The sequence below is a fragment of the Flagellimonas abyssi genome (assembly GCF_019457905.1).
GTDB lineage: Bacteria > Bacteroidota > Bacteroidia > Flavobacteriales > Flavobacteriaceae > Flagellimonas > Flagellimonas abyssi.
This window is the reverse complement of record NZ_JAHZSV010000030.1, coordinates 1-57,671: the sequence shown is the minus strand read 5'-3', so window position 1 is coordinate 57,671 and position 57,671 is coordinate 1. Positions and strand designations below refer to the sequence as shown.

Genomic DNA, 57,671 nt, shown 5'->3' with positions numbered 1-57,671 from the left:
ATGGTTACATTGATGCCTTTATGTTCCTTTTTTGCACGGAAGCTATCCAGCCATTCCTTTGTAAAGCTTTTGTCATTAATCATACTGAATGTCTTCTAAAAAATTTGGAACGTGCCTGCTTATAAATTGTTTGATTTCCTGTTCCTTTTTGCGTCTTTTGGCATAGCTAAAAAGCTTTGTGAAATTGATGTTATATGTGTCAATAATTTTCTCGTAGATATTTGTCATTTCTGAGCCTTGGTAAAAATGTAGCAGATTTTCATCTGCAAACAGGTCCACCATAATCTTTTCAAGAGTTGCAATGGGCACTACCGCTTTTTTATTTTTTATTTTTTGGATAGGTGCCCTTGTCACCAAACGTTTAATGATAACTGGGACGTTACTTTCTGAAATATAGAATTGAATTTCCTTTTCATCTGGATTTAGGAAAAAATCCATTCTTAGATTATCATTTAGATAGTAATAGAGTGAGTCTACAAACTCTTTTTCTACTTCGACGACAATCATTTGATTTGACGTCTGGTGCTGAGAAAACTCATTGAGCCATTGGGTTTCCCAAATGGCATATTTTATATCTTCAAAACGCTCATTGGTTTTACGGGCTATTTTGAACACACTATCTGATAGAAGAGGCTTATATTTAGGTTTATAGGAAATAACATAAAGTCCACGACCAATGGTTTTAATTATGTCCTTTTTCTTCAGGTCATAAATTCGCCAACTAAAGGTGCTTTCCTTTAGGTCTGGTTCAAAATTTAGATAAAAGTCATAGAGTTCATCTCTATCAAAAGAACTTTTGTCCTTGAAGTTCTCTATTAGCTTATTTTCTATAATCTTTGGCATAGTTAAAAATCAAAACTTTGCCAAAAATACAAAAAAGTGGCGAATATTTGAAAACAAATTTTCGCCACTATATAGATTAAGTGGCAAAAATTGGTATTTTTCTACCTTTACAATCTCAAATTAGGATTGACCTTAAAATTTTAAATACAATTATTTACTGTATGGCAGAAAAGAAGAAGCAACACTACGTTCCAAAATTTTATTTGAAATTTTTCAGCGTTGCTAATAATCATAAAAAAATAAAAGTTTGCATAAAGAGAACTGGTAAAATAATTCAAAACGCAGATTTAGAAAATCAGGCGCAAGAGGACTATTTTTATGGAAAAGACTTAGAGCGAGAAGAATGGTTCGGAAATATTGAAGACACAACCTCGGTAATTTTAAAGGAAATAATAAGGTCGAAGCGATTGCCTAAGAATAAATCTGACGAATATTACTGGATATGGTTATTTATTTTACTTCAAGCATATCGGACGAGAGCCAATGTTGACGAATTTAACAACGTGGTAGATAAAACAATGAAAACTGCAATGAAGTTTGATTCAAAATTTAAAGATTTTGATTTTGACACTCACTTTTTTGGATATGACGATGCAAGTGAGAAAGCCTTGGATATTTTACTAAACAGTTTGCCTATGATGCTGGACTTACAGATAAAGCTTCTTGAAAACAACACAAATAAGTCACTAATTACGAGCGATAATCCCGTTTCAAAATACAATCAATTTTTAGAATCACGTAATTTTTCATTTGGTCATTATGGGATGCTTAGCAAAGGATTGCAAATATTTTATCCATTGTCGCCCGACTTGACCTTAGTAATGTATGACCCTAAAGTGTATAAAGTTGGATATAGGAATCAGTTTAGCGATATTTTATTAAATGAAAGCGATGTAGAATTTTTAAATACCCTCACCTGTCTTTATGCAAATAAGACGCTATATGGTAATGAAAAAGTAACAGACTTTCAGTTTGAACAGATATTGGAAAGTTCTCAACGATTTCAAGGACAAAAGAAATTAGAATTAAAACAATTCGACCCTGTAAAAGAAGATGAAGAAACGGAATCAGTAATAGTGCAACATCATAAAACACCATATACCATTAAACCAAATTTTTCATTTGTCAAACAAACCCAACACGCTAAATCTTACAGAATGTCTGGCTACTTTGCTGAAATTAGAGATGAGCGCTATCGAGAAAGAAAAAACCGAAATTTTTAATCATCTATATAAAAAATCCAGTTTGAGGTACTGGACAAACCTTTATTTAATTTATGCCATAGCATAGACTTCATCAAACAGCTTTTTATCTAAGCGTTCCTGTTGGCCAAAGCTTTTCTTTAAGACATTATGAAGTACTGAATTAAACGCATTATAGCCCAACCAGAGATTTGGTTCTTCATTGAGCAACAAGGCTTCATAGTTCAAGGTTTCGATGACCTCACGAGATTTTTTCGATGGGTCGCTGTTCTTGTCGCTACATTCATACCGGAATAGTTTCGTTTTGTCGAGAATCGCCTTTACAAATTCCTGTGTGTCGATGATTTTAAATTCCTTCATCTTGTCGAATTTCTTTGTAATGGTGTAGAATTCATTGTCCAGAAACTTATCGAATAGATTGTTCAGCCTCGGCATAATCAAGTGCGTATTGTTCTTACTGTGCTTGATGGAAAACTCGATTTCTGCCTGAGAAACATGCAGACCATTTGAGCACACTTCTCTATAAAAACCGAAGTGACCAGAGGTCTTTTCACTTCCGTCGTACGAATTCTTGAACCGAAGCATCGGCAATATCAAGTCCTTATCGTTCTTTACGGTAAACTGGCTTTTATCATTGATAATAAAGTCAGTAATGAACGACCTATCATTTTTGTTGATGGTTCGTTTATGAAAGTTTAGCTGTGCATCGGTCAACATTTCTTCAGCATTCTTGAAGAATAGTTGATTCGGAATGTGTCCGTAACTGTTCGATACCACGTTGACAATTTTGCCATTTGAGATAATAGCATTTTCAAGCCCTCTTCGAGATTCCATCTGTGTCAGACTCTTTAAGGATTTCATTTCTGATGGAACAAAGATTTCATCCTGTTGCAAATTTTGTAAATACATAGCTTTTGAATTTTAGTTAAACAATATTTGAGCAGTACCCAAACGGAAGTTAAAATCTTGGCTCAAAAGGAAACGGAATAAATAAGCGTAGGAAGTTGCGTTGGCTTTATGCCGTAGTCTTTTGATGGATGTATTTTACGAGTTTACCTTTGCACTAACTATTGATTGATAACCCCTTCCTTAAGAACCCATCTTTCAAAACACTATCATAAAAAAGAAGAAGGGCCAGCACGAATGCCGACCCTTCTTCAAACAACAAAAGCTAATCGTTGAGTTCCTGAATTTGCTTTTCAAGAACCGTGATGCGCTCTTTCAAACGTGCTTCACGCTTGTCTCGTTTTTCGGCATATTCCTTTTCTATGCCGGCAATCTTGGATTTATAATATCCCTGTATCGCATTATAAAATGAAATGTTGGTAAGATTATTGACGTGATTGCTTTCGCCAAAATGCACTTGCCTCGTGAGCATATACCGTATCAATTTATGGAAGATTTCCTTTTTGAACTTCTTCTTGAAATTCTCTACCATTTCAACTCTGGTCATCTTTGAAGTGTCGCTCAGGAATTTTGAGAAATACTTCTGCTGGCTCATATAGTCCACGTTGTTTTCAAATAGTGATATCGAGAATGCGACCATTTCATCTGTTGAAAGTGTCTTCTTTGTATCAATGTATTTCGTCTCACGAATCATCTGCACAACTTCCTCAAATTGCTTATTGTTCTCTATTTGCTTCTTGCGGATTTCCCTTTCGTTGATTTTTACGATTTGTTCTTCAGGTGTACAATCTGCCATTTTTCTGTTGGCCAATGGTGCCGAATATTCCGTAGAATCGTTCTTTGATTTTTCGACAATTTTTACAAAGACCTCTTTATTCCTGTAAGTTTTGGGATGAAACAAAATGCCATTTGTAAACCCATTTTCATTTGCTGAATTGTATTCTTCCAATGCTTCTTTGTAATTTTGCAACGCTTTTTCAAATTCGGCTTTTAATTCATCTTCAGAATAGTCATAATGTTGGTATTCTTTCTTAATTGCCTCTATTGTAGGTTCAATTGGATTTTCTATAATTTCAGCATCATCCAGTAAATAGACTTTCAATCCGTTCTTTTCCAACTGGGAAATGATTAATTGATTGTTTTTGTCATCCGCCCAATACTTCCTTATTTCGGGAATCATCAAAATATTCTCTTTCTTCGATTTCTCAATGAGGTTCAAGAACGACTTGTTCTTCTTGGTCTCATAACAAGCTGCTTTTGTACAGACCATTTGACCTTCGCCGAACAGATTGCCTTGATTGGCCGCATTGAACGGACATTCTACACAAGACCCAGCTTTTGGGACTAATTTTTTGTCCGCTACATCAAAGGATGCTTTTTCCAAATCATAGGTCTGGTCTTTAATCATCCTGTTTATCTGATGTGCATTAAAATCTTCGCCCATCGTTTCTAACATCATCAGCTGTTCTTCCGGTTCAAATAGCGCAACACCAACACCTAAGGAAATCGTCATTTCGCCATTGCGGACAAAGTGCTTAAAACCGTCAATCAATCCAGCCAGTTTAAGTCGCTGTCTGATAAAGTTATCCGTTCTTCCCAATCGCTTTGCAATTTCAGTAGGTGCGTATTTCTCGCTTAGGTAAGCAATCGCCTCGGCTTCTTCGGTAGGCTCGACATCCTGTCTTTGCAGATTCTCGATAATCTGAACTTCAAGAACATCATTGTTTTTATAAGTCCTCACGATACAGGGTATGGTCTTCTTTCCAGCCAAATTACTTGCACGATATCGGCGTTCGCCCATCACGATGACATAATGGTCATTTAGTTGCCTTACCGTGATTGGTTGCAACACACCGTGCTTTTCGATACTCTCAGATAGCTGCTTTAACGCATCTTCGTTAAACGTCTTTCTCGGCTGTTCTGGGTCAGGCTTGATTTTACCCAACGGTAAGTTCTGAATTTGAAGTGCTTTGGATTTCTTTCCATTTACTTCTTTCTTGGCAGTAGATTTCGCTCTACTGCGCTTCTTTGTGGTACTCGCTTTTGTTGTCATAATACTCAAATTTTTGATTAAACAATATTTGAGCAGAAACCAAACGGAAGATAAAATCTTGGCTCAAAAGGAAACGGAATAAATGAGTAGGGGAAGAAGCGTTGGCTTTATGCCGTAGTCTTTTGATGGAAGTATTTTACGAGTTTACCTTGCGTGTATATTGTATGATAATAAACTTCCCTTACGAAGAAGTAAGGTCGTGATTAGATAAAGTTTATTATTCTGATAGTAAATTCATAGGGTTTAAAAACAAATAGAAGAATTTAACATCAATAAAAATGTTGCCTTCAAAATAGCAAAATGTTGTACCTAATGTTGTACCAAGTCATAAAAAAAGCCGAGATTTTCATCTCAGCTTTTTTAGTACCGAAGGCGGGAATCGAACCCGCAAGCCTTGTGAGCAATGGATTTTGAATCCATCGTGTCTACCAATTCCACCACTTCGGCATACTTTTTTTCCCTTCTCAAATTTGGATTTTGAATCCAGCGCGTCTACCAATTCCGCCACCAAGGCATTTGGTACACATTTTCAAATGCGAGTGCAAAGCTAAAAAATATTTTTTATTTATCACCAAAAAATACTTTGATTTATCCTTGAGCAACCCAATTTAATTTTTAAATTTGCACCTCTTTATTTTAAAGTACTTTAAAACGCTAGTTAACAAGAATTTGTAATGGCCTATCAAGTTCCCGAACCTAAAATTTTTGCTTGCACCCAAAGTGTTGAGCTGGGCAAGAAAATAGCCGCTTCCTATGGTGCGGAATTGGGAAAAATCCAGTTCTCCCGTTACAGCGATGGCGAATTCCAGCCTTCGTTCGAAGAATCTATTCGGGGAGCCCGAATATTTATCATAGGCTCCACTAACCCAAGTTCGGAAAATTTGATGGAAATGTTGTTGATGCTGGATGCCGCCAAAAGAGCATCCGCAAGACACATTACTGCCGTTATGCCCTACTTTGGCTGGGCCAGACAAGATAGAAAGGATAAGCCCCGTGTTCCGATAGCGGCCAAATTGGTAGCGAAAATGTTGGAGACCGCAGGTGCCACCAGGATTATTACAATGGACTTGCACGCGGACCAAATCCAAGGTTTTTTTGAAAAGCCCGTGGACCATTTGTTCGCCTCTACCCTATTCTTACCTTATTTAAGAGGTTTGAATCTTGACAACTTGTGCATTGCATCTCCCGACATGGGCGGTTCCAAAAGAGCTTACGCCTATTCCAAGGCTTTGGAGTGTGAAGTGGTCATCTGTTATAAGCAAAGGGCCAAAGCGAATGTTATCTCCCACATGGAACTTATAGGGGATGTTCAGGGAAAAAATGTAGTGTTGGTAGATGATATGGTGGATACCGCCGGAACACTTACCAAAGCTGCCGATTTGATGATGGAGAGAGGTGCCGAAAGCGTACGCGCCGTAACAACACATGGATTGCTTTCGGGCAAAGCATACCAAAGAATAGAAGAGTCAAAATTGTCGGAATTGATCGTAACGGATTCCATTCCCGTAGACCACGAGCAAAAGAAAATCAAAGTGTTGTCCTGTGCTGATTTGTTTGCAGATGTAATGCACAGAGTTCACCACAATACATCCATATCATCAAAATTTTTAATGTAAATCAATTTAATATATAACAATGAAGTCAATTACAATCAAAGGATCCCAAAGAGAAAGCGTGGGCAAGGTCTCTACCAAAGCCTTACGTAATGCTGGAAAGGTCCCTTGCGTACTGTACGGAGGGGATAAACCAGTGCATTTTTCAGCAGATGAAATCGCATTCAAAGACTTGGTGTACACCCCAAATGCACACACAGTAGTAATTGAATTGGAGGATGGCGAAAAGTTCGCTGCCGTATTGCAGGACATTCAATTTCACCCTGTAACGGACAATATTCTTCACATCGATTTCTATCAATTGTTCGAAGACAAACCTATCACCATGAAGATTCCTGTGCGTTTGGAAGGGAACTCTCCAGGTGTTAGAAATGGTGGACGTTTGCTTTTCAGAAAGAGAAAACTTTCCATCAGAGCGTTGCCCGATTTGCTTCCTGATTTTATCACTATTGATATTTCCAAGTTGAGAATCGGTCAAACCATCGCTGTGGAATCCATCCTTAACGACGATTACACGTTCCTTCACCCAGATAGTACTGCTATCGTTCAAGTTAAAGCTTCTAGAACATCTGTTGATGAAGAGCTAGAAGACGAAGATGAAGAAGGTGTAGAAGGAGAAGCTACCGAAGGTGGTGAAGCTCCAGAAGCAGAAGCTGCGGAATAGCACTCTGAAGATTTTTATAAGAGCATCCCGTTTTTACCTTGGTAAAAATTTGGGATGCTTTTGTATTTTTGGGCAAACCATCAGCAGCTAATGCCCAACTTTATCGAAAAACTTTTTGGCAAACCAAAACAACTACTACAAGAAACCGACCCTATGAAAAAATTTTTGATCGTTGGACTTGGAAACATTGGTTCCGAATACGATGAGACACGCCACAACATTGGGTTCAAAATCCTTGATTTTTTGGCCGAACAGGAAGATTTTACTTTTGAAAGCGCCAAGCTAGGGGCCGTTGCAACGTTTAAACATAAGGGAAAAAGTGTGGTCTGCCTAAAACCATCCACCTATATGAACTTAAGCGGGAAGGCCGTAAAATATTGGATGGACAAAGAAAATATTGGTCTGAACAATATTTTAGTGATAACCGATGACATCAATCTGCCCTTTGGCACCATCCGATTAAAAGGAAAAGGTAGCGATGGCGGACACAATGGCCTTAAGGACATCCAGAACGTTCTACAAACGACCACTTACAATAGATTCAGGTTTGGTGTAGGTTCCGATTTTGGGAAAGGCCAACAAGTGGATTATGTTTTGGGCAAATGGGACACCGACCAACAAAAAGCTATGCCCGAACGTTTAAAAATATCAACCGACCTTATTCGCTCCTTTATTTTTGCAGGTGCAAAAAACACTATGAATCAATTTAACGGGAAATAAGTTTAAAGCACTTTAAAATCGAACACTGAGGATATTGAAGTGTTTCCTTCCAAATCGGTGGTAACCACCCTCCAATAATAGACTGTTCCGGACTCAACCCCAACCGGTAATTCCATAGTTGTGGCGTTGGCAATACCAACAGAGGTGGTAGGTGGATTGCTCTCCGAGAAGAAAACCTCAAAAGAATCGATATCCCCGTCAACATCGGCACCGGACCACTCCAGTAGTATTTCGTTCGCAATGCTCTTTTGTACCGTTGCTCCGGACATTGGACGTATCAATTGAGCAGGAAAAGGTGCGTAGGTGGTCTGCGCCCCTGCATTGTAGAACAACCATGTGGGACTCGATGCCACTTGGTCAGAACGAGAGTTTCGCGAGGTCACTGACCAAGCATAGGGGGTTCCCTTGGAAATGGTCAAACTCGCAGAGGTTGATGCCGTAGAAATATTTTGGGGCACATTGGTGTTCAAATTGACCACGGTGAGCGTATAACTATCCGTATTGTTGGATGCCGTCCACCTAAATGTAATCTGCGTAGCATTTTGATTGACATCCGTTCCGGTGGTACACTCAGAATTCTCTTCGGGAAATACCAACTGAGCTCCTTGTGGTGCTGGAGGAGGCCCATCGTCCCCGCCACAACCGACCAACAAAACCAAAATGAATAACCAAATTATATTTCGAATCATCTTTTTATCAGTTTGAACATTTCTTTTGCACCTGCCTTTTGTATACCTAGATAATAAATACCCTTGGGAAGACCAGATAGATCTAATTGTAAATCATCTCCCGCAACCTTTCGGTTCTCCGTTCGAACCAATCTACCATTTGATGTAAAAATCTGCACAGCTACATCGCCCTCATAACCCGCTATGTAAACCGAGGTAATGGCATCTACGGGATTTGGCGAAATTATTGGTCTTGAAGAATAGAACAGGGTTTCCTCTATCACACCTTGACAAGGCAGATTAGAATATACTTTCAGGGTGTTAGAGCCTTCTTTAAGTGCAAGCTGGACTCTTGATTCTTCAGTTTGAGTGACCAGACCATTAAGTTCCACATTATAAAGGGTGGCACCGCTCAATTCAACACTTAAAATGCCAGAGTCCATCAGCGCATTGATATCCAGCACATCTGGCTGGGAAACCATAGCATTGAAGCACACTTCCTCATACGTTATCAAACCATTGGTGCCCGTAATGCAAAGCGAATATTCACCGGAAACAAGACTGTCAAAGGTTAGGGTATCCGTAAAATCAAACGACTCTGCACCGCCAGGGCCATCCAAAACGGCCGTATAGTTAATGGAAGTATCAACAGGAACAATTGTTATGGAGCCATCGTCATTGCTTCGGCAAGTTTCACTATCTATTTCTATTTCAAAATTATCCGAAGCAAACCTATATATTGCACATCCGTTGGTATCCACTTCAACACCTTTGGGAGTTCCAAGACATAGATCGTCTCCATCATCAAAAACACCATCATCGTCTTCATCTGGTCTATAGTTCCCTTCAATACATATATCCAACGAAAAATCTATTAAACTTCCTCCATCACTCGCTGCTGTATCTTGAATTTCTAAAACCCACTGGCCCAAAATGGACTCCCCTTTTAAGGACGATAAAAAACCGATTGGAGCTACGGTTCCAGATATAGCCGGATTTCCTGAACATGCTATGGGATCCCCATCGTCATCAAAAACTGCATTTATATTTCTTAAATCACCACAGGTGTTAGAAATAAGGGTTACCCTTGTACCCATGGGAGAAATAAGGGTGACTATTAAATCCTCCAGATAGGTATGGTCCAACTGCAAGTTCACGTTTACATCGGATATCGGTAAATCTTCCACAAACAAAACAGATGTGGTAATTGTTGGGGTACCTGATGAAGATATGTTGATGGGCAAATCATTGGATTCCCTATTCTTACAATTTACTTGTGATGTTATAAAACTGAAAGGCGTGCCAAATGTTCCCGTCCCACAGCCATTGTTGGGCCTTACCCTCCAAAAATACTCGGTTTCGGCTTCCAGACTATTGGTTTTAAAAGTTGTGATAGGAGTTGATGCAGATTGTACAATATCCGCAAACCCTGCATCAGTGGCCACTTCAACATCGTAGTTAGAGTACAGGGGGTTCTCCTGCCAACTGAGTTCAGCATCCAAAGAAACCCCTACCTCACCATTGGCCGGGGAGAGCAAGGCAACATCAGAAAAAGTACCATCCTGTACGGTAAGGGAAAGAACTACACTTTTAGTAACCGATGTTGATTCGGAAGAAACCGTAATATCGTATACACCCGGAGCAATATTGTCCGTGTTGGACAGCGTCAACTCAACGGCAGTTTCATCAACACTTGCGTCAATCGGGGAAAAGTTTGCCGTTAATCCCGCCGGCACATCCACCGAAAATGTAGAATTCTCATTGAAACCTGCATAGGTTTCGTATGTAAAAGGAATTATGATGTCATCTGGTTGACATACTTCATACTCCAACGATTCAAAATTCAAGACTACTTCGGATTGCTCTATGACAAAGTTCGTGCTATTGACCGCAAAGAATATATTTTCGCTTGCCTTTACCATAATCCTCCCTGTATTTGTGGTATTTCCAGGCAAAAGGATTTCCTCCGAACCATCGTTAAGGGTGTTCTCCAAAAGTGTTATCGGAAAGGTAAGCCCCCCATCCAAAGAGAGGAATATATCCACATTTTGGGCATTAATGGGAGCAACATCAGTATTAGCAACATCCCATGTAACTTCTTGAACAGAACCCGCTTGATACACTTGAGCCTCGGTTTGGGAAGTCACCGAAAAAGGCCCTGACGCTTTTATGACCCTTACATTGAGGACATCGGAGACCACTTGCCCTCCTCCGTTTGCATTATCCCGAACGGTAAAAGCAAAACCAAGATTCCGTTCAATATCAGAAATGGTCTCCCACGCCGCCCCTACATTTGGATTGGTCTGTGTTAGGTTACCCTGTGCCACTCGGGATAGTCGTGGAAAATATCGTATTGGAGAAGTAGTTGGCCTGAGAGATCTAAAGTTGGCACCACTGGGATTGATGGAGCCAAACGACGACCTAGTGACCAGGCCATCATCTATTTGCTCCCACGTATACGTAAGCACATCGCCTACATCTGGGTCTGTGGCACTACCTTCCAAAACAAAGGCAGTACCCTTAGGGATAATATAATCGTCAACTGGGGTTACAACTGGTGGAGAATTTACCAATGCCACCGTTTCGGCACAAGAAGTCGTTTCCAAATAAGCTGAAATTTGCAGTATGCTATAAAAATGAAAATAATCATCACCATTGGCCGCCACATTATTTCCTGTAACGATGCCCGCATACCCCATTATCGTAGATCCACTTGCGGGTTCTGCTTGTACGCCGGTTCCCTCCGACTCGAAGGACCATGTATGATTAGCTCCAAATTGATGGCCCAACTCATGTGCCACAAAATCCAAGTCATATACATCTCCCTGCGGATTATTGGCCGACGAAAAAGCACTACCCTTTCTGTTATCCACACAAACGGAAGCTATAAATCCGGCATTACCATTATCTAAACCTTCTCCCACTTGATGGAAAAGATGGCCAACATCATAATTCGCCTCTCCAATCCTAGAAGTAATGGTAGACTGTACTTCGGAATTCAAACTATTTCCATACGGGTCTGTATTGGGATTGGTGAAGATAATCTCATCATTGTTGGGCACAAGCTCCAATGTAACTCCTAAATCTGTTTCAAAAACTTCATTTACGCGTGTCAATGTGGCATTGATTCCCGCCAGGGCATCGGCCACGGTACCGCCAAGTTCTTGAGTATACTCCCCGGAGGCGGAGACTGCGATTCTATACTTTCGTAGCACCTGATCATCTACCAAGGGAACAATTGTCTTGAGAGTACCACCCGATGATTTGTTTTCGGAACCAAACAAATCCTTTGCGGTAGCACAGATAAAATCCATTTTGGAAGAAAACCCATCCTCCTTATCATACACAACATAAGTGTTGGGCCTGTTGGAAACCGGCTCCATAAAAGCCGTTTTGTTATTCTGTAAATCCACAACCATAGATTGCAAGCCTTTGTGGGAACTACTCAGCTTTACCTTGTACCTACCATCCAAACTTACCCCGGTATAGGATTTTATGTTGGGATATTTTTGGGCCAGATCTGGATGCAACACCGATGTTTCCTTCAAATTGAAGGGAACAATAACACCTTCGCCGTCGGGAAGATATACTATTTTACCTACCGACTTTGCGGCGGAAAAAGATTTTATCTGGGTTGAAAAGGCCGTTTTATCCAATAACAAAACCTTTGTAGCCCCCGAAATATCCATAAGGGAAGCACTTCGTAGGCTGGACTGTTTGGGCTCTGTTTTCCAATAACCTTGCTGCCCAAAAATGCAAAAGCAGCTAAAAAATATGGTTATTGAAAAAACAAGATGTAATTTAGCTTTCATACACGGTTAGGGCATAGTATATTTTCAAATGTAAGCCTTTTTTATTTCTTTATTTGAGTTGGAAACAATCCACAACATTTCTGATTTTAAGGACATTCCGCACCACACTGTGGTGACCATCGGCACATTCGACGGTGTACATTTAGGACACCGCCAGATACTGAAACGTCTCACAAATAGTGCCAAAAACACAGGTCTTAAGTCAACAGTGCTCACTTTTTTTCCTCATCCCCGAATGGTATTGCAGAAGGATGTGGACATTAAATTGCTGAACACCCTTGAAGAAAAAAAGCAGATTCTGGAAACTTTGGGATTGGATTATTTGATCATACATCCGTTTACCAAACAATTCTCTAGACTTTCAGCTGTCGATTTCGTTCGTGACATTTTGGTGAACAACATAAAGAGCAAGAGAATCATCATTGGTTACGACCACAGATTTGGCCGCAATCGAAATGCCAATATCCAAGATCTGACCACATTCGGCAATACCTTCGATTTTGAGGTAGAGGAAATTCCCGCCCAAGAAATCGATGATGTTTCAGTAAGTTCTACTAAAATCAGAAAGGCGCTTTTGGAAGGCGATGTGGAAACCGCCAACAATTACCTGAGCTATGCCTACATGCTTACCGGAACGGTTAAAAAGGGCAAAGGTCTGGGAAGGGACTTTGGATTTCCGACCGCCAACCTTCATATTGCCGAAGAATACAAGCTCATTCCCAAAAATGGTGCCTACGTGGTCAAAAGTCAACTTAACGGGAAAGAGTTTTTTGGAATGATGAATATTGGTTTCAACCCTACCGTGGACGGTTCCCAAAAAAGTATCGAAGTCAATTTCTTTGATTTTGAGGGTGACCTGTACGATAAAAAAATCCAAGTGCAACTGTTGCACCGCATACGCGACGAGCATAAGTTCAACTCTATAGAAGAACTTAAGCAACAATTAAAAAAGGACAAAGACCATTCGTTGGACCTAATCTCCAAGTAAATGTTGGACCAATTTCTATTTAAGAAGATTGACAACGCACAACTTGTGGTTTTCCGGATATTTTATGGACTGTTGGTCAGCGCGGAATGCTATGGCGCCATAGCAACGGGTTGGGTGCGCCGAACCTTGGTGGAGCCCGACTTCACTTTTTCTTTTATCTGGTTTGAATGGTTGCAACCACTGCCAGGAAATGCTATGTACATCTACTTCGCTGTGATGGGCACTTTGGGACTTTTGATAGCATTTGGATACAAGTATCGATTTAGCGCTTTGGCATTTGCCATATTGTGGTCCGGTGTGTATCTGATGCAGAAAACAAGCTACAACAATCACTATTACCTGTTGATGCTGCTCGCCTATATTATGGCCTTTTTACCTGCCCATCGAGATGCTTCGTTGGATGCAAAATTAAACCCTGGGCTACGTTCACAATCCATGTACAACTGGGTTCGATGGATCATTATCCTTCAACTCTTTATTGTGTACACCTATGCATCCATCGCTAAACTATATGCAGATTGGCTGGATTTTAGCATGATAGACGTGCTCATGAGCTCCAAAAAGAACTATTATTTAATCGGTGATTTTTTACAACAAAAATGGGTCCATAAGATCATAGCGGTTTTCGGTATTTGCTTTGATTTGCTGATCGTGCCAGCCCTACTTTGGAAACCTACACGGAAAATGGCCTTTATATTGTCCATTTTCTTTCACCTGTTCAATAGCATCGTGTTTCAGATTGGTATTTTTCCATACCTGTCGCTAGCGTTTATCGTCTTCTTTTTTGAACCGCAGAGCATCAGAAACATCTTTTTAAGGACAAAAAAAATCATTCCAGAAACGAAGATTATCATCCCCAAAGCCAAGAATGCGATTTTGACGGTCCTTGGGATTTATTTTTTGTTTCAATTGGCTTTGCCGTTGCGACATCATTTTTTTGAGGATGATGTGCTTTGGAACGAAGAAGGCCACCGTTTGAGTTGGCGCATGATGCTCCGTAGCCGTGGAGGAAGAATCACCTACAAAGTAGTGAACTCCCAAACCAAGGATACGGTCGAAGTCGACCTGGAAAATTATCTGACCGCAAAACAACAGCAGCGAGTATCCTGCTACCCCGACTTTACTTGGCAGTTTGCACAACGCCTTAAAAAAGAATATGCCCAAAAAGGAGAGGAAATTGAGGTTTATGTGAACAACAGGGTCAAGATTAACCAAAGTCCGTATCAACAATTTATTGATCCCAATGTGGATTTGGCCAGCGTTCCATGGAAACATTTTGCCCACAACGACTGGATTCTGCCCTCTCCCAAGGAATAAAGTTGGGCACTTCTCCAGATTAAATTAAATTTGCGCCTCAAAACAAGGCCATGCTTCAATTACAGAACATCAGGGAAAACCAGGAAAGTATCATCACCGCTCTAAAAAAGCGAAACATCGATGCCGCACCTATGCTATCAAAGGTTTTGGAACTCGACGAAAAAAGACGTTCCATCCAAACCGAACTGGATGCGACCTTGGCCGAATCCAATAAGCTTTCCAAAGAAATTGGCATGCTCTTCAAAACAGGAAAAGCACAGGAAGCCAATGCCCTAAAAGAAAAAACCGCTGGACTCAAAGAAGCATCCAAAAAATTGGGTGACGATCTAAATACAACTGCCGATGAACTTCAGCAGCAATTATATTTGATTCCAAACGTGCCCCACGAATCCGTTCCAGCGGGCAGCTCGGAGGAGGACAACGAAGAAATTTTCAAGGAAGGCGACATCCCAACTTTGTTCGAAGGAGCACTTCCTCACTGGGAATTGGCGAAAAAATATGATATCATCGATTTTGAGCTCGGTGTTAAAATTACCGGGGCAGGTTTCCCCGTATACAAAGGAAAAGGAGCCCGTTTACAGCGTGCCCTCATTTCATATTTTTTGGATAAGAATGCCGAAGCAGGTTACACCGAAATGCAAGTGCCGCTTATGGTAAACGAAGACTCTGGTTATGGAACAGGTCAGTTGCCCGACAAGGAAGGTCAAATGTACCATGTACAGGCCGATGATTTGTACCTTATCCCAACGGCCGAAGTACCCGTTACCAATTTACACCGTGGCGACCTCTTGGCCGAAAGTGATTTTCCCATTAAATATACCGGCTACACCCCTTGCTTCCGTCGTGAGGCAGGTAGTTATGGGGCACACGTTCGTGGTTTGAACCGTTTGCACCAGTTTGACAAAGTGGAAATCGTGCGATTGGAGCACCCCGACAATTCATACCAAGCCTTGGATGAAATGGTGGAGCATGTAAAGAACATTCTTCGTGAATTGAAATTGCCCTATCGAATCCTTCGTCTTTGCGGAGGGGATTTGGGCTTCACTTCTGCATTGACTTTTGATTTTGAAGTGTTCTCGACCGCTCAGGATCGTTGGTTGGAAATCAGTTCCGTATCCAATTTTGAGACCTTCCAGGCCAACCGTTTGAAGCTTCGTTACAAGGATGAAAACGGAAAAAGTCAACTAGCCCACACCTTGAACGGAAGTTCGTTGGCACTGCCAAGGGTACTTGCCGGAATTTTGGAGAACTATCAGACCGATTCAGGCATCAAAATACCTGACGTACTGGTTCCCTATTGCGGTTTTGACACTATCGATTAAGGTTTAAACCATTAATTTGGATTCGGTTAACAGAATCCCCCACATTTCTGCGTTATATTTGAAAGAAAACAAGCTATTGCGACGTCTTTTATTTCTTATACTATTGCTTTCCAGTTTTATTGGAGCGGCACAAGAAGATTTCTTGGCCAAACAATACTTTCAGGATGGTGATTACGAGAAAGCATTGGTGTTCTACGAAAAATTAGTGGAGACCAATCCAAGACGCACGGATTATGCCGAGGGTCTCGTCGCCTGCTATCAGCAATTGGAACGTTACGATGATGCCGAGACGTTTTTACTTCAAAAAATAGAGGACAGCTACACTTTTCCAACCTTTTACATTGAGCTTGGTTACAATTTCACCTTAAAAAATGAAGAGGAAAAGGCAAATGCCTATTATGATAAGGCCATCAGCAAAATAGAGGACAATCCTAATTATGGCTATAGTGTTGGGTACCGATTCCAGAAATATGCCTTGTTGGACTATGCCATTCAAGCCTATAGCAAGGCGATGGAACTAAAGCCGGACCTTAACTACGATTTTCAGTTGGCGCGCATTTATGGCGAACAGGGCGATATCGCAAAAATGTATCAATCCTATCTCAATCTAATTTGGGAGGGACGTACCTCACGTGCCAATGTGCTACGAAATATCGATGATTTCATCTCCGAGGACCCATCCAACGAAAACAATGTGCTGTTGCGGAAGGTACTGCTTCAAAATGCGCAAAAAGCACCTGACATTCTTTGGAACGAACTGTTAAGTTGGCTTTTTATCCAGCAAAAACAGTACAATAGTGCTTTCAGTCAAGAAAAGGCCATTTTTAAAAGAAGCGAGGGTCAATCCGTTGACCGACTGGAAAACTTGGGAAGCATAGCTTTGGAAGATAAGGACTGGGAAACCGCCACCGAGATTTACGAATATATTGTGGACAACACCGAAAATCCCAGAACTCGACTCAATGCAGAACTCAATTTGATTGACATTGCGTTGGAAAACCCAACCGAAAAGGTTTTGGAAGATGTGGAAAAACAATTTGAAGACTTGGTGGAAACATACGGTAACCAAAGTCAAACCCTACAACTTCAGATAGCCTATGCCAATTTCCTGACCTTTAAAAAAGAAGAGCCTGAGCCCGCTATTGCGATGCTCAAGGAAAGCTTGGAACTCCCCATGGGACGGATGACCATGGCCTACGTAAAATTGGCGCTTGGGGATATCTTGGTGTTCGACCAAAGGTTCAATGAGGCCTTGATTCTTTTTACACAGGTACAAAAAAGCGTTAAAAACGATGTACTTGGCCAAGATGCCCGGTTCAAAGTGGCACAGACCAGTTTTTATAAAGGTGATTTTGACTGGGCCCTCACGCAACTTAAGGTGTTGCGCAGCTCAACCTCTCAACTCATTGCCAACGATGCCATGCAATTAAGTTTGCTGATTTCGGACAATTCATTGGAAGATTCCACACAAACCGCATTGAAAAAGTATGCCAGAGCGGATTTGCTGGCCTATCAAAATAAGAATACCGAAGCCATTGAGGTGCTAGAGGATATTTTACAAAATCATAAAGGGGAAAAAATCGAGGACGAGGCCTTGCTAAAACAAGCGGAACTCCTCGTTGAACAGAAAAACTATGAAAGTGCGGAGTTCAACTATCAGAAAATAGTAGAGTTTTATGGGGATGGCATTCTAGCCGACGATGCCCATTTTGCCTTGGGCGAACTGTACGAGAACATCTTGAACGAACCCGAAAAGGCAAAAAGCCATTACGAGAAAATCATCTACAACTATCAGGACAGTTACTATTTTCCCCAAGCCCGTAAGAATTTTAGAAGGTTACGAGGTGATGCAATCAATTAATTTTACCCTCAAAGAAAACAGAAGAAGCAAATGCTGATATACAACGTTACCATCAATATAGATGAAAGTGTCCATGACCAATGGTTGGACTGGATGAAGGACAAGCACATCCCCGATATGCTGGCCACGGGAAAATTTTCACACGCCAAAATGGTTAAGGTATTGGTAGAGGAAGATATGGGTGGAATCACCTATTCCATACAATACACCACCCAGAGCAGGGACACCTTGGAAGCCTATTACAAAGATGATGCGGAACATTTACGTGCCCAAGCACAGCGAATGTTTCCCAACAAATTCGTAGCCTTTAGAACCGAACTGGAAGTCATCAGTCAACAAATACCTTAACCATTTTGGAATATTTATTTTCCTACGGAACACTCCAGGACCATCAAGTACAACACTATATTTTTGGCCGTTTGCTCAAGGGAAAAACCGATTCCGTTTTAGGTTTTAAAAAATTGGAAAATGCCATTTATGGGCGTTACCCGTTGGTCATCAACACCAACGATCCAACGGATAAAGTTGAAGGTGTAGCCTACGAAGTGAATGACATAGACCTAAAAAAGGCGGATATTTATGAAACCAGTGCGTACAAACGCCAAAAATTTCCTTTGGAATCTGGGGATGAAGCTTGGATCTATATCGAAAATTCCAACTAACTTGCAAAAAAACCGGCCGTGTCCAAAAAGAAAAACAAGAAGTACTCCAATGGCGCCCCACACAAGAACAAATATGTGCAGGAAGATGGTGCCGTAAAGGCAAAAAAGCATTTGGGCCAGCATTTTCTTAAAGATGAAACCGTAGCTGAAAAAATTGCCCAGACCTTATCGCTGAAAGGATACAAAAATGTTCTCGAAATCGGGCCTGGAATGGGGGTGCTCACCAAATATCTTTTGCAGCGCGATTTGGATTTGGTGGCAATGGACTTGGATGACGAATCCATCGTGTACCTCAACCACAGCTTTCCCTTGGAACACGCTGCAATTTTGAAACAAAATAATCGCTTGAATGTCATTGAGGCCGATTTCCTCAAGTTTGATCTTACCGATCTGTATGGGGAGGAACAATTTGCGATTATAGGTAACTTTCCCTATAACATATCCAGCCAGATTGTATTTAAAATGCTGGAAATCCGGAAACAGGTACCCGAATTTTCGGGAATGTTCCAAAAAGAAGTGGCCAAACGTATTTGCGAAGGACCAGGGAACAAAACCTACGGAATCCTGTCCGTTTTGGTCCAAGCGTATTATGATGCGGAATATTTGTTCACGGTGCCACCCGGAGTTTTTGATCCTCCACCAAAGGTGGATTCCGGTGTGCTCCGATTGACCCGTAAAAAAGAACTCAAACTTCCTTGCGATGAACGTCTTTTCTTTAAAGTGGTGAAATCATCGTTTAACCAAAGACGAAAAACTATTCGTAACAGTCTTAAAACCTTCAACCTTTCCGATAATCTAAAAGAAGATGCTATCTTTGACCAACGTCCGGAACAGCTAAGCGTAGCTGATTTTGTAACCTTGACACAGAAGATAGCCGATGACTCCGTTTAAACTCACAGACGAACTTTTAGAAGAGATCAGGGAACTGATCGCCGAGAACAAGGACGCCGAACTTCAATTAATGATGAAGGAGTTCCACTATGCCGATATTGCGGAAATAGCGGACGAAATGGAAGTCGAGGAAGCCACTTATCTGATCAAGCTACTTGACAGTGAAAAAACCTCGGACATTCTTGCAGAAATGCACGAGGATATTCGTGAGGCCGTACTTAAAAACCTTACGGCCAAGGAAATCGCAGGAGAGCTTTCGGAACTGGACACGGACGATGCCGCGGATATCATCAACGAACTTCCAAAAGAACTCGTTCAAGAAGTAATCTCGGAAATTGAAGATCGCGAGCACGCCAAGGACATCGTGGACCTTTTGCGCTACGAGGAAGATTCTGCGGGTGGTCTTATGGCAAAGGAATTGGTAAAGGTAAACGAGAATTGGACAGTTACCAATTGTGTAAAGGAAATGCGGGCCCAAGCAGAAAATGTGACCAGGGTACATTCCATATATGTCGTAGATGAAGAAGGCAAACTAAAGGGACGTCTTTCCCTAAAAGATTTACTTACGGCATCCGCCAAAAGTCATATCAAGGACATTTATATTCCCAAGGTCGATTCCGTAAATGTCAACGAAAAAGGGGAAGAAGTGGCCAGGATCATGTCCAAGTACGATTTGGAGGCCATTCCTGTAATAGACGAAATAGGACGCTTGGTGGGCCGTATCACCATTGATGATATTGTAGATGTGATTCGTGAAGAGGCCGACAAGGATTATCAAATGGCAGCAGGTATCTCTCAGGATGTAGAAGTAAATGATAGCATCTGGATACTCACGCGCGCCCGGTTACCTTGGTTGATTTTAGGCCTATTGGGCGGTTTGAGTGCAGCGGCCATTATGGGAACCTTTGAAGATATGATCTCCAAGCACGCGGTGTTGTTCTTTTTTACCCCATTGATTGCGGCTATGGCGGGAAATGTCGGGGTGCAATCGAGTGCCATTGTAGTGCAAGGTCTTGCCAACGACGACCTCAAAGGAAGTGTTGGAAACCATTTGCTGAAAGAAATGTTATTGGCACTGCTTAACGGACTTATTTTGGCGCTGCTGTTATTGCTCTTTACTTGGATATGGAAAGGATCTTTTGCAACCGCATTGGCCATTTCGTTATCTTTAGTGGTCGTGATCGTGGTCGCTGGCCTGATAGGGACCTTTATCCCCATGTTCCTTCACAAAAGAAACATTGACCCGGCTATCGCCACAGGCCCCTTTATCACCACCAGCAACGATATTTTTGGGATCCTGATCTATTTTTGGATAGCCAAGATGATTTTGGGTATATAATTAAAGCTATGAAATCCATCAACCTAAAAGAGAAACACGCCGAGTTTACCAAACAATGGCATCCGCATCAAATTGCCATTGTTGATGATATGCAGGTACTTTTGGCCAAACTACAAGGAGAATTTGTCTGGCACGCCCACGAGAATGAAGATGAACTGTTCCATGTCATCAAAGGGACGCTCTACATGCAATTTCGTGACCGGACAGAGGTCGTAAACGAAGGTGAGATCATTGTAGTGCCCAAAGGCGTAGAGCATAACCCTATGACCAAAAATGACGAAGAGGTACATGTGCTTCTTTTTGAAAAAATGAGTACGGCCCACACGGGAAAGGTGCTCCACGAAAAGACACAAACCCACTATCCAAAAATCTAGGAGTTGTATATTTGCCCCCATGAAAGTTCTCCACTTAGACACCAATCACCCATTGCTCATTGAACAATTTGCCGAGCTCGGGTTCGAAAATCACGAAGATTACACATCCACCAAAGAGGAAGTAGAAAAGAAAATCCACGAGTACGATGGAATCATTATCCGAAGCAGATTTACCATAGACCGACAATTTTTGGAAAAGGCCACCAATCTTAAATTTATAGGAAGAGTGGGCGCGGGCTTGGAGAATATTGACACGGACTACGCCAAATACAAAAATATATTCATGGCATCTGCCCCCGAGGGCAACAGAAATGCTGTGGGAGAACACGCTTTGGGCATGTTGCTTTCCTTAATGAACCACATGGGCAGGGCCGACCGTCAAGTGCGAAAAGGCAAATGGAAACGCGAACCGAACAGGGGCGTTGAACTGGATGGTAAAACTGTCGGAATCATAGGCTACGGAAATATGGGCAAGGCTTTTGCCAAAAAACTACGTGGTTTTGATGTAGAGGTCATCTGTTACGATATTGTTGGTGGTGTAGGTGATGAAAATGCACGCCAGGTAGGAATTATGGAATTTCAACAGCGCTCCGATGTTATTAGCTTACACGTTCCACAGACTGAGAAGACCATCGGCATGGTAAATTCTGAATTTATTGAAAAAATCCATAAGCCGTTTTGGTTATTGAACACTGCACGCGGAAAATGCGTGGTGACCAAAGACCTTGTAGAAGCCCTTAAATCTGGAAAAGTGCTCGGTGCCGGACTGGATGTTCTGGAATATGAACAAAAGTCCTTCGAAAATATGTTCGCCAAAAAACCTAAGGCGTTTAAATTTTTACGAAAAGCAAAGAACGTTCTGCTCACCCCACACATAGCTGGCTGGACCGTGGAGAGCAAAGAGAAATTGGCTCAGACAATTGTTGACAAAGTCAAAGAAAGATTTTGTTAACTTTATAAACCATCCAATAGCTTTTGGCTCTGGTAGTTTTTTAAATTTTACCAGATATGCCGATTGAAGCCAAATCACTGGACGAATACATAGCAAAGCTTCCCATTGAACGACAGGAGGCAGTTTCCAAACTTCGGGACTCCGTAAAACAGAATTTGCCCACCGGATTTGAGGAATGCATCAACTATGGGATGATCGGATTCGTTGTTCCGCACTCCATGTATCCGGATGGATATCATGTTGACCCCACCTTGCCCCTCCCTTTCATAAATATTGCCTCACAGAAAAACTTTGTGGCCCTTTATCATTCAGGAATCTATGCCGACCCAAATGTGCACGAATGGTTTGTGAGCGAATATCCCAAACACGTAAAAACAAAATTGGATATGGGGAAAAGCTGTATCCGCTTTAAGAACATCAATACAATTCCTTATCAGCTTATAGCCGCTCTTTGTCAAAAAATAACTCCCCAAGAGTGGATTGCACTGTATGAAAAAAACACTAAAAAACCATGAAAAACAGAGTTACAGGATTAGGAGGGTTTTTCTTTAAAAGCAAGGACCCCAACCACATAAAAGAATGGTATAAAAATCATTTGGGATTGAACACCGACGCATATGGCTGTACCTTTTGGTGGAAGGACAAAGATGGCAACGATTGTTCCACCCAGTGGAGCCCCATGGATGAAAAGACCGAATACTTTAAACCGAGCGAGAAACAGTTCATGATGAACTTTAGAGTGGAAAATTTGGTAAAACTGCTTGAGGTCCTGAAAAAAGAAGGGGTCACGGTGGTAGGGGAAATCGAGGAGTACGAATACGGAAAATTTGGTTGGATATTGGATCCTGAAGGAAACAAGTTGGAACTGTGGGAACCTGTTGATAAAGCATTTCTGTAGCTATTGAATTATTTGCTACATTTAACCTTCATTAACCAACACATTAAATAAACATGTCAGAAGAAAAAAAAGACTTTGGAGACAGGGCCGAAGAAGCTGCTAAAGATTTCAAGGAAGATGTAAACAAAGCATTTGACCCTGCAAATCCTGAAAGTGGAAAAACAGTGGCCATTATTGCCCACTTAACTTTTATTGGGTGGATTATTGCGATTATAATGAACAGTAGTAACAAAACGGAAATTGGTTCCTTTTACATAAGGCAAACGCTAGGTATTTTCCTTCTCCTAATTGTGACCTCTTTTATTCCTTTCGTAAACCTTATCGGATGGTTATTGGGTGTAGTTCTTTGGATCGTTAGTTTGATTGGTTCCATTAACGCCAGCCATAAACCCGTATTCTTGGTAGGAGAATATTTTCAAGATTGGTTCAAAAGCTTATAATAACTTTTTAAAAGCCGGACATGATCCGGCTTTTTTCAATATTTGTTCATCGTAATATTACAATAAATACCGAAATAAAATATGGTTATCAGAAGTATGGCTCCCTCGGATTGGGAGCATGTTTCCAGAATATATCTTGAAGGTATTTCTACAGGATTTGCCACTTTCGAGACCCAAGCTCCCAAGTATCAAGATTGGGACAGGGCCCACACCAAGGAATGCCGCTTGATCGCTGAAAACGAGGGTGAAATTTTGGGATGGGCGGCACTTTCCCCCGTATCCAGTCGTTGTGTGTATGGCGGGGTCGGTGAGGTTAGCGTTTACATTTCGGACAAAAGTCGCGGAAAGGGCGTTGGAAAATTGTTGATGCAACACTTGATCGAAGAAAGTGAAAAAGCAGGTTATTGGACCATACAGTCGGGCATATTTCCCGAGAACCTGGCAAGCATCAAACTGCATGAAAAAGTAGGATTCCGATATATTGGCAAACGCGAACGTGTTGGTAAGATCCACGGGGTTTGGAAAGACAACCTCCTTTTTGAAAAACGCAGCCCTAAGGTCGGAACGGATTAGTCCTCCTCAATAGTTCCATTGCCTTCGGCCACCTTACGTTCCAGCTCTGCTTGGAACTCCTCCATAACGGGCTTTACCGTACTTTCCGGAAGGTCTGCGATACGGATGTACATTAAACCGTCCACCGAATTATTGAACAAGGGGTCTACATTGAAAGCCACCACCTTAGCATTTTGTTTGATGTATTTTTTAATCAAAACCGGCAAACGAAGACTTCCCGGTTCCACTTCGCTGATCAATTTATCGAACTTGTTCAGATCAGCCTGCGTCTCGTCAAATACAAATTCCTTGTCGGCATCCTTCAACTTTACCTTGAATTCTTTTTTAGGCCGAATATATTGTGCCACGTAGGGGTCCCAATAATTGGATTTCATAAACTCGATCATCAACGATTTGGAGAAATTGGAAAATTGGTTGCTGATACTCACTCCGCCAATCAAATATCGGTGCTCTGGATGCCTTAATGTCGTATGCACAATGCCCTTCCAAAGCAAGAAAAGGGGCATTGGTTTTTGCTGATACTCCTTTATGATATAGGCACGGCCCATTTCGATGGATTTCTCCATCATGCCATACAGTTCGGGTTCAAAACGGAAAAGGTCCTGAAGGTAAAAACCATCGATACCGTATTTGTTGAATATTTCCGACCCCAATCCCATTCGGTAGGCACCGACTATGGCCTTGGAATCATCGTCCCATAAGAACAAATGATGGTAATAAGAATCAAACTTATCAAGGTCGATGGCGTTGTTTGTCCCCTCCCCCACTTCACGGAATGTTACCTCTCGCTGGCGGCCGATTTCATTTAGGCAAAAGGGCATATCCTTGGCCTGTGCAAGGAATACCTCGTAGTTTTTACTCTGCAGCATACGGCAATCCTTTTCCCTCAGCTTTTCAATCTCACCTTCCAGCACCTTTGCACTAATCGCAGTGGCTATTTTCTTGGGCGGTTTTGGAATTTTTAGAGAAGTGGGCACCTTATCGATAAAACGCTCTTTTTCAAAAGCATTGGCCAGCAAATAGGTCTTTTTCCGGAGCAGTTCCGCAAAACCTTCCAAAGTTTCCTCCTCGTTCTGTGTGTTCACGGAGATAGGCTGACCTATCCTTACCTTGATCGGACGTCGACTCTGAGAGGTAAGCTCAGAAGGCAATTTTGCCGTTCGGAACACATCGTCGATTTTTGACAATCGATAAAACAAGCGGCTATTTTTGGCATGAAAATAAATGGGCACTACAGGCACCTCGGCCTTTCGTATCAATTTTATCGCCGCTTCTTCCCAAGGCCGGTCCACAACCAATCTTCCATCTCGGTAAGTAGACACCTCCCCAGCAGGAAAAATCCCCAAGGGATGACCGTCCCGGAGGTGCTTTAGCGCATTCTTGAAACCCACAATGCTACTCTTGGCGTCCTTGTGGTTTTCAAAAGGGTTCACGGGCATAATATAGGGCTTCAAAGGCTCTATCCTGTGCAATAAAAAATTAGCGATTATTTTATAATCGGGTCGTTCGTTCAACAATAACTTGAGCAGCAATACGCCATCAATTCCTCCTAAGGGATGATTACTGATCGTAATGAAAGGACCAGATTTTGGCAAACGTTTGATATCCTCCTCGGGAATGTCAAAATCGATTTCGTAGTGATCTAAAATGGCATCCAGGAATTCTGGACCGGAAAGGTCTTTATTTTTATCGTAAAATCTATTGATGGTACTAATTCTGGTAGCCACCATTAAAAGCCATCCTACAAAAGTGCCCAAAAAGCCATATTTGTCCAGATGGATGACTTTCGCCACCTCTTTAGCAGAAACCAAGCCCATAGAAAATGTATTTAGGTACGTGTAAAGATAGGAAATAAACCCTATAGCACTTTCTACCTAAATATTGGGCGGAAACCTTTATTTTACAACAAGTTGCACAGTTTCCTTGCCCCTTTGCTCCACTAAAACGGATTTCCCGTTTTGAAGCGATTTGACCGAATCATCATTAAAATGGCGAATGGTATAGAGGGAAACGTCCTCGTGGCAAACAACTTTAAATTTCCGCTTAAGCTCTTCCAATAAAGGTTGAAGCCCCCTGAACTTATTGTCCAAACAGACGGAAAAACTAATGGCGGAATTCTGGATCAAATCCACTTTAAGTCGATGGTCAGAAAATAGTTTGAAGATTTCGCTGATGTTATCCTCAACAATGAAGGAAAAGTCCAGAGAAGACAATTTTAGCAGGACTTGATTCTTCTTAACTATGAAGCAGGGAACTTTTGGTTCTATGCCATTTCCTTTTCCAACAGTGGTCCCTTTGTCCTTGGGATTCACAAACGATTTTACTTTCAAGGGAATTTCCTTGCGCTGTAAAGGCTGCAAGGTTTTAGGGTGAATTACCGAAGCTCCGTAAAACGCAAGTTCTATGGCTTCCCGATAAGAAATCTTGTCCAACAATTGGGCATTCTCAAAGTTTCTGGGGTCCGCATTCAACACTCCCGGAACATCCTTCCAAATGGTGACCGATTCCGCATTGAGGCAATACGCCAAGATAGCCGCGGAGTAATCGGAACCTTCCCTGCCCAACGTAGTGGTAAAGTTGTTGTCGTCGCTTCCCAAAAAACCTTGGGTAATGTTCAATTTGGAAACATCTACACGAGACTGTACTTCTTGTTGGGTTCGTTCCCAATTTACTTGAGCATCCCTATTACTGTTGTCCGTCTTGATAAGCGTTCTCACATCCAACCATTCGTTGGCAATACCAATTTCGTTTAGGTAAGCACTTACTATGGTGGTCGACAATAATTCCCCGTAGCAAACCACTTGGTCGTAAACAAAAGCATACTTGGGCGATTTGTTCCAAGCCAAAAAACCCTTTACCTCTTCAAAAAGGACTTTCACCTTGGCGTAAACGGGATGACTCAGGTTTTGAAAAAGGTCGGACAGTATTCCATGGTGGTAATCCATAACTTCTTGAATGGAGGCATTCACCTGATCCCTATCGTTAAAATAAGATTCCACCACCTTTTCCATGGCATTGGTGGTCTTGCCCATGGCAGAAATGACCACTAGTGTATCGTTGTAACCTACCTCCCGTAAAACGTTCACTACATTTTTTACCGCATCCGCATCTTTGACCGATGCTCCTCCAAACTTAAATACCCTCATGTATTTTATATTCTGATATTTGGTCGGCCTAGTTTAGGCTTTCTATATAATTTTTGATTCCTTTTTCATCCAATTGAACCACATCCCAATCTCTAAGCACATTGGCTCCCTTTTTCTCATAAAAGGCAATGGCGGGTTCGTTCCAGTCCAACACCTCCCAACAAATGCGTTTTACCCCTAATCTGGCACCATACTTCACTACTTCATCCAACAAGGCGGTCCCCAATCCACTCCCTCGCACCTTTTCAGATACGATCAGGTCTTCCAAATGAATAGCCGGACCCTTCCACGTAGAGTATCTTGGGTACACCAAAGCTATGCCGGCGATTCCATTTTGTGTATCTGCCACAAAACAATGGAACAACTTGTGATCACCGAAACCATGTTCCACTAAATCCCGCTCAGTGACTTCCACAGCATCAGATTCCTTTTCAAAATCAGCCAATTCTTGGATCAAGTTCAAAACCTGTTCCATATCCGTTGGTCGCGCTTCTCTAATTGTATATTCCATAATTGTTACAAATAAAACTCAAAGTTATAAAATTACACAATTAAAGCTCTTCGAAAACGTTGTAGTTTCACAAAATGCCCGATATTTGTCCATAAATAAAACAGTACTTCCATGTTTGAGAAGCAGCATCGCACACTCGGTGAATTTATTATCGCAAATCAAAATTCTTTTCAATACACTTCCGGGGAACTATCGAGATTACTGAACGGCATTCGACTGGCGGCAAAAGTAGTGAACCATGAGGTGAACAAAGCCGGGCTCGTCGATATCATTGGAGCTGCAGGTGAGACTAACATTCAAGGTGAAAACCAACAAAAATTGGATGTTCTTGCAAACGAAAAGTTTATTCAAACCTTGAAGAACCGTGAAATTGTTTGTGGTATTGCTTCGGAAGAAGAGGATGATTTTATCAGCATCAATAGTTTTGACAAACAGCACCAGAACAAGTATGTGGTTTTGATAGACCCTTTGGACGGTTCTTCCAACATTGACGTGAACGTATCCGTAGGAACTATTTTTTCCATCTATAGAAGAATTACACCTGTTGGAACCCCCGTTACTTTGGAAGATTTCCTTCAACCTGGCAAAAACCAGATTGCTGCTGGTTACATCATTTATGGTACATCCACCATGCTCGTCTATACCACTGGCGATGGCGTGAACGGATTTACCCTGAATCCAGCTTTGGGCACCTTTTATCTGTCCCACCCCAATATGCAATTTCCGGAAAAAGGTCAAATTTATTCCGTGAACGAAGGGAACTATATCCACTTTCCACAAGGAGTAAAAGATTACATTAAATATTGCCAAATGGAGGAAGGTGACCGACCCTATACTTCAAGATACATTGGGTCGTTGGTTTCTGACTTTCACCGAAACATGATCAAAGGTGGAATTTACATGTACCCCAAAAGCAGCAAGGCCCAAAATGGTAAGCTACGTTTATTGTATGAGTGCAACCCCATGGCTTTTTTGGCCGAACAGGCCAACGGAAAGGCCAGCGATGGTTATCAACGCATCATGGATATACAGCCCACCGAACTCCATGAACGTGTTCCCTTTTTCTGCGGAAGCAAAAAAATGGTGGAAAAGGCGGAGGAGTTTATGGCAAAGTCCTAGCTCCTGCGCTGCATCAATTCGTGGTAATCCTCGAAAGGGATTCTTCCAGTAAATATTTTGATGGATTTGTCGACGATTTCTGAAGCTGATTTTGGTGAAAAGCCAAGGCCTACAGCATACTTTTCTACAATTCTGCGCTCCTCGTCATCGATATCATGATCGGAGAAGATAATCTGAAAAAATTCGAATAGCCTCATATACCTTTGCTCACCGCTGTGAGGTGTCTCAATAGGATATTTGTTCTCTTTTTTCATCACCTCTTTGAATTCTTCCTCGGTAATGTCGAGCTTAAAGGCAAACTTTTCCAAAATGGCTTTTTCTTTTGGATTGATTTCCCCGTCTACCGCAGCCAAACTCGCCAAAGTGGCAAAATGAGCCAAATTCTTTCTATGGTCTCCGTGCTCGTAAAGATCTAAAATCGGCATATTTCAAATTTTGTGGCACAAATATAAATGTTTAATAGAGATAAAAATATTAAAAAGGGCACCAAAAGAAATTTGTAATTTACGACTGCTATGAAAACACCTTTGCTCGAATTTACCTCCAAAGGAATCTATTGTAAAAAAGCAGATGTTTATTTGGACCCCTGGAAACCCGTGGACAAGGCCATTATTTCACACGGCCATGCCGATCACAGTAGATGGGGCCATAACAAGTACATTACCCACCATAAGAATGTTCCTATCGTGAAGCATCGTTTGGGCGATATTTCCATTTCAGGAAAAGACTGGGGCGAAACATTCACGGTCAACAACGTGAAGTTCAGTTTCCATCCCGCCGGGCACATTGTGGGCTCCGCACAAATACGGGTAGAGCACAATGGCGAAGTATGGGTGTTCACCGGAGATTACAAAATTGAAGATGATGGGCTCACTACTCCATTTGAGCTTGTAAAATGTAACACCTTCATCACCGAATGCACCTTTGGGTTACCGGCATTTCGCTGGCGACCACAAAAAGAGGTGTTCAGTGACATCAACCAATGGTGGGCGCAAAACCAATCGGAAGGAAAAACCTCGGTGCTTTTTGGTTATTCCCTGGGCAAGGCACAACGTCTGATCAAACATTTGGACACTTCCATCGGAAAAATATACACGCACGGAGCCGTAGAAAACATGACCGAAGTGCTCCGACCCCTTACCGATTTACCGCCAACACATCTGATTACAAAAGAAACCAAGAAAGACGAGCTTTTGGGCAATATTGTGGTTGCTCCGCCCAGTGCCCATGGAAGTCCCTGGATCAAAAAAATGGTCCCATATGTCACGGCGACCGCGAGCGGTTGGATGGCTTTTCGAGGCGCACGAAGACGGAGAGCGATTGATAAAGGTTTTGTACTAAGCGACCATTGCGATTGGAGGGGACTATTGCAGACAATCGAAGCCACCGGTGCTGAAAAAATAATCTGCACACACGGCTACACCGACATTTTCTCCAAATATTTGATGGAATTGGGCTACGATGCCCGAACCGAATCTACGCAATACGAAGGCGAACTGTCCGAAATCAATGCTAACGAACAAGAAAAATCGAAAGCGGAATGAAACAGTTTGCCAAGCTCATAAAAACATTGGACGGCACCAACAAAACCAGCGTAAAAGTGCAAGCACTGTCCCAATACTTTAAAGAAGCGAGCGACCAAGACAAGGTTTGGACCATCGCCATACTGTCCCACAGAAGACCTCCGCGCCCCGTGAACACAACTTTGCTACGCACTTGGGCCGCTGAACTATCCCATATTCCAACTTGGCTTTTTGAGGAAAGCTATCATATTGTGGGAGATCTGGCGGAGACCATTGCCTTGGTGGTGCCCTCAACAGAAAAAGGCTCAAAAAAATCACTGACCTCCTTTTTACAGGAGATGATGGCCTTGAAACAAAAAACGGAAGCAGAAAAAAAGGAATACCTTTTTCAACACTGGACCATATTAGATTATTACGAGCGTTTTGTTTTCAACAAACTGATTACGGGCAGCTTCAGAATCGGAGTGAGTCAAAAATTGATGACCCGTGCACTATCCAAAGCCACGGGTATTGAAGAGGACATTCTCGCTTATAAACTAATGGGCAATTGGGACCCGAACCGCATCAGTTTCCACGACTTGGTTTTGGAGGAGAAAGAGAGCGATTACCTCTCCAAACCATATCCCTTCTTTTTAGCATATGCCGTTGAGGACGACGTCACAGATTTGGGTGAGGTAACCCAATGGTCCGTAGAGCATAAATGGGACGGCATTCGGTCTCAAACCATTCTACGAAATGATGAAATCTTTGTTTGGAGTCGGGGTGAAGAACTCGTCACCGATAAATATCCAGAATTTGAAGCCTTTGTGGGCAGTATTCCAAATGGGACCGTGTTGGACGGGGAGTTGTTACCGTATCCCAAAGGGGAAATCGGCACTTTTAAAGACCTTCAGACCCGAATAGGCCGCAAGAACGTTTCAAAATCATTGTTGGAAAAAATTCCTGTCAAGTTGAAAGTCTATGATATTTTGGAATGGAAGGGGAAGGACATCAGGAATAAAACGTATCTGGAGCGAAGAAAAATTTTAGAATCTATGATTTCGACTACGCTCAATAAACAGGTCACTGAGCGTAGTCGAAGTGACAAATTACCCTTACTCCTGTCCGAACGGATGCAATTCAATTCTTGGGAAGACATGGCAAAAGAAAGGGAATTGTCCAGAGAAAAACACAGTGAGGGCCTGATGCTCAAACGCAATGACTCCACCTACCAAGTGGGACGAAAAAAAGGGGATTGGTGGAAATGGAAGGTCGACCCGCTCACTATTGATGCCGTGCTCACCTACGCTATGCGGGGTCATGGTCGGCGAAGCAACCTCTTTACCGATTACACCTTTGCCCTCTGGTATGAAAATGAAGAAGGTGAAAAAGAACTGGTCACCTTTGCCAAGGCCTATTCCGGCTTAACGGACAAAGAGTTTCGACAAGTGGATGCATGGATCAAGAAAAACACGTTGGAGCGTTTTGGTCCCGTTCGGAGCGTGACCCCGCAGCACGTTTTTGAAATCGCTTTTGAAGGCATTGCTCCCTCCAAGCGTCATAAAAGTGGTGTTGCCACACGCTTTCCCAGAATTTTAAGATGGCGGAAGGACAAAAAAATCGATGAGGCCAATTCATTGGATGATTTAAAAGCACTAATCCCGAGCAAAGCGAAGGAATCCCTCAACAAATAAACCAGAAAAATTGAATTTGTAGCATAACCCCAGTAAATAGAAACCGAACAGATTATTTCAAATGCTATTGTTTGAAATTTATGTGTTTAAAACACCATCAATGATGAAAGGGTATTGTTACATCTTAACGAATAAAAATAAAACCGTACTCTATATCGGGGCCACCAATGATTTACAAAGGCGTATAGGTGAGCACAAAAACGGCAAATATGCGTATTCGTTCACAAAAAGATATAATTGCCATAACTTGGTATATTTTGAAGAATTTGACACCATAAAAGAAGCCTTTGAAAGGGAAAAGCAATTAAAAGCTGGTAATCGGAAAAGGAAGGAAGATTTGATCAATGCAACAAATCCGGATTGGAAGGATTTGTCTTTGGAATGGTAAACCCATCAATTTGACAGATTCCTTCGCTGCGCTCGGAATATGAACAGAAAAGAACTATTAGAAATAGCCGAAAATTGGTTCCAAGAACAAAACTGGAAACCATTTTCTTTTCAAAAAGAGAGTTGGAATGCCTTTTTGGAGGGCAAACATGGCCTTTTGAACGCTCCCACTGGAAGCGGCAAAACCTATGCACTTTGGTTTCCGATCGTGCTCAACTACATCAAAAACAATTCTGATTACAAGACCAAGCACAAAAAAGGACTAAAAGCCATCTGGATTACGCCATTGCGAGCACTTTCCCAGGAAATCAAACAATCCGCAGAACGCATTACCCAAGATTTGGAAACCCAAATGACCGTGGGCATTCGAACTGGGGACACATCAGCAAAAGAACGGGCAAAAATGCGAACCCATATGCCCGACCTATTGATCACAACTCCTGAAAGCTTACAGTTATTGCTCTCATCCAAAGACTATAAAAAAACATTCAAAAACTGCTCCGCCATTGTGGTGGACGAATGGCATGAACTTTTGGGCACCAAACGGGGTGTTCAAATGGAATTGGGAATCTCCCGATTAAAAACTATCTGCAAGGAATTACGCATTTGGGGCATATCGGCCACCATTGGAAATCTGGAGCAAGCTCGCGAAGTCCTGTTCGGGCCAACATCGCCAGAATTGGAAAATTCGGTCTTGGTCAAGGCCAACCTCAACAAAAAAATCACGGTGAAAAGTATTGTTCCAAAGGAAATGGAAACCTTTCCTTGGCGCGGGCACTTGGGATTACATCTTTTAGATCAGGTGGTGCCCATCATCAACAACAGTAAAACCACCTTGCTTTTTACCAATACCCGAAGCCAATGCGAAATCTGGTTTCAGAAAATCTTGGAAAAATACCCCGAGTTTGCTGGCGAAATGGCGATGCACCACGGCAGCATCAACAAAGAAACCCGATTGTGGGTGGAGCAGGCCATCCGAAACCAAAGTCTAAAAGCCGTGGTCTGCACATCGAGCCTTGACCTGGGAGTTGATTTTGCGCCTGTGGAAACCGTGATCCAAAGTGGCGGTCCCAAAGGCGTAGCTCGTTTTTTACAACGTGCCGGACGTAGCGGGCACCGACCGGGCAAAGAAAGTGTCATCCATTTCTTGCCCACGCACGCCATCGAATTGGTTGAGGCTTCGGCCATGCAAAAAGCGGTATTGAACAGCGCCGTGGAAGACCGCATACCATACCTCAACAGCTTTGATGTCCTTATTCAGTATTTGACCACTTTGGCGGTTTCCGATGGGTTTTATCCGGATGAGATCTATCCTGAAATCAAACAAACGTTCTGTTATCAGACCTTGACCGAAGAACAATGGCAATGGCTGTTGAATTTTTTGGTGATGGGAAGTCAAAGTTTGAAGAGCTACGACGAGTATAAAAAGGTGGAGATTGAAGAAGATGGCAAATTCAAAGTGAACAGCAGGGCGGTTGCTATGCGACATCGGTTTCAAATCGGGACCATTGTGGGCGATGCCACCATCTCCGTTCGCTATCAAAAAGGAGGATACATTGGCAGTATCGAGGAATATTTTATTTCCAAATTGAGTCCCGGCGACGTTTTCACTTTTGCAGGACGTAATCTGGAATTTATTAGGATCAAAGGGATGGCCGCACACGTTCGAAATTCCAAAAAGAGAACCAACAAAGTGCCCAGCTGGATGGGAGGGCGTTTGAGTTTTTCCGCAAAGATGTCCGAACTGTTGCGGCAGGAATTGTACACCGCCGAATTGGAGTTTTCGGAACAGTCGGAAGAAATACAAGCATTGCAGCCGATGTTTGCCAAGCAGCGGGAAGAAAGCATAGTGCCACAGCCGCATCAATTTTTGATAGAAACCTTTAAGACCCGTGATGGCTACCACCATATGTTTTACCCTTTTGAAGGCAGGGCCATTCACGAAGGGATGAGCAGTCTCTTGGCCTATCGCATCAGTTTGTTGATGCCGATAACCTGCTCCCTCGCTTTTAACGATTATGGGTTTGAGTTGCTATCGGACAGGGAAATCAACATTCAGGAAATTTTGGACAACAACCTTTTTACGCCGGAGTATATGTTGTCCGACCTTCAAAAAAGTTTGAACTCCAATGAAATGGCACGAAGAAAGTTCCGTGATATTGCCGTCATCAGTGGAATGGTTTTTACGGGCTATCCCGAGAAAGGAGTCAAAATGAAGCATCTGCAAAGCAGTTCGGAATTGCTGTTTGATGTGTTCCGTGATTTTGAAGATGATAATCTGCTCTATCAGCAAGCCTATAGCGAAACTTTTGAGCATCAATTGGAAGAAGGTCGACTACGATTGGCCTTGGAGCGAATTGCACAACAAGATATAGTTTGGAAACAATGCTCCCAACCTACGCCTCTCTCCTTCCCAATTATTACGGATAGGCTACGCGAAAAACTATCCAACGAAAAATTGGCGGACCGCATCCAACGGATGGTGAGTAAACTAACCAAATGACCAACAAACATCCAAGCACCTGTCATTACGTGCCCCGACACGGAATCTCTCTCATCCGAGTGATACTGGAACAAGTTCAGCATAACGCGAGAAGGTGTCATTTCGAAATGAGGAGGGCAACGACGATTGAGAAATCCCATTCATTCCAAAACACATTGAAAAAAAAGATTTCTCACGCTCCCGCTGGTCGGTTCGAAATGACAATTGAACTAAATTTGTAGTATCGAAGGCAAATGAGACAAAATATTCAAATACATAATCAAGAGTTTCAACTGCACCCTTTGGGTGGATTGTTTTGGGAGGAAAAATCACTCTTACTGATCAGTGATGTACACTTGGGCAAGGTATCCCATTTCAGAAAATTTGGAGCTGCGGTACCAAGAAAGGCCATTCACAAAAACTTTCTGCTTTTGGATAAACTCGTTTCGGATTTTCAGCCTTTTCAAATCTGCTTTTTGGGCGATCTGTTCCATTCATCGCTCAACAAAGAATGGGAATTGTTTGAGAATTGGGTAGGCAAAACACCTTCCGAAATCCTTTTGGTGGCAGGCAACCACGACATTATTGCCCCCGAAAAGTTCAAACAACTTAAGATTTCAATATTTCCAGAGTTGGTTATTGACTCTTTTTTATTGACCCATCATCCCGAAGAACGTGAGGGCTATTTTACGTTTTGCGGCCATATTCATCCTTCCATTAAACTCAAAGGTTTTGGAAGGGAACACATCAAATTGCCCTGCTTTTTTAAATCCAACAATCAAATGATTCTCCCAGCTTTCGGTCAATTCACGGGCACCCATTCCCTTGACCCTAAAGATTCGGATGAAGTTTTTGCCATTGTTGAGGATAGTATTATTAAGGTTTAGATTCTTCGCTCTCCTCAGAGTGACATAAGTAAAGACTGTTATTCCGTGCTTGACACGGAATCGTATCCGAGTGAGACGCTGAAACAAGTTCAGCGTGACGATAAGAAACTCAAAAAAACATTTTTAGTACAAGTTTTCGCGGTTTATCTTTGCCGCAAAGTTTTTTGGATTGACCAAAACCCTAATTCCCAAATTATTTGAACAGTCTCCCCAACTCGGGAAACTGAGGGAGATTATTGCCCAACCTCTCGACTCCGCTCGAAGTGATAGTCAAAAAATAAGCCTTAAAGGGCTTGTAGGTTCATCCCTTTCATTTGTGATTTCAGAAACTTTCAAGTCTGCCGAATCACCATTCTTGCTGATTTTGAACGACAAGGAAGAGGCTGCTTATCTTTTGAATGATTTGGAGCAGTTGATTGGAGAAAAAGATGTGCTTTTTTATCCCGGAAGTTATCGAAGGCCTTATCAAATCGAGGAAACGGACAATGCCAACGTACTTCTGCGTGCCGAGGTATTGAACCGCATCAATTCCAGAAAAAAACCGGCGGTAATCGTTACGTATCCCGATGCCCTTTTTGAGAAAGTGGTGACCAGAAAGGAACTGGACAGAAACACCCAAAAAATTAAATTGGGCGATGAAATCTCGTTGGATTTTTTGAACGAAGTGCTGTTTGAATATCAGTTTAAGCGGGTGGATTTTGTAACCGAACCCGGTGAATTTTCTGTTCGCGGCGGTATCGTGGATGTTTTCTCCTTCTCGCACGATGAACCTTATCGCATCGAGTTCTTTGGGGATGAAGTGGACAGTATCCGAACTTTTGATGTGGAAACCCAGCTTTCCACGGACAAGGTGAAGAAAATTACCATTATCCCAAACGTAGAAAATAAGTTTACCGAAGAAATACGGGAAAGCTTCCTAAAATATATATCCGCCAACACGGTGGTCTTTGCGAAAAACCCTGCGCTGATCTACGATCGCATTGATTCCTTTTTTGAAAAAGCTGAGGAGAGCTTTGCCAAGTTGAGTCAAGAGATCAAACACGCGAAGCCCAAGGAACTCTTTTTGGATTCAGCTTTGTTGAAAGGGCAGTTGAAGGATTATTTATGTTTTGAGATTGGTACTTCGACTCCGCTCAGCAACCAAAATACAGGAGAAATGGTCACTGAGCGAAGTCGAAGTGACATCATTCAATTCAACACCAAACCCCAGCCAGCTTTCAACAAAAAGTTTGATTTGCTCATTGAAAATCTTAATGACAATCGGGATGCGGGTTACAGCAACTATATTTTCTGCTCCACCGAGCAACAGGCTAAACGCTTTCACGACATTTTTAACGAAGTGGATGAAACGGTGCACTACCAGACCATCATTTTTCCGTTGTACCAAGGTTTTGTGGACCAGAACCTAAAGATTGCGTGCTATACGGACCACCAAATTTTTGAGCGGTACCATAAGTTCCATTTGAAGAATGGCTACGCCAAAAAGCAAGCCATCACGTTGAAGGAACTCAACAAACTGGAAATCGGCGATTATGTGACCCACATTGATCATGGTATCGGCAAGTTTGGTGGGTTGCAAAAAATTGATGTGGAGGGCAAAAAGCAGGAAGCCATCAAACTAATTTATGGCGACCGTGATATTCTCTACGTCAGCATCCATTCGCTGCATAAAATTTCCAAATACAACGGCAAGGACGGAGCACCTCCCAAAATATTCAAACTGGGTTCCGCAGCTTGGAAAAAACTAAAGCAAAAGACCAAGGCAAGGGTCAAAAAGATTGCTTTCGACCTTATAAAAGTCTATGCCAAACGGCGATTGGAAAAAGGATTTCAATATGCCCCGGACAGCTATTTACAGTACGAATTGGAAGCCTCTTTCTTATACGAGGATACTCCGGACCAAGAGAAAAGCACTCAGGATGTAAAGAAGGATATGGAGAGCGAACGCCCTATGGACCGCTTGATTTGTGGGGATGTTGGTTTTGGGAAAACAGAAGTCGCGATACGGGCTGCGTTTAAAGCCGTGGACAACGGCAAACAGGTGGCTATTTTAGTTCCCACCACGATTTTGGCTTTTCAGCATCATAGAACATTTTCCGAACGATTGAAAGAAATGCCGGTAACGGTGGATTACCTCAACCGTTTTAGAACAGCGAAGGAGAAAAGGGAGACCCTAGAGAATTTAGAAAGTGGGAAAGTGGATATCATTATTGGAACGCACCAGTTGGTCAACAAAAATGTAAAGTTCAAGGATTTGGGCTTGCTCATTGTGGACGAGGAACAGAAATTCGGGGTTTCCGTAAAAGAAAAACTGCGTTCCATCAAAGAAAATGTGGATGTGCTTACACTGACCGCCACACCGATTCCAAGGACGCTACAGTTCAGTTTGATGGCCGCTCGTGACCTTTCCGTCATCAATACGCCGCCACCGAACCGGTACCCTATCGAAAGCCACGTGATTCGATTGAATGAGGACATTATCCGTGATGCCGTGTCCTACGAAATCCAACGGGGCGGACAGGTGTTCTTCATCCATAATCGCATTGAGAACATCAAAGAAGTAGCTGGGATGATTCAGCGTTTGGTGCCCGATGCCAAAATTGGGATTGGACACGGACAAATGGAGGGCAAAAAACTGGAAACCTTGATGCTTTCCTTTATGAACGGTGAGTTTGATGTTTTGGTTTCGACCACCATCATTGAAAGTGGTTTGGACGTGACCAACGCCAACACCATTTTCATTCACAACGCCAACAATTTCGGTTTGAGCGACCTTCATCAGATGCGCGGACGTGTGGGCCGAAGCAACAAAAAGGCTTTCTGCTATTTTATCACACCACCTTATGAAGTGATGACCACCGAGGCCCGAAAACGTATCGAAGCCCTCGAACAATTCACAGAGTTGGGCAGTGGTTTCAACATTGCGATGAAGGATTTGGAAATTCGTGGTGCCGGTGACTTGTTGGGAGGAGAGCAGAGTGGATTTATCAACGAGATTGGATTTGAGACCTATCAAAAAATACTGTCCGAAGCCATAGAGGAGCTCAAGGAAAACGAGTTCAAGGAATTGTATGATGAAGTTGAGGGCGATAAGGAAAAAGTATATGTAAAAGAGATGCAGTTGGACACGGATTTTGAACTGCTCTTCCCCGATGATTACATCAACAATATTACCGAACGCTTAAACCTCTACACCCAATTGAACGATGTAGAGGACGAGGAAGGCCTACAGAAATTTGAAGCGCAATTGGTGGACCGTTTTGGCGAGTTGCCCGAGCCTGTAGTGGATTTGATGAATTCCGTCCGTGTTAAATGGATCGCCACTCACATTGGTTTGGAAAAGGTGATCATGAAGAAGGGCAAATTTATCGGTTACTTTATTGCGGACCAGCAATCCAGTTTTTACCAAAGTGCCGTGTTCACCCAAGTGCTGCAATATGTACAGAGCCATCCCCAACAGGCCAAGCTTAAGGAAAAACAGACCCGAACAGGTTTACGGTTACTGTTGACATTTGACAGAATCACTAGTGTGGACAAGGCGTTGAAGGTTTTGGCGCCTTTTACGCCACAAGAACAAAATGTTTCAGCATAGGATTAGATTTCTCACATCCGTTCGAAATGACAAGTAAGCACTCGTAGTCATTTCGACAGAGCGTAGCGACGAGAAATCCCAAGTAGCCAAGATTCCGTGTCATACTTCGACTCATTTCGACTTCGCTCAATGACCAGCGCTCAGCATCCGCACAGAATGAATTTAAAAAGCCTCATACACCTGCTTCACAAACTCCCCGATTTTTGAAGGTTCCAGCCAGCGCGTCACAATGACCAAACCACTTTTTTGATCCACCACAATAAAGTTGCCTCCAAAACCTGCGGCGTAGAACACATGTTCGGGAACACCATCCCAGTGGCGTCCTCCTTGTTGGTTCAGCCACCACATATAGCCATAATTCACATTGGGCACAGAAGGCGTAGTGGCTTTTTTGATCCAATCTTCGCTGATGATTTTCTCATTTTCCCATATACCATTGTTTAAAAAAAGTGTTCCAAAACGGGCCATATCCTCTGTGGAGATAAAAAGTCCAGCTCCAGAGTGCCCACCACCGGTCACGGATTTCATCTGTATCCCATCGACTACGGTCCAAGCATCTTCGTAGCCAAACCAACGCCAAGTTGTGGTCGCCCCGATCTTATCCATCACCTCTTCTTTGAGGACCATGGGCAGCGGTTTTCTCCACACATGGGTCAACGAATAGGCCAATACGTTTACGCGAACATCGTTGTACTCCATTACCGTACCGGGTTCGTTGAGCTTTCGGAATTTCCAATCGTCCAGACCACCTTCACTCGGTGGACGGTCCGCCCAATCCTTACCGCCCCACAATTCCCCTGACCAGTCTGAATTTTGTTGCAATAGGTGTTCCCAAGTTATTTTGGAGTTGTGCGCACCATCAAAAGTTCCATCCCAAATGTAGTCCCCCACTTTATCCTTGGTATCGTTGATCAAACCTTGGTCTTCGGCCAGTCCAGCAACAGTGGATAAAAAGCTTTTGGTGACACTGAAAGTCATATCCACACGTTTGGTGTCTCCCCAAGAAGCCAGCAGGTAGCCATTTTTCATAATCATACCTGCTGGACCGCCTCGCTTTTTGGTAGGCCCCAGAATTTGATGAAAAGGTTCATGTTTGAAGCCTTCCAATATGGCAATACGCAAATCTCTGGAACCTGAATATTCATTGGCATTGGCGTATTCTACCGCCTTATCCAAAGCTTCTTGATTCCATTTAAATTGTCCCTTTTCTGCAGCTTTCCACGTTTCGTAGCGTTGTGGGAAATTGATTTTTTGGGCGTTGACAGTAAAGGTTGTGGTGAACGCAACAAGAAGTGCTGCTGCAACTAGGGTGTTTTTCATTTTTGAGGTTTGGTTTGGACCAGAAAGGTAGTGATTGTTGGGGAATTTAGCCTTTGTCAATTCAAAGGATATTTTTATAGATTCTTCGCGGCGCTCAGAATGACAAATCAGATTTCTCACTGCGTTCGAAATGACAATTAGCACTTATGGTCATTTCGACTTCGCTCAATGACCAGCGTTCAGCATCCGTAAAGAATGACAGTACTGCTAAAACCGTTTTTTATGAACCTGATCACCCTCTTTGTTGTAATAGCGCCAAGTGCCCACTTGCTCATCATTGCGGAAACGGCCACGGATTTTTTGGGTGCCGTCGGGATAGAATGCTTCGTAACGACCGTGCTTTAGGCCATCCTTTAAATCCACCTGAAACCGAATGTTCCCGTTGGCATATTTTTTACTAAAGGACTTGGCATTCAAATCATTGGGGTAAATGGGCCTTAAATCAAAAACCGCATCAGTGATTTCTGTGGATGCTGTACTTTGATTTGTGGTCACAACTTCAGTCTCGGGTTGGGCCATATCCATCGCCTTTTTCACCTCTTTCACATCCTGATAATTGAGCACCAATATGCTTTCAAACAAGTCATCTTCTGGGGACAATTGCAATCCTACTTGGGGGAAGCAGATAATAAAATCCTTGTTCTTCCGCATTTTTTGTTTGGTAGATGCATCGGCCAGAGCGTACATATTATCAAACAACAAAGGCACATTGCTGTAAACAAACACCGTGGACTCTGAATCGAATTGTTCATCAAAATTTTTGAACTCCTCCGAAGTCGCCAGGATATCGCCCTCCGATACTTTATCAATTATACCCTTTAGGGTATTGGGACTGTCACTAAAAATCACAAAGTCATCAATTTGGGTAAAGTAAGGTTTGTCAAACTCATCAAACCTACCGCCCAACAACATCTTAAAGAAACCCTTGATGGACAAAAAGTTGATTTCATAATCCTTATAGTTGACCGCCTTGAACTTTACAGGCGTCTTTTTACGGATCTGCTCCACCACAAAATCCAAATTGGTCTTGGCATCTTCCGCATCATTGGCTTTGAGCACCAGCGCCACATCATTTTTACCTTTAGTAATGTGGGATTTAATCTGAAGCACGCCAATTTCGTCACCAATCCAACTTACAAAATTCTCTTTTACATCAATCTTTAGGAATTTTTCCACTTTGGCAATTCCCTTTTGATAGCTCTCGAACTGTTCGGGATCGTTCTGCTGGACCATCTCAAAATTCTTGTAGAACTCAGAAAAACTATCAAATCCATAGCTGATATAAAGTGCCGTGCTGTTCGGCGCCACTTGGGGAATGGAGCGTTCCGCGGTGCCCGATTTTTGCAACGCCTCCAAATAGTATTCGTTTACGGCGCTAATGTTGGTGTATCCATTGGCGGTCAATGTGCTGTTCTCGTCCAAATCAAAATAAAATCCAGAGAACAAAAAGTTTTCACTTACACGGTTTACCCAATCGGAAGGTTTATCGGAATACATTTTAACGTAATCATCAAAATAATGGTATTGCACATACATTCGGAAGAGATCTTCGTGGCCCACTTTTCGGTTGATTTCCAAAAAATTAAGGTTTCGGCCAAGCACAGGTTCCTCATACTGATCTATGGAAGCCTCTACCAAGGTGTGGGTATACGAGGCCACCAACTGGTTTTTGATGAAGGCCAGATACATCGTTTCCTTGCTCTCACGATTGTGCACTTCTAAAATCTCGTGTTCGTGGTAAATCCGTTTGCTCAGCACATAGCCATCGTCCAGTAAAGTGTTCAAATAGGTTTTGAGCAGTTGCAGTTTGGCAATGCGCTTCAAATCCAGCACGTAGAAAATTCCATAATCCTTCGGGGAAATCATATGGATGGAAATGAACAGGGAACGATTATCGAAAAACTCGAACAACTTGTGGTTATCATTGAAAATCGTATCCACCTTTTGAATGTTCTCGGTAAGCTCTGAAAAATAATCGTTCTTTTTGAGGTGGTGCCAACCTTCACTTTGGCTGACTTTTTCCCAACTTTCCACGGGCTGTTCCGATTCAATAATGAAAACTGCATCCTTCGGAATCAGATAAATGGACTGAAGATTGGTCTTGGGAGATAGAATAAAAATATAGGCCAAATAGCACAAGTACAGCACAAACAGGCCCAACAAACCGAAAAGAATCCTTTTTTTGGTCATTTTTCCAAAAAGTGTCTTTTTCTAGAACGAAGAAGATTTCGTTTTAGTTTAGACCGAGAAAAGGAATCTTAAATTATAATGATTTTAAATCCTTGATGGTTTTGAAAGCAACGTCTACCTGTTCATCGTTCACCAAAATGGTAAACTCATTGGTCGTAGAGATGACCTCGTAGAGAACAATGCCTTCCCAAGCCAATCGCTGAAAGATGAAGTAGTAGATTCCAGGAACCGAGACGTTCTCTGCGGGCAACTTCACGGTAATGGAGGACAGCCCCTCCGCTTTTTGTGTGCAGCGTTCCATTTTAAAGTACTTCTCCACTACACCATCCATCACATTGCTGATCACAATATTGATTTCGTTCACACCACGTGAAGACGTATAAAAAACATCTTGATTGGCATTCACTTCCTCCAACAATCGAGCTTGTTGTTGCAAAATAGTGTCCGAAGCCAAAAAGGTGTAGTCCGTAAGGTTGGAACGCACGGTAATCTCCCCGATGTTCTTGAGTACTTTTACGATTTTATGGGTTGCCCTGAACTCAAGATCATCCGACAAACGTTTAAGGGCCATCACTATAGCGCCATCTTTTACATCTTTGCCCAGCTCTTCGGCAATTTCAGGTTTGATCTGTCGGGACAAAGAAGTCAAATTGATAATCCCTTGTGCCAATGCGGTCTGCAAAAAAGGCTTTTTCTTGATGTAATGTTCTACTACAGCAGATATTGTTTTCATTATCGGTTGATTTTGAACAAAAATAACATATTGTTACAAAACAAACAAATGGTTAAAAATGATAGAACGCATTTTCAAAGTGCTCAATTTCAAATTTTTCGCCTTTTTGGATTACCGTGACAACATCAAATCGGACTTCCACATCTAAATTGTTTTCCTCCAAATAATGATTGGCCGCTAACACTAAAAGTTTAATTTTTTTAGCAGAAATCACTTCCGAAATTTCCTTGAGAAACCTTGTTTTTCTTGACTTTACCTCAACTATGACCAAGAGGTTGTTTTTCATTGCAATAATATCGACCTCAGCTTTTAAATAGCGATAATTAATTGCCCTTACTTCATAGCCGGAAGCTTTCAAAAAACCCACTGCTTTTTGTTCTCCTAGTTTTCCGAATGTGTTATGATCTGCCATACAATTTGTAAAAATCCAAAAAAATTATGCATTTCATCGAAAAATTTGGTCGTTCACGGACTTCAGAGCGTTAAGATTGTAATTTGTTGGCTCAATTGAACCACATCCAACACTAGCATAAGCATATAGTTGCCCCACTATGTACCAAAATAACGCCAGACATTGCTATGGAGTACTTTATCAATTGTAATTCCTCAACCTTGGCGCCGTACACAACTCCATTGGACGAGGTACGTGCCGCCCACTTGTACCGAAGGCTCGGTTTTAGTGCCTCTGTGCAGACCATTAATGCCGCTGTTGGACAATCGGCCGACGCCCTTGTAGACAACTTGGTCAATCAAGCACTCGCCGCCCCAACGATTCCTGCACCGGAATGGGCAGATTGGAACAATGCAAACTATCCGGCCGACGATGACCTTGCCCGGCAAATGAGAAACGGCCAAATCGATGACCTTACGACGGCTTACGGTAACGCTCTCGTTAACAATGAGTTGCTGGACAGACTCAGTTTCTTCTGGAGCAACCACTTTGTCACACAATTGGAAACTTATAACTGTCCTGGGTTCTTGTACTATTACATCAATTGCTTGCAACGCAATGCCCTGGGAAACTTTAAGACATTCACCAGTGAAATTGGGCTTACCAGTGCCATGCTCTATTATTTGGACGGTGTACGAAACCGAGGAAACAATCCCAATGAGAATTATGCCCGTGAACTATACGAGCTTTTCACCTTGGGAGAAGGGAACAATTACACGGAAGAAGACATCATTGAGACGTCCAAAGCCCTGTCCGGATATACCGAACGTGGTGAAGAGGGATGTACTGCGGTTACCTTTGACCCCACTGAGTTCAATACGGAGAACAAAACCATATTCGGGCAAACTGGAAATTGGGGCTACGACGATGTAATGGATATTCTTTTTAATGAAAGACCGGATGAGATAGGATGGTTTATCTGTAAAAAATTATACGAGTTCTTTGTCCACCCAGATTCTACTAATGATGAAGGTGGAATTGCCCCACAGATTATCGATGGTATGGCCCAGACCTTTATCAGCAGTGGGTTTGAAATTGCCCCAGTACTTCGACAACTGTTTAAAAGTCAGCACTTTTTTGATGAAACCGCCATCGGGGTCATTATTAAAAGTCCGGCGGATCTGTATTTCAACCTTTTGAAAGAAACAGGGTTCACTTACGATGACATGACCATTATTAACATTATAGATTCATGTGCATTGATCGGACAACGATTTTTTCAGCCTCCCGAAGTGGAAGGTTGGCAACGGGACCGAACTTGGATCAACACCAATTTCTTTATAGGTCGATGGTTGACCGTAGAGTTCTACTTGCAACGTTTTTACCAGAACAACCCAGAACAGTTCAGAGACTTGGGCTTGGAGCTTTCGGGCAATGCTGGACTTACAAGTAATAACCCTGATGAAGTTGCAAAACCCATTATTGAAAAATTTGTGCCTAAAGGTTTGTTGACCGAAACAGACTATCAAAGGGCATATCTTGCATTTAGGAGCGATGTAGACGTTAATTATTATGAAGGTGGGACAACTCCTTCATGGACTTTACTTGGATGGGAAACAGGGCCTTCACAGGTATATCTTTTACTCCGTCACTTATCCAGAGAACCCGAATTTCAACTCAAATAACCCCATCACCATGTGCGACAATCACCACACCCACGATAATTCCCCTCACAAAGGCATCGAGCACGATGGCCACGATCTAGAACATAAAAAATGGAGCCGACGTTCCTTTATCCAAGCTCTGGGCATAGCAGGTTCTGGTTCCATGTTTTTGGGCAGCCATTTTATTTCGGCCTCCTCACCTTCACCGCTTACAGCTGCCGTAGCTGCCGCGGAAACGGACAATATTCTGATTCTCATCCGACTATCTGGCGGAAACGACGGACTTAGTACCGTAATCCCGATCCAACAATATGATACGTATGCGAATGCAAGGCCCAACATCTACATCCCAGAAAGCAAGGTCTTAAAACTTACCGACGATTTTGGGGTGCCCACTTACATGAGCGCCCTGGAATCCCTTTGGGGGAATGGCCAGTTCAAGGCTGTGCATGGAGTAGGTTATGAAAATCAAAGTCTATCCCACTTTACCGGCTCCGATATTTTTGCCAATACGGATTTGACTACGACCGGGTTTTCAGGAGAAAATACAGGATGGATGGGCAGACATTTTGAGGAACTTTATCCCGATTATTTGATTACTCCTCCACCTGCTCCCGCTGCCATTCAAATCGGAAACTTGGCAAACATGATTTTCCAAGGTGAAGAAACCAACTATGCCTTCGTGACCAATAATGTGGACCAGTTGGAACAAATTGCGGAAACCGGTGCTTTCTATGAAATCGAGAATGCTCCTTTTGACAACTGTATGTATGGCGACCAACTCCGTTTTTTGCGAGGTGTTGCCAATACAACCTACGAATATGCAGGCACCATTCACGATGCCTACATGAGGGGACAGAACCAAGTAGAATATCAGGACAATGGCTTTGCTCGTCAATTGGCCCTCTTGGCCCGTTTGATCAAAGGAAACTTGGGCACCAAGGTGTATATGATCTCTTTGGGAGGTTTTGATACCCACGGTAATCAGCCCATTGTACACGAACGTTTGATGTCCAATCTTTCCATTGCCATCAATAATTTCTATGAAGATTTGGCATTCACCGAGCAAGATGATAATGTCCTCAGCATGACCTTTTCCGAGTTTGGTCGACGCATCTTTGAAAACGGCTCCAATGGTACCGACCATGGAAAAGCTGCCCCTACCCTGTTCTTCGGTTCTGGATTGAGCGGAAGTGCCTTTGTAGGCGAACATCCATCGTTGGACGAACCCAATAACCGTGGTAACTTGGAATACACCATGGATTTCAGGAACCTTTATGGCACCGTATTGGCCGAGTGGCTATGTGTACCAAGGCAAACCGTTGAGCAGCATTTATTGGGCCATCCCTATCAGGCCATCGACCTTGGCTTTAACTGTAGTGGCGAAACCTTTGATGACATTGCCATGGACAACGACCCGCCCACACTACCGGAAACACCACCAAGCCAAGACCCCAATAACCCAGATATAGATATTTTGGATGGCATACAACATGCAGCCATATATCCAGCAACATCTCCACGGAACCCACATATTCATTTAGAAATGCCGGTTGCCGCACATGTGGACATTGAACTGTTCAATATTTTGGGGCAACGTGTTGGCACCTTGTTCAATGAAATGATGATGGAAGGTCCAATCGACATCAATATACGGGAGCGTATGCGAGATAGCCTATCCACAGGAAAATATATTTATAGAATCTCCGTAGGAGAAAAAAAGATGAGCAAATCAGTAATGATTGCGTAAGAAGCGGGACACTTTGATATCCATTATTTCGAAGCCCTTCGGTAATGCACCCCTCACCCCAAATAGGGTCGCATTTCCAAGGGTTTCGTTTTTTGTGTGTATCCCGTTAAAATCAGTATTTTTGGGGCCTAATTAGATTTAAATGGCTCAAAATACTTCACCTTCCAGATACACTATTACTGCGGCACTGCCCTACACCAACGGTCCTATCCATATTGGGCACTTGGCCGGCGTATACGTTCCTGCAGACATTTACTCCCGTTATTTACGGTTAAAAGGCAACGATGTGGCCTTTGTCTGCGGTAGCGACGAGCACGGTGTGGCCATCTCCATGAAGGCCAAAAAAGAAGGTGTCACCCCAAAAGAAATCATAGACAAGTACCACAGCATCATCAAAAAATCGTTTGCTGATTTTGGTATTTCTTTTGACAATTACTCCAGAACTTCAGCCAAAGTTCATCACGAAACTGCTTCCGAATTTTTCAAAAAAATGTATGAGCAGGGTGACTTTATCGAAGAGGAGACCGAACAATTGTACGATGATGAGGCCAAACAGTTTTTGGCAGACCGATTTGTCATTGGAACCTGCCCCAAATGCGGACACGAAGAAGCCTATGGCGACCAATGTGAAAACTGTGGCTCCTCTTTAAATGCTACGGACCTTATCCATCCAAAATCCACCATAACCGGAACAGTTCCTTCTTTAAAAAAGACAAAACATTGGTTTTTGCCTTTGGACCGCTATGAAGGATTCCTGAAAAAATGGATTCTAGAAGAACATAAATCCGATTGGAAACCCAATGTGTACGGACAATGTAAATCTTGGATAGATGAAGGCTTGAAGCCTAGAGCTGTCACTCGCGATTTGGATTGGGGCATTCCCGTACCTGTTGCTGGTGGGGAAGGCAAAGTACTTTATGTATGGTTCGATGCGCCCATCGGCTACATTTCATCCACCAAGGAGTGGGCCGAACGTGAAGGTAAAGATTGGGAACCGTATTGGAAAGATGAAAGTACCAAATTGGTACATTTTATCGGTAAGGATAATATTGTGTTCCACTGTATTATCTTCCCAAGTATGTTAAAGGCCAATGGTGATTTTATTTTGCCTGACAATGTGCCTGCCAATGAGTTTCTGAACCTTGAGGGCAACAAACTTTCCACCTCCAAAAACTGGGCGGTTTGGTTGCACGAGTATTTGGAAGAGTTCCCGGATATGCAGGATGTACTTCGTTATGCGTTGACGGCAAATGCACCGGAGACTAAGGATAACGATTTTACGTGGAAGGATTTCCAGGCGAGAAACAACAACGAACTCGTAGCCATTTTTGGAAACTTTGTGAACCGAGTGGCTGTGCTGACGCATAAATATTATGATGGAGTTGTGCCAGCACCGGCTGAATTCAAAGCTGTTGACAAAGAAGCCTTGGAAGCGCTGAAAGCGTTTCCGGATACCCTTTCCACATCATTGGAACGCTACCGTTTCCGCGAAGCCAGTCAGGAATTGATGAACTTGGCCAGATTGGGCAACAAATATTTGGCAGATCAAGAACCGTGGAAATTGATAAAAACCGATGAAGAGCGCGTCAAGACCATTATGTTCGTGGCGCTTCAGATTGCGACGGGATTGGCAGTGCTTAGTGAGCCATTTTTACCTTTTACTTCGGAGAAATTAAAAGGAATTCTCAATGTCATTTCGAACGAAGGTGAGAAATCTATCGAATGGGATGATGTTAGTTTAAAAGAAACCTTACTTTCAGCAGGACACACCATCAACAAAAGCGAACTGCTCTTCAGAAAAATCGAGGACACCGAAATTCAACAACAACTGGATAAATTGGAAGCCACTAAAAAAGCAAATGCTTCGACTACGCTCAGCACAAGTGCAATGGATAAAGAAGCATCTCCGCTCAAAGACACTATCACTTTTGATGACTTTGCTAAACTTGACTTGCGGGTCGGAACCATTATCGAAGCCGAAAAAATGCCCAAAGCCGATAAACTTTTGATTTTAAAGGTAGACATGGGACTTGATACCCGGACCATTGTATCCGGTATTGCCAATAGCTTTACACCCGAGGACATTGTGGGCAAAAAAGTAACCGTTGTTGCTAATTTGGCCCCTCGTAAACTACGTGGTGTGGAAAGTCAAGGTATGATTTTGATGACGGAAAATAAAAATGGTAAATTAGTTTTTGTCAACCCGGACGAACAAGACGTCACGAACGGGGAAACCATTAACTAATACAACCTAACGATGAGAAAAGTATTTCTGGTCCTTACTCTTTTATTTATCAATTTCATTAGTGCTCAGGAAAAATTATTAGAAATATCCAATGATTTAAAAGTAGGTAGCAGAAAGGTACATACAGCTTTTACAGTTATCGACGAAGAGACTGGAAATTTTGCGCTATTCTTGGACGATGACAATAAAATGTATGGCTTTTTGTTTTCCCCTTCCTTAAAATTGATCAACAGGTTTGCCTCTGAAGGACTTCCGAAAAAGTACAACCAAATTATAGGTTATTCCATACTTGATAAAAAGATTCGTCTCTTTTTAAAAGATAAAAATGATAAGACTTTCGGAAGTGTCCTGTTTGATTTTGAACAAGGTATCACCCAAGAAACGCTCTATGATTTCAAACTAAAACAGGAGTTTTTCGTAGAAGGTTACTCCAATGCTTCAAAATTTCATTTGATTACCATCCCGAAAGATAGTAACCTGTTTCATGATTATATTTTTGAAGAGGGCAAAGAATTGGTAAAGGAAACCATAGACCTATCAAACCAATCCTTTTTGGATGATCAAGGAACTCCAAAAAGCCTCAATACCATTATGGCTACTGGCGGAAATGTTCAAACTATAGGAAGCCAATATAGGTTTCAAGTGGATAAAATTGATTCCGAAGCCCCAAATTCTGTTGAAAGCACCAGTAACATTGTAAAAATGTATCCTGGGAAATCTGGTTTTAAGTTATCGATCGATACGCAAAGGCGTACCTATATCATTGATATTTCAACCCAAGCATTACAGGCTTTGGTCTCTTCTATAGAGAAACCTTATTTACCGGCAGCGGTTGTAAACTCAAACTCTTTCATCCTTGAAAATAAAATTTATATGATTTCTGCAACAAGTGATGATATGGGATTTTCTGTAAAAACTCTGGATTCTGGGGAAGAACTGAAAAATATAATTATAACCAAAGATGATGAAATAACCTTCAGCAACACTCCAATTATTCAAGAAGGGGGCATGTATAGCAGTTACCGGGAAATGGAAAAGACCAGTAAATTTCTAAGAAGGCTCGGAAAGGAAGATATAGGAGTAGCAGTTTCTAAACATAAAGGCAATTATGTGGTCACCATGGGTTCCAAAAAAGAAATTTCGAGAGGTGGAGCACCTATGATGATGCCCGGTGTTGGTTTTCCCATGGCATCTGCGGGGGCATTTGCAGTAACCTTTAATCCCACCTTTTTTGCCTACGGTAGCTACTCATCCACAAAAGCCACCAGAATTGAATGTTTGTTTGACGAGAATTTTAATCACAAAGAAGGTGAAATTCCCAAAAATAGCTTCGACCGTATTAAGGAGGCGGCAGACAAGTTTCCTTCCACAGATGCCGAAACAGTATTTCGATTGGACGATTCCTACATTTGGGGATTTTACAATAAAAAATTGGACAAATACATGATGTATAAGTTTTAGAAAACGGTTAATCAATCACCCAAATTTATTCTCTATTTAAACCTATTTAGCAATGCAACTTGTCCCTTATATTGTCCGGCACACCCATCTTTCGGAGAAAAGTGTGGAGAACACCGTTTCTCTTTTAAACCAAGACTGTACCGTTCCCTTTATTTCGCGATACCGAAAAGAACGCACAGGAAATCTGGACGAGGTGCAAATCGGTTCCATTGTGGAGTACAAAGCGCAGTTTGAAGCACTGGAGAAACGAAAATCAGCCATCATCAAAGCGGTAAAGGAACAAGATGCGCTAACGCCCGAACTGGAATCCAAATTTCAGAACTGCACCGACCTGACCAGTTTGGAAGATTTATATCTCCCATTCAAGAAGAGCAAAAAGACCAAGGCCGAGACCGCAAGAAAAAATGGATTGGAGCCTTTGGCCAAGATCATTATGGCACAACGAAGCGATGAAATTGAATACATTGCCTCCAAATACCTCAACAAGGACGTTATCAATGAAGATGAAGCCCTTGAGGGTGCCCGCCATATTATTTCCGAATGGATCAATGAGCGTACCGATATCCGTAACCAATTACGAGGACAGTTAGAGCGGCACGCCTTGATTACCACCAAGGTCGTCAAAACCAAAAAGGAAGATGAAAAGGCTCAAAAATTCCGTGACTATTTTGATTGGAGCGAACCGTTGGACAGATGCCCTTCTCACCGCTTTTTGGCTATTATGCGAGCTGAAAAAGAAGGTTTTATCCGAGTAAAAATCGAAATAGATAACGAAAGAGCTATCCAAAATATGGAACGGCGCTTGATCAAAACCAACAATGCGTGTGCGGAACAGATTGAATTGGCCATAGCCGATGCCTACAAAAGACTTTTGTTGCCATCCTTGTCCAATGAACTTTTAAAAGTGGCCAAAGAAAAAGCAGATGCTTCGGCCATTCAGGTTTTCTCCAAAAATCTGAAGCAACTATTGCTCGGTGCCCCACTCGGTGAAAAACGCATCTTGGCCATTGACCCCGGTTTTAGGACCGGCTGCAAAGTGGTTTGTCTGGACGAGCAAGGCGATTTAAAGCACAACGAAACCATTTATCCCCATCCACCACAGCGTGATACTTCAGGAGCCATCAAAAAAATAAGTTCGTTGGTAGATGCCTATAAAATTGAGGCCATCGCCATAGGCAACGGAACGGCATCCCGAGAAACCGAGCAGTTGGTAAAGCGGGTTGCGTTCAAAAAACCGATTGAAGTGTTTATCGTGAGTGAAGCAGGGGCATCCATTTACTCTGCATCAAAAATTGCACGGGACGAATTCCCCAATTATGACGTGACGGTACGGGGAGCTGTATCGATCGGTCGTCGTTTGGCAGACCCTTTGGCCGAATTGGTAAAAATTGATGCAAAATCCATTGGCGTTGGACAATACCAGCACGATGTGGACCAGATTCAATTAAAGACATCTTTGGACACGGTAGTGGAAAGCTGTGTAAATTCCGTTGGGGTCAACATCAACACGGCAAGTGTACCCCTTTTAAGTTATGTTTCCGGTATTGGGCCCAAACTTGCGGAAAATATTGTGGCCCATCGTAACGAAAAGGGAGCCTTCAAAAGCAGGGAAGAAATTAAAAACGTACCTCGACTGGGCGGAAAAGCTTTTGAGCAAAGTGCAGGGTTTTTACGCATCAAAAATGGTGATAATCCATTGGATGATTCAGCGGTGCACCCCGAGAGTTATAACTTGGTGTCGAAAATGGCGAAGGACCTAGGTGTTTCTCTAAAAGAAATCGTAGGGAACACATCCGCCCTTAAGGGCATCAACCTAAAATCTTACTGCACCGAATCCATCGGGATGCCTACGTTGGAGGATATTTTAAAGGAATTGGAAAAACCAGGATTGGACCTTCGCGAAAAGGCGAAGGTGTTCACCTTCAACCAAAATATAAAAGAGATTACCGATTTGCGCGAAGGGCAATTGCTGCCCGGGATTGTCAATAACATTACCAATTTTGGCTGTTTTGTGGATATTGGAATCAAGGAAAGTGGACTCATCCACATTTCCAACCTATCGGATACTTTTGTAAAGGATGTCAACGAACACGTAAGCCTGCATCAACAGGTGGTGGTTAAAGTCTTGGATGTGGACGTGGCAAGAAAGCGCATACAGTTGGCATTGCATAAACAAGGTGCCTAATGCTCAAGATTGCCTATCATCCCATTTACAAACACCCATTGCCCGTAGGTCATCGATTTCCCATGATCAAATACGAATTGCTCCCACAGCAATTGTTGTATGAGGGCACTTGCACGGAGGATAACTTTTTTGAGCCTTCCTTTCCAGAGGACCGTCATATTTTAGCGGCCCACGATGAAGAATATTATCGAAATCTGGTTGGTTTGCAACTATCCAAGAGAGAAGCAAGAAAGATAGGTTTCCCTTTGAGCGAGGCACTCGTGAAACGCGAACGCATTATTGCGGATGGCACCATTAAAGGTTGCCATTTTGCCCTTGAAAATGGTATTGCCATGAACATCGCAGGGGGAACGCACCATGCTTACTCCGACCGGGGCGAAGCTTTTTGCATGTTGAACGACCAAGCCATCGGTGCTCGCTATCTTTTGAATCAAAAATTGGCAAAAAAGATATTGATTGTAGATTTGGATGTGCATCAGGGCAATGGTACGGCCGAAATCTTCCAGACCGACCATTCTGTTTTTACTTTTTCCATGCACGGCAAAGGCAATTATCCCTTCAAAAAGGAAACATCGGACCTTGACGTTCCTTTGGAAAAAGGCACTACGGATGATGAATATCTTTCCATTCTAAAAAAGACATTACCCGAATTATTGGAACAAGTCCGTCCCGATTTTATCTTTTATCTCTGTGGTGTGGATGTACTGGAGTCGGATAAACTCGGAACATTGTCGATGACATTGGAAGGATGTAAGGAACGGGACCGCATTGTGCTTCAAACTTGCAATGATGCCCAAATACCTGTTCAATGCAGCATGGGTGGCGGTTATTCTCCTGATATCAAAATAATTGTTGAGGCACATGCTAATACTTTTCGGTTGGCACAAGATATTTATGAGTAATTTTGCCGACTATTTTTGTTTATAACCTCATGAAAGCTTTTAGATACCTCTTTCTTATTTTACTGACCTATCAGGTTTCAGGTCAAGAATTACAGCCAAAAAAAGAAAAAAATCTTTGGAACCACTTTACCTACGATGTAGGTAATATGTTCGGCGGCGTCGGATATTCCTATTCCCGTCCGTTTCACTGGCAGGGGAACGATTGGGCCAATTTTGGATATTTGACAGGGGGAACACTACTGCTCTTTACCGTCGATGAAGAACTGAACCGCTGGAAAAACGGTTTTGACCAAGACATCCCTGATGTGATTATGGATTATGGTCACGAATACGGGAGTCCAGAAAACAATTACATGCTCACTGGTGGGGTATATTTGGCAGGTCTCTTCACCAAAAATGAAAAACTAAGACGTACTGGTGTACTCTTGATTTCGTCGGCCACAGCCGGAGGTTTTCTTCAACAAGTGAGCAAACGTATCATTGGTAGGGCCCGTCCCAAAAGTGGAGCAGGTTCGGCAACCTTCGACCCACTGCACCTGGACCGTGTGTACGATTACGACTCATTTCCTTCGGGCCATGCCATGTTGGCATTCAGCAACGCCTATGCCATTGCAAAACAGTTTAAGAGCCCATGGATAAAAGGCGGATTGTACACCATCGGCATGATTCCCGGATTGGTAAGGGTTATGGATGATTTTCATTGGGTCTCCGATGTAGCTTTTAGTACCGTATTGAGCATTTTTATCGTGGAGTCCATTGACAGATATCTTGATTCCAAATATGATGAGAAGTATAATGACCAAAAGCCGAAAAACGTAAGTTGGAATCTTTCCTTTGGACCAAACACCCTTGGGGTTTCCCTTCATTTTTAACAGATTGCGAATATAATTTCTGTTAATTATTTATTTAGATTGATTTAAAATAATTATTTTCGTGCCCTATTTCGCAAATGGCCATGGGCAAAAAGAAAAAAGAAAAGAAGAAACTTAAAAAGGCTTTACTCCGAGAATTGCCTCCTACGGGCAAGGTCAAATCCAAGTGCTGCGAAAAATACAAGAAAAGCGAAAAAAAGCGCTGTAAAAAGTGTCCTTGCTTTGATTTGATGAAAAAAGTAGCCTAATCATCTCGCTTAAATCACCTGCCTCCTATTCAATTTCTGGTATTTGTCCTATTTTTAGGGCAAACTAGAAACCATGATCAAAAAAACCTCCCTTTTATTTACCATGCTCCTTTTGTCCGGCATATCCATGTTGGCACAGGACAAGGACGCAGTGATTGAAGCAATCATTCAAGAAGCCAACGAAAACTCCCAACTCGAAATCCTTGGCCATCAGCTTATGGATGGTATCGGACCTAGATTGGTCGGTACCCCACAAATGAAAAATGCCCACGATTGGGCCGTTGCCAAATACGAAAGTTGGGGAATTCCTGCCCGCAACGAACAATGGGGCGAATGGAAAGGCTGGGAACGTGGCATTAGCCATATCGATATGGTACATCCCAGGGTACAGAGCCTAAGGGGAACCCAACTGGCCTGGAGTCCAAGTACACCAAAAAAAGGTGTCACCGCCGAATTGGTGGTTCTGCCCACGGTTTCTGACTCCATGGAATTCAAAAATTGGCTTCCGAATGTCAAGGGAAAGCTCGTAATGATTTCTATGCCGCAACCTACGGGAAGACCTGACTACAACTGGGAAGAGTTTGCCACCGAAAAGTCGTTTGAAAAAATGAAGGATGAGCGTGAAGAGCAATCCAAAGCTTGGGATCAAAATATGGGTAACATAGGTTTGAACAGACGCTCCTTGCCCATTGCCCTTGAAGAAGCTGGTGCTGTCGGAATCGTAGCCTCCTATTGGTCCAGAGGGTTTGGGGTAAACAAAATTTTCGGTGCCTATACCAAAGAAATCCCGACCGTTGACTTGGAATTGGAAGATTATGGGATGCTGTATCGATTAGTGGAATCGGGGCAAAAACCGCAACTTCATATTGTAGCAGAATCGAAAGAATTGGGCAAAGTACCCACCTTCAACACTATAGCCGAGATCAAAGGTTCCGAAAAGCCGGATGAATATGTGATTCTATCCGCCCATTTTGATTCTTGGGACGGTGGCACCGGAGCAACCGACAACGGTACTGGAACTTTGGTAATGATGGAGGCCATGCGTATTTTGAAAAAAGCCTATCCCAACCCAAAACGCACCATTTTGGTCGGACATTGGGGCAGCGAAGAACAGGGATTGAACGGTTCCCGCGCCTTTGTTGAAGACAATCCAGAAATTGTAGCTGGCGTACAGGCTGTTTTCAATCAGGATAACGGAACGGGTAGAGTGGTTAGAATATCAGGTGGTGGATTTTTGAATTCCTATGATTATTTAGGAAAATGGTTGCATGAAGTTCCCAAAGAAATTACCGATGAAATAGAAACGACCTTTCCCGGAACCCCTGCCCGTGGCGGTTCGGATTATGCTTCTTTTCAAGCAGCAGGGGCACCAGCTTTTAGTTTGAGTTCCTTGAGCTGGTCCTACTGGAACTATACTTGGCATACCAACAGGGACACCTACGACAAAATTATTTTTGACGATGTAAGGAACAATGCCATCCTCACGGCAATTCTCGCCTACATGGCCAGCGAAGACCCTGAAAAGACTTCAAGGGAAAAAGCTGTGCTTCCAATAAGTGATAGAACAGGAGAACAATTGGAGTGGCCAGAGCCACGCTCACCTGAACGCAACGGAGGTCAAAATTAAAACTACATGTAAAAAAAACGCCCCTAAATTGGGGCGTTTTTCAACTAACTAACTAAAATCTATGTTTACAAAATTCGGGGCGATGCTATTTGCTGCGCCTCAACAATAGCCTCTTTCGAGATATCTTGTTTGGCTTTATATGTAAAGTATAAACTGGTTCGTTGATAATAATAGTCGCTATGCTCACAATGATTCCCACACGATTGCGCGTGCTCTGAGTAGGCAGATTGTTTGGCTTTCATATAAATATGGTAAGACGCATTATCTTGGGTCTTCAAATCATTTTCATAGCTTGTTTGATCTTTCCAAAAATCCTTCTCATCCTCCATAGAGAAAAAAACAGACAATTGTTCATGTTGGGCATCCTTACGAGCCTGTTTTTCATAAAAAGGTATTTCATTATCCTGTGCGGATATTTTAGTGATTACCCCTAGGGCAAAAAGTGCTACTATTTGAACTCTTAATCTCATCCCTCGCATTTATTATATGTACGTTGTTCATTCGAAAAAAGTTCTGGCGTTTGTACTTATAACAACTAAAAAAGAATTTACCCTAATACCAAAAACAAAAAAGGAGGCCAAACCTCCTTTTTTGTTTCGAATTCATGATCACTTTCCTAACATCGAACTCATTTAAACTTTTTTGGTTTGATTTTTTTCAGGGCG

General features: G+C 42.5%; 48 protein-coding genes and 1 tRNA gene (1 of these 49 running past the window's edge). 33 read left to right on the top strand and 16 right to left on the bottom strand.

The genetic code is table 11. The features are described 5' to 3' along the window. Positions 1-83, bottom strand: partial view of a nucleotidyl transferase AbiEii/AbiGii toxin family protein gene (locus K1F36_RS16230; RefSeq protein ID WP_220114771.1) — the beginning only. The gene continues 1,021 nt to the left of window position 1, outside the view; only the first 83 of its 1,104 coding nucleotides appear in the window; it begins with the start codon at positions 81-83; the stop codon falls past the left edge of the window. After that, on the bottom strand, positions 76-843 hold the full coding sequence (locus K1F36_RS16225) for a DUF6577 family protein (RefSeq protein WP_220114770.1): 768 nt from the start codon (positions 841-843) through the stop codon (positions 76-78). Before K1F36_RS16225 ends, K1F36_RS16230 begins: the two co-directional genes overlap by 8 nt. 161 nt (positions 844-1,004) lie before the next feature. Here K1F36_RS16225 and K1F36_RS16220 point away from each other — a divergent pair, with 161 nt between their 5' ends. Continuing rightward, the gene (locus tag K1F36_RS16220; protein WP_220114769.1) at positions 1,005-2,066 is read left to right on the top strand and encodes a DUF4238 domain-containing protein; all 1,062 of its coding nucleotides are present in this window, start codon (positions 1,005-1,007) and stop codon (positions 2,064-2,066) included. A gap of 51 nt (positions 2,067-2,117) precedes the next feature. Here K1F36_RS16220 and K1F36_RS16215 read toward each other — a convergent pair whose 3' ends face one another. The 3 genes from K1F36_RS16215 to K1F36_RS16205 form a co-directional block, all read right to left on the bottom strand. Continuing rightward, positions 2,118-2,954, bottom strand: coding sequence for a DUF932 domain-containing protein (locus tag K1F36_RS16215; RefSeq protein ID WP_220114768.1), 837 nt, complete (start codon positions 2,952-2,954; stop codon positions 2,118-2,120). Positions 2,955-3,216: 262 nt separating this feature from the next. After that, positions 3,217-5,004, bottom strand: a complete 1,788-nt coding sequence (locus tag K1F36_RS16210; protein ID WP_008610915.1) for a ParB/RepB/Spo0J family partition protein — start codon at positions 5,002-5,004, stop codon at positions 3,217-3,219. Positions 5,005-5,368: 364 nt separating this feature from the next. Further along, positions 5,369-5,451 (bottom strand) — tRNA-Leu (locus tag K1F36_RS16205). A 227-nt stretch (positions 5,452-5,678) separates the two neighbouring features. On the opposite strand from K1F36_RS16205, the gene K1F36_RS16200 reads away from it, so the two are divergent. The 3 genes from K1F36_RS16200 to pth all read left to right on the top strand — a co-directional run bounded on the left by K1F36_RS16200 (position 5,679) and on the right by pth (position 8,001). Then, the gene (locus tag K1F36_RS16200) at positions 5,679-6,620 is read left to right on the top strand and encodes a ribose-phosphate pyrophosphokinase (RefSeq protein WP_176618808.1); all 942 of its coding nucleotides are present in this window, start codon (positions 5,679-5,681) and stop codon (positions 6,618-6,620) included. A gap of 19 nt (positions 6,621-6,639) precedes the next feature. Next, complete coding sequence (locus K1F36_RS16195; protein WP_220114767.1) at positions 6,640-7,281, top strand: 50S ribosomal protein L25/general stress protein Ctc; 642 nt, start codon at positions 6,640-6,642, stop codon at positions 7,279-7,281. Between the two features lie 90 nt (positions 7,282-7,371). Then, a complete protein-coding gene (pth, locus tag K1F36_RS16190) occupies positions 7,372-8,001 on the top strand; it encodes an aminoacyl-tRNA hydrolase (protein ID WP_220114778.1) in 630 nt (209 codons plus the stop codon). 2 nt (positions 8,002-8,003) lie between these two features. Here the strand turns inward: pth and K1F36_RS16185 are convergent, their stop codons facing one another. Next, positions 8,004-8,690 carry a hypothetical protein gene (locus tag K1F36_RS16185; protein WP_220114766.1) on the bottom strand — a complete coding sequence of 229 codons (687 nt, stop codon included), beginning with the start codon at positions 8,688-8,690 and terminating at the stop codon, positions 8,004-8,006. Then, a complete protein-coding gene (locus K1F36_RS16180; RefSeq protein WP_258539117.1) occupies positions 8,687-12,358 on the bottom strand; it encodes a reprolysin-like metallopeptidase in 3,672 nt (1,223 codons plus the stop codon). Before K1F36_RS16180 ends, K1F36_RS16185 begins: the two co-directional genes overlap by 4 nt. Before the next feature lie 181 nt (positions 12,359-12,539). On the opposite strand from K1F36_RS16180, the gene K1F36_RS16175 reads away from it, so the two are divergent. The 14 genes from K1F36_RS16175 (at position 12,540) to K1F36_RS16110 (ending at position 24,098) form a co-directional block, all read left to right on the top strand. Next, on the top strand, positions 12,540-13,469 hold the full coding sequence (locus K1F36_RS16175; RefSeq protein ID WP_220114764.1) for a bifunctional riboflavin kinase/FAD synthetase: 930 nt from the start codon (positions 12,540-12,542) through the stop codon (positions 13,467-13,469). After that, positions 13,470-14,786: an HTTM domain-containing protein gene (locus K1F36_RS16170; RefSeq protein WP_220114763.1), complete on the top strand. Its 1,317-nt coding sequence runs from the start codon at positions 13,470-13,472 to the stop codon at positions 14,784-14,786. Positions 14,787-14,836: 50 nt separating this feature from the next. Next, positions 14,837-16,108 (top strand): serine--tRNA ligase, encoded by a 1,272-nt coding sequence (gene serS, locus K1F36_RS16165; protein ID WP_220114762.1) that lies wholly within the window; start codon positions 14,837-14,839, stop codon positions 16,106-16,108. A gap of 76 nt (positions 16,109-16,184) precedes the next feature. Continuing rightward, on the top strand, positions 16,185-17,969 hold the full coding sequence (locus K1F36_RS16160; protein ID WP_258539116.1) for a tetratricopeptide repeat protein: 1,785 nt from the start codon (positions 16,185-16,187) through the stop codon (positions 17,967-17,969). Positions 17,970-17,999: 30 nt separating this feature from the next. Further along, a complete protein-coding gene (locus tag K1F36_RS16155; RefSeq protein ID WP_220114761.1) occupies positions 18,000-18,317 on the top strand; it encodes a DUF4286 family protein in 318 nt (105 codons plus the stop codon). A 5-nt stretch (positions 18,318-18,322) separates the two neighbouring features. After that, the gene (locus tag K1F36_RS16150) at positions 18,323-18,631 is read left to right on the top strand and encodes a gamma-glutamylcyclotransferase family protein (RefSeq protein WP_220114760.1); all 309 of its coding nucleotides are present in this window, start codon (positions 18,323-18,325) and stop codon (positions 18,629-18,631) included. A gap of 18 nt (positions 18,632-18,649) precedes the next feature. After that, entirely contained in the window at positions 18,650-19,522 is an 873-nt protein-coding gene (rsmA, locus tag K1F36_RS16145; RefSeq protein WP_220114759.1) for a 16S rRNA (adenine(1518)-N(6)/adenine(1519)-N(6))-dimethyltransferase RsmA, read from the top strand. Then, a complete protein-coding gene (gene mgtE / locus K1F36_RS16140; protein WP_220114758.1) occupies positions 19,509-20,861 on the top strand; it encodes a magnesium transporter in 1,353 nt (450 codons plus the stop codon). Before rsmA ends, mgtE begins: the two co-directional genes overlap by 14 nt. A gap of 8 nt (positions 20,862-20,869) precedes the next feature. After that, on the top strand, positions 20,870-21,235 hold the full coding sequence (locus tag K1F36_RS16135) for a cupin domain-containing protein (protein WP_220114757.1): 366 nt from the start codon (positions 20,870-20,872) through the stop codon (positions 21,233-21,235). 19 nt (positions 21,236-21,254) lie between these two features. Beyond that, on the top strand, positions 21,255-22,187 hold the full coding sequence (locus K1F36_RS16130) for a 2-hydroxyacid dehydrogenase (RefSeq protein WP_220114756.1): 933 nt from the start codon (positions 21,255-21,257) through the stop codon (positions 22,185-22,187). 56 nt (positions 22,188-22,243) lie between these two features. After that, positions 22,244-22,702 (top strand): DUF1801 domain-containing protein, encoded by a 459-nt coding sequence (locus tag K1F36_RS16125; RefSeq protein ID WP_220114755.1) that lies wholly within the window; start codon positions 22,244-22,246, stop codon positions 22,700-22,702. After that, positions 22,699-23,085, top strand: coding sequence for a VOC family protein (locus tag K1F36_RS16120; RefSeq protein WP_220114754.1), 387 nt, complete (start codon positions 22,699-22,701; stop codon positions 23,083-23,085). Before K1F36_RS16125 ends, K1F36_RS16120 begins: the two co-directional genes overlap by 4 nt. A gap of 53 nt (positions 23,086-23,138) precedes the next feature. Continuing rightward, entirely contained in the window at positions 23,139-23,525 is a 387-nt protein-coding gene (locus K1F36_RS16115) for a YtxH domain-containing protein (protein ID WP_207035744.1), read from the top strand. Positions 23,526-23,606: 81 nt separating this feature from the next. Beyond that, positions 23,607-24,098: a GNAT family N-acetyltransferase gene (locus tag K1F36_RS16110; protein ID WP_220114753.1), complete on the top strand. Its 492-nt coding sequence runs from the start codon at positions 23,607-23,609 to the stop codon at positions 24,096-24,098. Here the strand turns inward: K1F36_RS16110 and K1F36_RS16105 are convergent. From K1F36_RS16105 to K1F36_RS16095, 3 genes are all read right to left on the bottom strand, one after another. Further along, entirely contained in the window at positions 24,095-25,915 is a 1,821-nt protein-coding gene (locus tag K1F36_RS16105) for a GNAT family N-acyltransferase (RefSeq protein ID WP_220114752.1), read from the bottom strand. The two genes, K1F36_RS16110 and K1F36_RS16105, sit on opposite strands and share 4 nt — an antisense overlap. A gap of 78 nt (positions 25,916-25,993) precedes the next feature. Then, positions 25,994-27,244, bottom strand: coding sequence for an aspartate kinase (locus K1F36_RS16100; protein WP_220114751.1), 1,251 nt, complete (start codon positions 27,242-27,244; stop codon positions 25,994-25,996). Between the two features lie 28 nt (positions 27,245-27,272). After that, the gene (locus tag K1F36_RS16095) at positions 27,273-27,755 is read right to left on the bottom strand and encodes a GNAT family N-acetyltransferase (RefSeq protein ID WP_220114750.1); all 483 of its coding nucleotides are present in this window, start codon (positions 27,753-27,755) and stop codon (positions 27,273-27,275) included. 111 nt (positions 27,756-27,866) lie between these two features. On the opposite strand from K1F36_RS16095, the gene fbp reads away from it, so the two are divergent. Continuing rightward, entirely contained in the window at positions 27,867-28,874 is a 1,008-nt protein-coding gene (gene fbp, locus K1F36_RS16090) for a class 1 fructose-bisphosphatase (protein WP_220114749.1), read from the top strand. Here the strand turns inward: fbp and K1F36_RS16085 are convergent. After that, the gene (locus tag K1F36_RS16085; protein WP_220114748.1) at positions 28,871-29,299 is read right to left on the bottom strand and encodes a tellurite resistance TerB family protein; all 429 of its coding nucleotides are present in this window, start codon (positions 29,297-29,299) and stop codon (positions 28,871-28,873) included. The genes fbp and K1F36_RS16085 overlap by 4 nt on opposite strands. 90 nt (positions 29,300-29,389) lie before the next feature. Here K1F36_RS16085 and K1F36_RS16080 point away from each other — a divergent pair, with 90 nt between their 5' ends. From K1F36_RS16080 to mfd, 6 genes are all read left to right on the top strand, one after another. Next, entirely contained in the window at positions 29,390-30,418 is a 1,029-nt protein-coding gene (locus tag K1F36_RS16080; protein ID WP_220114747.1) for a ligase-associated DNA damage response exonuclease, read from the top strand. Beyond that, positions 30,415-32,070 carry an ATP-dependent DNA ligase gene (locus K1F36_RS16075; protein ID WP_220114746.1) on the top strand — a complete coding sequence of 552 codons (1,656 nt, stop codon included), beginning with the start codon at positions 30,415-30,417 and terminating at the stop codon, positions 32,068-32,070. The genes K1F36_RS16080 and K1F36_RS16075 overlap by 4 nt, the downstream gene beginning before the upstream one ends. A gap of 100 nt (positions 32,071-32,170) precedes the next feature. Then, the gene (locus tag K1F36_RS16070; RefSeq protein ID WP_220114745.1) at positions 32,171-32,458 is read left to right on the top strand and encodes a GIY-YIG nuclease family protein; all 288 of its coding nucleotides are present in this window, start codon (positions 32,171-32,173) and stop codon (positions 32,456-32,458) included. Between the two features lie 39 nt (positions 32,459-32,497). Then, positions 32,498-34,960: a ligase-associated DNA damage response DEXH box helicase gene (locus K1F36_RS16065; RefSeq protein WP_220114744.1), complete on the top strand. Its 2,463-nt coding sequence runs from the start codon at positions 32,498-32,500 to the stop codon at positions 34,958-34,960. A gap of 233 nt (positions 34,961-35,193) precedes the next feature. Then, the gene (pdeM, locus tag K1F36_RS16060) at positions 35,194-35,826 is read left to right on the top strand and encodes a ligase-associated DNA damage response endonuclease PdeM (RefSeq protein WP_220114743.1); all 633 of its coding nucleotides are present in this window, start codon (positions 35,194-35,196) and stop codon (positions 35,824-35,826) included. Positions 35,827-35,995: 169 nt separating this feature from the next. Then, complete coding sequence (gene mfd, locus K1F36_RS16055; RefSeq protein WP_220114742.1) at positions 35,996-39,418, top strand: transcription-repair coupling factor; 3,423 nt, start codon at positions 35,996-35,998, stop codon at positions 39,416-39,418. A gap of 162 nt (positions 39,419-39,580) precedes the next feature. On the opposite strand, the gene K1F36_RS16050 is transcribed toward mfd, so the two are convergent. From K1F36_RS16050 to K1F36_RS16035, 4 genes are all read right to left on the bottom strand, one after another. Next, positions 39,581-40,738, bottom strand: a complete 1,158-nt coding sequence (locus K1F36_RS16050; RefSeq protein ID WP_220114741.1) for a serine hydrolase domain-containing protein — start codon at positions 40,736-40,738, stop codon at positions 39,581-39,583. A gap of 207 nt (positions 40,739-40,945) precedes the next feature. Then, on the bottom strand, positions 40,946-42,928 hold the full coding sequence (locus K1F36_RS16045; protein ID WP_220114740.1) for a DUF3352 domain-containing protein: 1,983 nt from the start codon (positions 42,926-42,928) through the stop codon (positions 40,946-40,948). A 73-nt stretch (positions 42,929-43,001) separates the two neighbouring features. Beyond that, the gene (locus K1F36_RS16040) at positions 43,002-43,661 is read right to left on the bottom strand and encodes an aspartate kinase (protein ID WP_119607470.1); all 660 of its coding nucleotides are present in this window, start codon (positions 43,659-43,661) and stop codon (positions 43,002-43,004) included. A gap of 52 nt (positions 43,662-43,713) precedes the next feature. Next, entirely contained in the window at positions 43,714-44,073 is a 360-nt protein-coding gene (locus K1F36_RS16035; RefSeq protein WP_220114739.1) for a YraN family protein, read from the bottom strand. Positions 44,074-44,240: 167 nt separating this feature from the next. On the opposite strand from K1F36_RS16035, the gene K1F36_RS16030 reads away from it, so the two are divergent. From K1F36_RS16030 to K1F36_RS15995, 8 genes are all read left to right on the top strand, one after another. Then, positions 44,241-45,737, top strand: coding sequence for a DUF1800 domain-containing protein (locus tag K1F36_RS16030; RefSeq protein ID WP_220114738.1), 1,497 nt, complete (start codon positions 44,241-44,243; stop codon positions 45,735-45,737). Between the two features lie 10 nt (positions 45,738-45,747). Then, a complete protein-coding gene (locus K1F36_RS16025) occupies positions 45,748-47,466 on the top strand; it encodes a DUF1501 domain-containing protein (protein WP_220114737.1) in 1,719 nt (572 codons plus the stop codon). 142 nt (positions 47,467-47,608) lie between these two features. Then, positions 47,609-49,711 carry a methionine--tRNA ligase gene (gene metG, locus K1F36_RS16020; protein WP_220114736.1) on the top strand — a complete coding sequence of 701 codons (2,103 nt, stop codon included), beginning with the start codon at positions 47,609-47,611 and terminating at the stop codon, positions 49,709-49,711. A 12-nt stretch (positions 49,712-49,723) separates the two neighbouring features. Next, positions 49,724-51,172, top strand: a complete 1,449-nt coding sequence (locus K1F36_RS16015; protein WP_220114735.1) for a hypothetical protein — start codon at positions 49,724-49,726, stop codon at positions 51,170-51,172. A gap of 52 nt (positions 51,173-51,224) precedes the next feature. Next, positions 51,225-53,357, top strand: coding sequence for a Tex family protein (locus tag K1F36_RS16010; protein WP_220114734.1), 2,133 nt, complete (start codon positions 51,225-51,227; stop codon positions 53,355-53,357). Next, a complete protein-coding gene (locus K1F36_RS16005) occupies positions 53,357-54,259 on the top strand; it encodes a histone deacetylase family protein (protein ID WP_220114733.1) in 903 nt (300 codons plus the stop codon). Before K1F36_RS16010 ends, K1F36_RS16005 begins: the two co-directional genes overlap by 1 nt. Before the next feature lie 29 nt (positions 54,260-54,288). Beyond that, positions 54,289-55,131: a phosphatase PAP2 family protein gene (locus tag K1F36_RS16000; protein ID WP_220114732.1), complete on the top strand. Its 843-nt coding sequence runs from the start codon at positions 54,289-54,291 to the stop codon at positions 55,129-55,131. A 321-nt stretch (positions 55,132-55,452) separates the two neighbouring features. Next, positions 55,453-57,006, top strand: coding sequence for a M20/M25/M40 family metallo-hydrolase (locus K1F36_RS15995; protein ID WP_220114731.1), 1,554 nt, complete (start codon positions 55,453-55,455; stop codon positions 57,004-57,006). Positions 57,007-57,071: 65 nt separating this feature from the next. Here the strand turns inward: K1F36_RS15995 and K1F36_RS15990 are convergent, their stop codons facing one another. Further along, positions 57,072-57,476, bottom strand: a complete 405-nt coding sequence (locus K1F36_RS15990) for a hypothetical protein (protein WP_220114730.1) — start codon at positions 57,474-57,476, stop codon at positions 57,072-57,074. Between the last annotated feature and the right edge of the window lie 195 nt (positions 57,477-57,671).

Excerpts from the sequence above, each read along its gene's own strand:
- K1F36_RS16080 (WP_220114747.1), top strand. The coding sequence starts at position 29,390 with ATGAAAACACCTTTGCTCGAATTTACCTCCAAAGGAATCTATTGTAAA.
- K1F36_RS16095 (WP_220114750.1), bottom strand. The coding sequence starts at position 27,755 with ATGGAATATACAATTAGAGAAGCGCGACCAACGGATATGGAACAGGTT.
- K1F36_RS16050 (WP_220114741.1), bottom strand. The coding sequence starts at position 40,738 with ATGAAAAACACCCTAGTTGCAGCAGCACTTCTTGTTGCGTTCACCACA.
- K1F36_RS16100 (WP_220114751.1), bottom strand. The coding sequence starts at position 27,244 with ATGAGGGTATTTAAGTTTGGAGGAGCATCGGTCAAAGATGCGGATGCG.
- K1F36_RS16220 (WP_220114769.1), top strand. The coding sequence starts at position 1,005 with ATGGCAGAAAAGAAGAAGCAACACTACGTTCCAAAATTTTATTTGAAA.
- K1F36_RS16025 (WP_220114737.1), top strand. The coding sequence starts at position 45,748 with ATGTGCGACAATCACCACACCCACGATAATTCCCCTCACAAAGGCATC.
- K1F36_RS16085 (WP_220114748.1), bottom strand. The coding sequence starts at position 29,299 with ATGCCGATTTTAGATCTTTACGAGCACGGAGACCATAGAAAGAATTTG.
- K1F36_RS16195 (WP_220114767.1), top strand. The coding sequence starts at position 6,640 with ATGAAGTCAATTACAATCAAAGGATCCCAAAGAGAAAGCGTGGGCAAG.
- K1F36_RS16155 (WP_220114761.1), top strand. The coding sequence starts at position 18,000 with ATGCTGATATACAACGTTACCATCAATATAGATGAAAGTGTCCATGAC.
- K1F36_RS16075 (WP_220114746.1), top strand. The coding sequence starts at position 30,415 with ATGAAACAGTTTGCCAAGCTCATAAAAACATTGGACGGCACCAACAAA.
- pth (WP_220114778.1), top strand. The coding sequence starts at position 7,372 with ATGCCCAACTTTATCGAAAAACTTTTTGGCAAACCAAAACAACTACTA.
- K1F36_RS16130 (WP_220114756.1), top strand. The coding sequence starts at position 21,255 with ATGAAAGTTCTCCACTTAGACACCAATCACCCATTGCTCATTGAACAA.
- K1F36_RS16065 (WP_220114744.1), top strand. The coding sequence starts at position 32,498 with ATGAACAGAAAAGAACTATTAGAAATAGCCGAAAATTGGTTCCAAGAA.
- K1F36_RS16030 (WP_220114738.1), top strand. The coding sequence starts at position 44,241 with ATGGAGTACTTTATCAATTGTAATTCCTCAACCTTGGCGCCGTACACA.
- fbp (WP_220114749.1), top strand. The coding sequence starts at position 27,867 with ATGTTTGAGAAGCAGCATCGCACACTCGGTGAATTTATTATCGCAAAT.
- K1F36_RS16135 (WP_220114757.1), top strand. The coding sequence starts at position 20,870 with ATGAAATCCATCAACCTAAAAGAGAAACACGCCGAGTTTACCAAACAA.
- K1F36_RS16200 (WP_176618808.1), top strand. The coding sequence starts at position 5,679 with ATGGCCTATCAAGTTCCCGAACCTAAAATTTTTGCTTGCACCCAAAGT.
- K1F36_RS16185 (WP_220114766.1), bottom strand. The coding sequence starts at position 8,690 with ATGATTCGAAATATAATTTGGTTATTCATTTTGGTTTTGTTGGTCGGT.
- K1F36_RS16120 (WP_220114754.1), top strand. The coding sequence starts at position 22,699 with ATGAAAAACAGAGTTACAGGATTAGGAGGGTTTTTCTTTAAAAGCAAG.
- K1F36_RS16170 (WP_220114763.1), top strand. The coding sequence starts at position 13,470 with ATGTTGGACCAATTTCTATTTAAGAAGATTGACAACGCACAACTTGTG.
- serS (WP_220114762.1), top strand. The coding sequence starts at position 14,837 with ATGCTTCAATTACAGAACATCAGGGAAAACCAGGAAAGTATCATCACC.
- metG (WP_220114736.1), top strand. The coding sequence starts at position 47,609 with ATGGCTCAAAATACTTCACCTTCCAGATACACTATTACTGCGGCACTG.
- K1F36_RS16045 (WP_220114740.1), bottom strand. The coding sequence starts at position 42,928 with ATGACCAAAAAAAGGATTCTTTTCGGTTTGTTGGGCCTGTTTGTGCTG.
- K1F36_RS16225 (WP_220114770.1), bottom strand. The coding sequence starts at position 843 with ATGCCAAAGATTATAGAAAATAAGCTAATAGAGAACTTCAAGGACAAA.
- K1F36_RS16115 (WP_207035744.1), top strand. The coding sequence starts at position 23,139 with ATGTCAGAAGAAAAAAAAGACTTTGGAGACAGGGCCGAAGAAGCTGCT.
- K1F36_RS16180 (WP_258539117.1), bottom strand. The coding sequence starts at position 12,358 with ATGGATATTTCGGGGGCTACAAAGGTTTTGTTATTGGATAAAACGGCC.
- pdeM (WP_220114743.1), top strand. The coding sequence starts at position 35,194 with ATGAGACAAAATATTCAAATACATAATCAAGAGTTTCAACTGCACCCT.
- K1F36_RS16070 (WP_220114745.1), top strand. The coding sequence starts at position 32,171 with ATGATGAAAGGGTATTGTTACATCTTAACGAATAAAAATAAAACCGTA.
- K1F36_RS16210 (WP_008610915.1), bottom strand. The coding sequence starts at position 5,004 with ATGACAACAAAAGCGAGTACCACAAAGAAGCGCAGTAGAGCGAAATCT.
- K1F36_RS16010 (WP_220114734.1), top strand. The coding sequence starts at position 51,225 with ATGCAACTTGTCCCTTATATTGTCCGGCACACCCATCTTTCGGAGAAA.
- K1F36_RS16110 (WP_220114753.1), top strand. The coding sequence starts at position 23,607 with ATGGTTATCAGAAGTATGGCTCCCTCGGATTGGGAGCATGTTTCCAGA.
- K1F36_RS16215 (WP_220114768.1), bottom strand. The coding sequence starts at position 2,954 with ATGTATTTACAAAATTTGCAACAGGATGAAATCTTTGTTCCATCAGAA.
- K1F36_RS16040 (WP_119607470.1), bottom strand. The coding sequence starts at position 43,661 with ATGAAAACAATATCTGCTGTAGTAGAACATTACATCAAGAAAAAGCCT.
- K1F36_RS16015 (WP_220114735.1), top strand. The coding sequence starts at position 49,724 with ATGAGAAAAGTATTTCTGGTCCTTACTCTTTTATTTATCAATTTCATT.
- mgtE (WP_220114758.1), top strand. The coding sequence starts at position 19,509 with ATGACTCCGTTTAAACTCACAGACGAACTTTTAGAAGAGATCAGGGAA.
- K1F36_RS15995 (WP_220114731.1), top strand. The coding sequence starts at position 55,453 with ATGATCAAAAAAACCTCCCTTTTATTTACCATGCTCCTTTTGTCCGGC.
- K1F36_RS16005 (WP_220114733.1), top strand. The coding sequence starts at position 53,357 with ATGCTCAAGATTGCCTATCATCCCATTTACAAACACCCATTGCCCGTA.
- K1F36_RS16105 (WP_220114752.1), bottom strand. The coding sequence starts at position 25,915 with ATGGGCTTGGTTTCTGCTAAAGAGGTGGCGAAAGTCATCCATCTGGAC.
- K1F36_RS16035 (WP_220114739.1), bottom strand. The coding sequence starts at position 44,073 with ATGGCAGATCATAACACATTCGGAAAACTAGGAGAACAAAAAGCAGTG.
- K1F36_RS15990 (WP_220114730.1), bottom strand. The coding sequence starts at position 57,476 with ATGAGATTAAGAGTTCAAATAGTAGCACTTTTTGCCCTAGGGGTAATC.
- K1F36_RS16125 (WP_220114755.1), top strand. The coding sequence starts at position 22,244 with ATGCCGATTGAAGCCAAATCACTGGACGAATACATAGCAAAGCTTCCC.
- K1F36_RS16000 (WP_220114732.1), top strand. The coding sequence starts at position 54,289 with ATGAAAGCTTTTAGATACCTCTTTCTTATTTTACTGACCTATCAGGTT.